Raw genomic sequence first — 57,671 nt, 5'->3', positions numbered from 1 at the left:
GTAGTTGCGCAGGGCTGCAGGCAAATAGCCCATCGCACGGTAGGCATCCACACCCAAAGCGCCATGTCGTTTGGAAAGCTTTGCGCCGTCCGCACCATGAATGAGGGGGATATGCGACATTTGCGGCACGTCCCAGCCCATTGCATCATAGATGACAGTCTGTCGAGCGGCATTGGTCAGATGATCGTCGCCGCGAATGATGTGCGTTACACCCATATCGTGATCATCGACAACGACCGCATGCATATAAGTCGGCGTACCATCGGAACGCAGAATAATGAAATCGTCCAGATCCTTGTTCGGGAAACGCACATCGCCCTGCACTGCATCCTGCACGAGGGTCTCGCCTTCCTGCGGTGCCTTGATCCGAATGACTGGCTTCACACCTGCAGGCGCTTCGGACGGGTCACGATCACGCCAGCGACCGTCATAACGCGGGGGGCGGCCTTCGGCCCGTGCCTTCTCGCGCATTTCTTCGAGTTCTTCCGGCGTTGCATAGCAATAATATGCCTTGTCGAGAGCAACGAGTTCTTCCGCTACTTCGCGATGGCGAGGCGCGCGCTCGAACTGCGAGATGGCATCGCCGTCCCAGTCCAGACCCAGCCAGGTCAGGCCATCGAGAATGGCAGCCGTTGCGGCGTCTGTGGAACGTTCCCGGTCGGTGTCTTCGATGCGCAGCAGCATCTTGCCGCCTGTGTGCTTGGCATAGAGCCAGTTGAACAAGGCAGTGCGCGCACCACCAATGTGCAGATACCCCGTGGGCGAGGGGGCAAAACGGGTAACAACCGGTTTCGACATGATAGCTCCACTATGTCGTGCGCCTTTTTAGAGCAGCGGCAAATGCCGGAGACACAGGCGCGAACTTGAATTCCAATGCCTGCACGAGACTGTCCGGCAGGTAATCGCGGTTCGCTACGCGAACCCACTCGATTTCGGCTGCGGTTCATGTAGCATAGGCAGCAATGTGCGCAAGGGCTTCGCGTTGCTTTCGCACGAATGTGCCGTCGTTCTTTCGGGGTATTCCGGCGGTTTGGACCAACTTTTGCGGTCAGGCGGGGGCATGACAGGCATCAGGGAAGCGAGCGATGCAAACGAACGGGCGCTTGTGAAAAGCATGCCCGACGGTTTGGTGCGCGCTCTGTTGCCAGAGGTCTGGCCTCGGGATGAAACCGGGCTTTCGGTAGATTCACCGCCGGTCAAGCCTTCTGCGCCGAGCCTGTATGAACGGTTCCTTTCTATACCGTCGGTCTCGGGCAGGCAGTTCAAGGCTGCGGTCGAAACTGAGGCGGGACGCGGCGTATACTTTCTTTTGCTGCCGGTTTTTGCCGGTATTGGCGCAATTATCTATTTCACGCTTTCATTCGAGCCTGCATGGACACCGCTTTTGTCCATGCTCGGGATCGCCGTAATAATGCGGATTTTGACGCGCAGGCAATTCGCTGCTGCGCAAGGCGTGACATTGATAATGGCTCTGCTGGCAGGGTTGTTGGTCGGCAAATGGGAGACGGAACGCCGTGCGACACCGATGCTGGGTTCCGATGTGGCGACACGCGTAACGGGCCGGGTTGTCGCGCTTGAATATCAGGATAATGGAAGCTGGCGGATAACGCTTGATGTGCTTCAGACAGAGCGTCCAAAACTCCGTTTTCCACCCAAGCGTATTCGGATCAATGCGAGGGACATACCTGCGTCAACTGCCATCGGCGGTGGACTGACAGGTTTTGTTCGATTGCGTACCCCTTCAGGTCCGGTTCGTCCCGGCAATTATGATTTTTCGTTCCACGCCTATTTCAATGGCATTGGTGCCAACGGGTTCTTTCTCGGAACACCCAAAGTGACGATGGTTTCTCCGCCAGATGAACTGACTGCGGAAATTTCCCAATGGATTGCCATGTTGCGTGTTCGGGTGTCTGAACGAATCGAGGAAGTGATAGGTGGGGAGGATGGCAGTGTCGCCTCAGCACTTGTCGCAGGCACGCGGGCGGGGATTAGCGAGCAGACGAACGAAGATCTGCGCAAGGCGGGGCTTGCACATATCTTGTCGATTTCCGGTTTGCATATGGCGCTTGCGGCCGGAGTCGTCATGCTGTCACTGAGGTCTCTCTTCGCGCTGTTTCCGGCGTTTAGTGTGCGGCATCCCGTGAAGAAATATGCGGCATTTCTCTCCCTGCTAAGCTGTACCTTCTATCTTGCCATGTCCGGTGCGGATGTTGCTGCACAACGAAGCTATGTGATGATTGCGGTCATGCTTGGGGCCTTGCTGGTGGACCGTGCGGCCATCAGCATGCGCAATCTGGCTATTGCAGCTCTCGCCATGATTGCCATTTCCCCGCATGAAATATTGGGACCAAGTTTTCAAATGTCATTCTCAGCCACGGCGGCATTGATTGCCGGTTACGCCGGGTGGAGCGAGTACAACAGAAACAGGCACATTGGCACAAAAAAGCGTGCCAAGGCTCCTCATGGCTTTGCTGGTAGAATTCTGAAACCAGTCACGGCAGCAGCAGGCACTTCTCTCATAGCGGGATTGGCCAGCGGAATTTTTGCCGCTTATCATTTTAACAATACTGCGCCGTTCGGTCTGGTGGGAAATGTTCTTGCCGAGCCTGTAATCGCTATTCTCGTTATGCCGTTTGCCGTTTTCAGTCTCGTTTTGATGCCAGTGCAGCTTGACTGGATGCCCTTGCAGGTCATGGGCTGGGGGATTTGGGCCGTCAGACACATTGCTGCCTTCGTTGCAACTTGGTCGCCCGATGGTAATCCTGGAGCGATGCCCGCGCCTACACTTCTCCTCTGGACTGTTGCGCTCGTTCTGCTCGTTGTGCTTTCCACCAGACTGAAAGCGCTGGCACTGCCTTTCATCATCTTGGGACTGGTGGTTTTTGTTCGTGAACCTTTTCCAGATATCGTGATCTCTGAAGACGCTAAACTGGTCGGGGTTCGATTGGCGGATGGGAGGTTCGCGGTTAATCGAAATCGACCGTCACAGTTTACGATCGACAATTGGAAAACCGCTTATCTGGTCGAGGAGTTTGTTTCGCCGCCTTCGGTTAAAAACGAGAAGCAGGCCAATTATAGCGGCTTCGAATGTGATGACGGATTGTGCACGATTACTTTGCGTGATAGTCGCACACTAGCCTATACGACAGATGTCGCTATGCAGGAGATAGCCTGTAATATCGGGGATGTGGTTATTCTCGCCGTTCCGGGTAAGGACATTACGTGCCGTCGCTCCGCAACGCTCAGTATCAGCAAACGCGATCTGGCGCTGAAGGGGACAGTCGAGATCAGGCTTGGCGAAGGACCAGATAAAAGCCGATCTATTATGACTGTATCGGGCGGGGCGAATGAAACTGCTAAGCCCGAACCGAGCCAGCTAATCTCCAACTTGCAGCCGGGCGACCGAGTGACATATGCAGTCGATGTGCCGAGCCGTCCTTGGCATTTGCATCGCATCCATTCGCGTGCGGCACGCGGCTTGGCCGAACGCGAGTACAAGCCCAAATCCCGACCAGCCAAGAATGCAGCGATCTGTTCATCAGATTCCGACGACGACGCAAATCGCTGCGAATGACTTTCGAGCGCTTCCAGCTAAAACGGAACTATGAATATGCCTGATTTTTCTGCTTTATGTATATCCCTGTGCAGAGCAGCTTCACACTTTTCGTGATGCGCTCTAGTGGTCTGATTCCGACATTTGCATCCCTCGGATATGAGCGCTGAGCAAATGTTGGAATCAAAAAGACCACTAGTGATTTTATGAATCTAGTGGGTTTTTCAAATTTGACGTTTGAAACGGGATTGATCTCGGAAGAGTATCAAACGTCAAATTCAATCCACTAGTAGCGGCGGATCAGGCCGACAAGCTTGCCTTGAACCCGGACTCGGTCGGGGCCAAAGATCCGTGTTTCATAGGCAGGGTTGGCTGCTTCGAGGGCAATAGATGCGCCCTTACGGCGGAAGCGCTTCAACGTGGCTTCTTCGTCATCGACGAGAGCGACTACGATTTCACCCGGATTCGCGGATTCGCCACGCTTGATGATGACCGTGTCTCCGTCGAAAATTCCCGCATCGATCATTGAGTCGCCTCTGACCTCAAGCGCGTAATGCTCGCCCGCGCCGATCATTTCGGGTGGAAGGCTGAGGGAATGAGTCTGGTTCTGAATCGCGGAGATAGGCACACCAGCAGCAATTCGCCCCATAACCGGTACGGATACAGTTCCAGTCGTGTCGTCATTCGTCGCCACAGGGGCAGGGCGCGACGGTGGCGGCGGCGAGGCTTTGCCCAGGCTGCCTTCGATAACGCTGGGAGCGAACTTCTTTTGTGAATTGAGCCCGGGGGCGATGGAATCCGGCAGACGCAACACCTCAAGTGCGCGTGCCCGGTTTGGCAAACGGCGAATGAAACCACGCTCTTCCAGAGCGGTAATCAGACGATGAATACCCGATTTTGAAGCCAGATCGAGCGCCTCCTTCATTTCGTCGAAAGATGGCGGAATGCCCGTTTCTTTCAGACGTTCATGAATGAACAGCAGAAGCTCGTGCTGTTTACGGGTTAACATGCGCGACACCCTCCCGGCCAAGAATCGAGAAAAACAAAACCAGAACGAACACTATATGTTCCAGTCTTGTTCTGCAATGGTTTTAAAACCATTAACGCTCAAGGTGAGATTGAACGGAATGTTTCAGGACGGGGCGATCACTGATACGACACTTTAGTGCCAGATCTGAATAAGATATATTTTAGCATGAGTTAGATCGATTTTCTCATGCTTTAGTGGGAGCCAAGATTCATACTCAATCTATAGCATGAGGACACGACAATCATCCCCGACTGCGGCCTCTGGAGCGTTCTCATTCCTGATGAGAAGTGCTTTCGAGCCGACGAGAGCGGAAAGCATAGACGAATCCTGGAGTGGAAACGGCTTTGCGATCAGCATTCCGTCCGGACCTGATTCGATGGTAGCTCGAATATAGTCGCGGCGATGATCGTTTGCAGACAGAGCAGTACCGAGCTTTGCTGGTCGAATATCCGCATCTAGGCTGGTTCCGGCAAGCTTGGCCACAAGAGGACGGAGAAAAATAAGGCTGCAGACGAGGCTCGAAACAGGATTACCCGGCAGGCCGATGACATGGACGATCTTGCCGTTCTTTTCGATGCGCCCATACATTAGGGGTTTTCCGGGTCGCATGGCGATCTTCCAGAAGTCGAGATTGACGCCCAGTTTCTGCAATGCTCCATGCACAAAATCCCGGTCGCCGACGGAAGCGCCGCCGATAGTCACCAGAATGTCGATGCCGCTTTGCAGGCCATCGGCTATTGCCTGTTCGATTTTGGCGGGATCATCTTGAATGATTCCCTTATCTTGTGGCGTTCCGCCAGCTCGCCTTACGATCTCGGCAATTCCAACACTGTTCGATGCAACAATCTGGTCTTTTCCGGGTGTTTGACCGGGAGGAACCAGCTCATCACCGGTCGCAATAATTGCCACTTTTGGTTTTTGGAATACGCCGATCTTCGCATTACCGCTGGCCGCTGCCAGCGACAGTGCAGCGGCGTCCAACTCACGCCCGCTCGGAATGACGATACCACCGGGCGAAAAATCGAGGCCCGCGCGGCGTATATGCCGTCCTGGCTCTATTCCTTCGTGAACGGTTAGCCGGTTACCCGAACGCTTAGTGTGCTCCTGAATGACAATTGTGTCCGTGCCTGTGGGCAGTGGCGCACCGGTAAAAATGCGAACTGCCTGTCCAATCCCTAATTCACCTTCGAAGCGATTACCCGCTGCCGATTCGCCGATGATATCGAACTCAACAGGATAAGAGATGTCGTTTGGTGCGATCAGGGCGTAACCGTCCATGGCCGACCCGTCGAAAGGCGGCTGCAGAAAATGTGCTAATACAGGTGTTGCAACTACACGCCCACCCGCATCTGACAAAGCGACTTGTTCTGTGCGGTGCGGCTCTGCGGATTTCAGGATGCGGGCCAGAGCTTCATCGACGGGGAGAAGGGACATGGCGTTTCCTCTCGAACTGAATTGTAGACCCGTCTAGATCATGGAATCCGTGCGAAACAATTGATCCAGCGCAAAGTTTAGCGGTTTATGCCTTCCAGTTACCTGACTTGCCGCCGCTCTTTTCGGTAACACGGATCCCGCCGATCTCCATATGCTTGTCGACGGCTTTGGCCATGTCGTAGATCGTAAGACACGTGACTGAAACAGCGGTGAGGGCTTCCATTTCCACGCCGGTACGTCCCTTGAGCTTGGCGAGTGCGCGGACGCGCAAACCGGGCAGTGCCTGATCCGGTTCAATCTCAACAGCTACTTTGGTCAGCATCAGCGGATGGCAGAGGGGAACCAGGTCGGAGGTCTTTTTGGCCGCCATGATGCCCGCCAGACGCGCCGTGCCGATGACATCGCCCTTCGCGGTATTGCCTTCCAGAATGAGCGCCAGCGTTTCCGGCTTCATTTTGACCGATCCTTCGGCCATGGCTTGACGTTCCGTCTCGTCCTTGGCCCCAACATCCACCATATTGGCAGCGCCGGTCTGGTCGATATGCGTAAGCTTGGACGTCATTGTTCAAGCCTTGCCGGTCAGAAGCTCGCGCGTCGCGGCTGCGACATCTGCCTTACGCATCAGGCTCTCGCCGATAAGGAATGTCCCGATTCCCGACTTCTCCAGACGCAGGCAATCTTCGTGTGTGAATATGCCGCTTTCACCAACCAGAATACGATCGGAAGGAGCCATCTTCGACAGGCGTTCGGAAACGGCCAGATCGACCTCGAATGTACGCAGATTGCGATTGTTAACGCCGAGCAGATGCGATGAAAGCTTCAATGCGCGTTCCATCTCGGCTTCGTCGTGCACCTCAATGAGTGCATCCATGCCGAGTTCGAATGCAGTATCTTCGAGCGCCTTCGCCAAATCATCATCGACGCTCGCCAGAATGATCAGAATGCAATCCGCACCCCAACTACGGGCTTCGTGTACCTGATAGGTATCGAACAGAAAATCCTTGCGTAGGGCAGGGAGACTGCAAGCGTTGCGAGCTGCCGTTAGAAATTCGGGTGCTCCTTGAAATGAAGGCGTGTCAGTCAAAACAGAGAGACATGCAGCACCACCGGCTTCATAGGCTTTTGCGAGTGTGGGCGGATCAAAATCAGGGCGGATCAGGCCTTTCGATGGACTTGCCTTCTTGATTTCGGCGATCAGCGCGAATTCACTGGTGGCTCGTTTCGCTTCCAATGCCTTGAGGAAACCACGCGGCGCTTCCTGGTCCTGCGCTCGTGCCTTCAAATCAGCGACTGTGCGCTCGGCCTTTGCAGCGGCGATTTCTTCGCGCTTGTAAGTCTCGATTTTGCGCAGAATGTCGGTGGACATGACTTAATCCTTTCAGTCAGGCGACCTTGTCGTTCGAAACGGCAATCACCTTCTGCAAAACAGCAAGTGCTGCACCACTGTCGATGGATTGCGCAGCGAGTGCAATGCCTTCTTTCAGATTTTCCGCTTTGCCAGAAATGACGAGCGCCGCGCCCGAATTGAGCAGAACGATATCTCGATAGGCGTTTTTCTCGCCTTCAAGCACACCCAGCAGAGCCTTGGCGTTTACCGAAGCCTCGCCGCCTTTCAGTTCTGCCGGATCGCAACGACGGAGTCCAACTTCTTCCGGTGTGATCTCAAAGGTGCGGATTTGACCGTTTTCGAGGGCAGCAACCTGTGTCGTGCCCGCGGTAGTCATTTCGTCGAGACCATCGCCATAGACAACCCAAGCTGCTTCGGAGCCCAGTTCCTTGAGCACTTCAGCCAGCGGCACGAGCCATTGTGGAGCGAATACCCCGACAAGCTGACGCTTGACACTGGCCGGGTTGGAAAGAGGGCCAAGCAGATTGAAGATGGTGCGTGTGCCGAGTTCAACGCGGGAAGGGCCTACATGGCGCATGGCAGAATGGTGCATCGGCGCAAACATGAAGCCAAGACCGGCTTCTGTAATGCTGCGACCAATGATGCTCGCGTCTGCCTCAATATTGATACCGAGCGCGGCTAGCGCATCGGCTGCGCCGGAGCGGGAGGAGAGGGCACGGTTGCCATGCTTGGCGACGGGAACACCCGCGCCAGCAACAACAAACGCCGAGCAGCTTGAGACGTTGTATGAACCTGATTGATCGCCACCGGTTCCAACAATATCGATTGCATTGTCGGGAGCGGAAACTCCCAACATACGCGAGCGCATGGAGGCAACGGCACCGGCGATTTCCGGCACGGTTTCACCGCGTACACGCAATGCCATCAGCAGTCCGCCGATTTGCGACGGTGTTGCCTGGCCCGACATCATGATGTCGAAGGCGGCCCTGGAATCCTCGAGCGAAAGCGGCTCTCCAGCAGCAGCTTTCGCAATATAAGGTTTTAGATCAGCCATTTTGAATGCCCACCATCCTTAAAACGCCAGAGCGTTGTTAATGACGGTCTGGTTTATCTTCACAGGGTACTGCTTCTGCAATTCGCCGACGAGCTGTTCGAGAACGTCATCCGAGAGTGATGTCGCCAGATACTTCTGCTGCTGTTCCGGAATAGCTTCCGGGCCTGCTCCAGCAGGTTCGGTTACTTCAACAACCTTGAACAGAATCTGGGCATCGTCCGAAGGTGCAGCAGCGCTACCGGTGAAACCATTCGCTCCCCGGAAAATCTGCGCCGCCGCCGCTGTTCCGATATCGGCATCGTTGGTGGTGCGAACAATACCACGCTTGGTCTGCTTTTCGACGCCCAGCTCTGTAGCGATCGCGTCGAGTGTCGCGCCGCCGTCAAGACGCTTCTTCAGCTCGTCTACGCGCTGGTTGAGACGCTTGACTGCTTCTTCGCCCTTCCACGCCGCTGCAACCTTGTCCTTGACTTCGTCGAGCGTACGGTCGCGTGCCGGAGTTACACCATCAATCTGGTACCAGAGATAGCCAATATTGCCCATGGTCAGGGCGTCGTTGTCAAAACCCTGGTCGGCCTGGAAGGCAGCAGAAAGCAGCGCTTCGGAGTTTGGCAGCTGCACCGGATTACCAGAAGGATCGTTACCTTCGGCGTCGACGGCTTCCACGATGACGGACTTGAGGCTTAGCTTCTTTGCCACATCAGCCATTGATGCGCCGTCGGAACGGTCCTGCTCATAAGAATCATGAATGCCGCTGATGCTGCTTGCTGCGATATTGTTGGCAAGCGTGGTGCGAATTTCGCCTTCAACTTCGGCTTGTGGCTTCACATGAGCCGGTTCGATCTGCGTCACACGCAGGATAACTGGACCAAAGCCGCCCTTCACCACCGGGCTCACGCCATTCTCTTCCAGTGCAAAAGCTGCGTCGGCAACGGCCTGATCAGGAATGGCGGATTTCTCAAACGTGCCAAGCTTCAGGTCGTCTTCTGTTTTGCCCTGTTCCTTGCCGATATCGATGAAGCTCGTTCCAGCGGCAATTTTCTGCTGGGCAGCTTCAGCTGCGGCGTCATCGGCAAAGCTCAACTGCTCGATAGTACGCTTTTCGATCGTGCTGAAGCGGTCCTTGTTCTTTTCATAGTATTCGTTGATTTCGTCCTGTGTGACGGCAGACGGATCTGCAATATCAGCCGGCTCCAGCTTCACATAGGTTATTTTCCGGTATTCCGGTGCCTTATACTCGTCCTTGTGCGCGTCAAAATAGGTCTTGAGCGCATCTTCGGACGGGGTAGGGACAGCATCGGCCTTTTCGGCCTGAATGGTCACATAGTCAACACTGCGGGTTTCACCTTGATATAGAGCCAGCGCCTTCAACGCTGTATTCGGAAGCTTGATGCCGTCAGTTGCAGCTTCCACGATCTGCTGGCGGCGAGCCACTTTCGCGCGGTTGTCGAGATAATCCTGCGCACGAATGCCAGATTGACGAAGCACCGCATCGAACTGCGCGCGATTGAAGTTGCCGCTTGCGTCATGGAAAGCTGGATCTTCACCGGTCAGTCGAGCAATTCCGTCCTTGGAAAGGCCGAGCTGCATGTTGCGCGCACCTTCATCCAGAACCACACCGGCTGCGAGCTGGGCGAGTACCTGATTTTCGACACCGAGCGTTTTTGCCTGTTCGCGCGTCAGACGCTGGCGAAACTGTTGAGACAAACGCATCATCTGCTGTTCATAGGCGAAACGATAATCAGTGGCGCTCACTTCGGAACCGCCAGCCGTCAAAGCGGCATTGCCTGACAGGCCGCCGCGAAAGACATCGGAGATGCCCCAGATCGCAAAGCTCAGTACAAGCAGGCCAAGCAGAAGTTTGGCGACCCAGGATTGAGCGGCAGAACGCAGGCTGTCGAGCATTGGAAACCCTTCAAGTATAAATCTAAGCTCGGCTTTCATAGATAGAGCCAGTCAGGGGATAACCTCAAGCCAGCCCTATATGCAAGGTCTCATTGCATGTAGGCACTCAAGAACATTTGCATTGCGGCACGAATACGCTTAGTCAGTGGCAAATTTTGGTGCTGACCGACCCTCAACAGGCGGTCGCATCTGCTGTTTTGAACAGGCGAGGAGAACAAAATGACTCCGGGAATCCGTCCGCTGGTTGCTGGCAACTGGAAGATGAATGGAACGGGAGAATCCCTGACCGAATTGCGTGCGATTGCTGCCGGTCTGAGCTCCGATCTCGGCCGCAAGCTCGATGCAGTCATCTGCGTGCCTGCTACACTTCTTTCCCGCGCGGCTGAAACGCTCGAAGGCGAGACTGTTGGTCTCGGCGGTCAGGATGCTCACCATAAAGTGTCCGGTGCGCATACGGGCGATGTTTCCGCCGAAATGCTGAAGGAAGCAGGCGCGACGCATGTCATCATCGGTCATTCCGAGCGCCGGACCGACCATCATGAAAGCAATGAAACCATCCGCGCCAAGACCGAGGCCGCATGGGCTGCCGGACTGGTCGCAATTGTTTGCATCGGTGAAACCGCTGATGAGCGCAAGGCAGAGCGTACGCTGGATGTAATCGGCAAGCAGCTTGCTGGCTCCTTGCCGGATGGCGTCAATGCCGAGAATACAATCATTGCTTACGAACCGGTTTGGGCGATCGGTACGGGGCTGACGCCGACGGTGCAGGACGTACGCGCTGCGCATGCCTTCATGCGTGAGCAGCTGATTGAACGCTTCGGCACGAAAGGCGCGCATCTTCGACTGCTCTACGGCGGTTCGGTCAAGCCTTCAAACGCGCTGGAATTGCTGGGCGTTGCGGATGTTGACGGGGCGCTTGTCGGCGGTGCGAGCTTGAAGGCGAACGATTTTCTCGCCATATGCGAAACCTATCGTAATTTGTAACCGGCACATCACGTCTGTCTATCTTGGTCTCAGGGCTTGGATTATTGGACAATAGCGTGTAAAGAGCCGCTCTAGTTTTAGGGATATAAAGACCGTAACCCATGCAGACCGTAATCATTGTCATTCATTTGTTGATCGTGCTGGCGCTTGTCGGCGTTGTGCTTATCCAGCGTTCGGAAGGCGGTGGCCTTGGCATTGGCGGCGGTTCAGGGTTCATGACGGCTCGTGGCGCGGCTAACGCGCTGACCCGCACGACAGCCATTCTCGCGATTGGTTTCTTCGCGACCTCGCTTATTCTGGGCATCATGGCGCGCTACGGTGAAAAGCCGACCGATATCCTCAACCGTATTCCGGCTGCATCCGGCAGCCAGACTGCTCCGGCAGGCGGCAATGGCGGCGGTATCCTCAATCAGCTGGGTGGCGAGTCTTCGCGTCCTGACGCCAATCAGACCACACCGGCAGTTCCGGGCGCTGAGGCACCGGCAACGCAGCCCGATGCTACACAGCCGCAGGCTCCGGTTGTTCCGGAAACCCCGGCCAATCCGGTTCCAAGCTCGCAGTAAAAACACGGGCAAAATGAACAGAATGCGAAACCGGCCCTCGTGGCCGGTTTTCTTTTTGTTAACCATGGGGGCTGCAAAGTGTTGCAGCTAGGCAATACGCTGCAGCGAATCGCATTGCACAATGGCGGCAGCGAATTGAGAACCGGATCGCTTTGCAGTAAGCAGAGCGAAAGTCTGGTCGCAATGAACGCGGCAGGCGTTTCTCCCTTGTGCTTGAATTTTCGGGAACCGAACATGTTTTCACGCCGTATTCTGATGGCCGGTATTGCAAGTCTCTGCATTGGAGCGACCGCTCCGGCATTTGCAGCCTCGCCGGTAAGCGCTGAAGCGCAGCTCAACGAGGCTGCTGCAACCGTTCAGCAAGTTGCGCTTTCAAGCGATGCCAAGGCCAATCCGGAAAAGCCAAAGAAGAAAAAGGCTTCCAAGAGCGGCAATACGGTCAAGGCTAACAAATATAGCGTCGATCCAAAGTTCCGTCCGCAGGAAGTTGCTTTCACCGGTTACAAGCCGGGTACGATTGTGATCGATCCAAAGCAGCGTTTCCTCTATCTTGTGGAAACCTCCTCAACTGCGCGCCGCTATGGTATTGCTGTTGGCAAGCAGGGTCTGGAATTCCAGGGTACGGCGACGATCAGCGCCAAGCGCGAATGGCCGCGCTGGATCCCGACCAAGGAAATGATCGAGCGTGATCCTGCTCACTATGGTCGCTTCAAGAACGGCATGGATGGCGGTCCGGGCAATCCACTTGGTTCGCGCGCCATGTATCTGTTTCAGGGCAACAAGGATACCTACATCCGTATTCACGGCACGGTGCAGCCTTGGACAATCGGCAGCTCGGCTTCCAACGGCTGCTTCCGCATGATTAACGAGGATGTGATGGATCTTTATGAACGCGTCGGTCTGGGCACCGAAGTGGTTGTTCTCTGATCTGCAAATGACTATGTGAATGTGGCCGGGCTTACGGGCTCGGCCTTTTCTTTTGCGCAAATGGCTATTCTGGCAGGTGGAAGCTGTGGATTTCGAGCTTCGACGTGGCTTTATGTGAATAGGGGCGCTAGAGAATACAGACGTATTCGCTCCGGGGTTTCTGGCTCCGGTTTTTCTTTGTGCAACGACGATTACCGCCTGGCTTCGGTGAAAAAACACCGCCGGGATGCATTTTTTTGTGGCGGAATCAATCAAGAAAGTCTAACGAGATAAGCCCATGGCGCGATATGTATTCATCACTGGCGGCGTGGTTTCTTCCCTTGGAAAAGGCATAGCCGCTGCAGCACTGGCTGCACTCCTTCAGGCACGTGGTTACCGCGTGCGTATCCGTAAACTCGACCCTTATCTGAATGTCGATCCCGGCACGATGTCGCCTTACCAGCACGGTGAGGTGTTCGTCACTGACGATGGTGCTGAAACCGACCTTGATCTGGGCCATTACGAGCGGTTCACTGGTCGCCCTGCCAACCAGCAGGACAACATTACGACCGGTCGCATCTACCGTAACATCATCGAAAAGGAACGCCGCGGCGATTATCTCGGTGCGACGGTTCAGGTCATTCCTCATGTGACCGATGAGATCAAGAACTTCGTTCTTGAAGGCAACGAAGACTATGATTTCGTTCTTTGCGAAATCGGCGGCACGGTTGGCGACATCGAAGCCATGCCCTTCCTCGAAGCCATCCGCCAACTTGGTAACGAGTTGCCGCGCGGAACGGCGGTTTATATCCATCTGACCTTGATGCCGTATATTCCGGCAGCTGGCGAATTGAAGACCAAGCCGACTCAGCATTCGGTCAAGGAACTGCGCTCTATCGGTATTGCTCCGGATATCCTTCTGGTTCGCGCCGATCGCGAGATTCCTGAATCAGAACGTCGCAAGCTGTCGTTGTTCTGTAATGTCCGCGAAAGCGCCGTCATTCAGGCGCTCGACGTGGCGACGATCTACGATGTTCCGATCGCCTACCACAAGGAAGGCCTTGATTCGGAAGTTCTGTCGGCATTCGGTATCGATCCGGCTCCGAAGCCGCGCATGGATCGATGGGAAGAGGTTTCCAACCGTCTCCACAATCCGGAAGGCGAAGTGACCATCGCCATCGTTGGCAAGTATACCGGTCTCAAGGATGCTTATAAGTCATTGATTGAGGCGCTTTATCATGGTGGGCTTGCCAACAAGGTGAAGGTCAATCTCGACTGGATCGAGGCGGAAGTCTTCGAAAGCGAAGATCCGGCTCCATATCTGGAGAAGGTTCACGGCATTCTGGTGCCGGGCGGCTTTGGCGAACGTGGCGCAGAGGGTAAGATTCTTGCAGCGAAGTTCGCTCGCGAACGCAAGGTTCCTTACTTCGGTATCTGCTTCGGTATGCAGATGGCCTGCATTGAAGCAGCACGCAATCTGGTCGGTATCGAAAACGCCTCTTCAACAGAGTTCGGCCCGACCAAGGAACCCGTTGTCGGTCTCATGACCGAGTGGCTGAAGGGTAATATGCTTGAGAAGCGTGCTTCGGCTGGCGATCTTGGCGGCACGATGCGTCTTGGAGCTTATGAGGCAGCTCTTGCTTCTGGTTCAAAGATCGCGGAAATCTACGGTTCGACCGATATTTCCGAGCGTCATCGTCATCGCTACGAAGTCAATATCGACTACAAGGAACGTCTGGAATCTGCTGGACTGAACTTCGCAGGCATGTCCCCAGATGGTGTTCTGCCTGAGACGGTCGAATATCCTGACCACCCGTGGTTTATCGGTGTTCAATACCATCCGGAACTGAAGTCCCGACCGTTCGAACCGCATCCGCTGTTCGCTTCCTTCATTGAAGCGGCGATTGAACAGAGCCGTCTGGTCTAAAACTCTAACGCGCCTTTCGGGGCGCGTTTTCATTTCTGCTTTCAGGCCGTGCTCTTGTTTTCGACCAGTCTTTACGCCAGATAAGATGCCTGCGAGGCATTCAGTATCGAGGTTCATGTCATGGCGACTGCCAATCCATCCGTAAAAATCGGAAATGTTACTTTTTCAAACAGTGCGCCGTTCGCCCTGATAGCAGGCCCATGCCAGATGGAAACGCGTGAACACGCTTTCGATATGGCAGGCCGCCTCAAGGAAATGACCGATAAGCTCGGCATTGGCCTCGTTTACAAGTCTAGCTTCGATAAAGCCAATCGTACATCCCTGAAGGCTGAGCGTGGAATCGGTCTCGAAAAGGCAATGGAAGTCTTTTCCGATCTCAAGAAGGAATTTGGTTTTCCGGTGCTGACGGATATCCACACTGAAGAGCAGTGTGCCGAAGTTGCTCCTGTGGTCGATGTCCTGCAAATCCCGGCATTTCTATGCCGCCAGACCGACCTGTTGATTGCTGCCGCAAAGACTGGGCGTGTCGTGAACGTGAAGAAGGGGCAGTTTTTGGCACCGTGGGATATGAAGAACGTTCTTTCCAAGATCACGGAAAGCGGCAATCCAAATGTTCTTGCAACCGAACGCGGTGCGTCGTTCGGTTATAATACGCTCGTTTCCGACATGCGTTCCTTGCCAATCATGGCAGGTCTCGGCTCACCGGTTGTATTTGATGCGACTCACTCCGTGCAACAACCGGGCGGGCAGGGTGGCTCGTCAGGTGGACAGCGCGAATTCGTTGAGACGCTGGCTCGCGCAGCCGTAGCCGTTGGCGTTGCCGGGCTCTTCATCGAAACGCATCAGGACCCGGATAATGCACCATCCGATGGCCCGAACATGGTACCGGTGGATAAAATGCCTGCACTTCTCGAAAAGCTCATGGCTTTTGATCGCATCGCGAAGGGGCTTTAAACAGTTCGCGAAGAATTTAAAAAGGCGGGGGATTTTCCTCCGCCTTTTGTTTCGTTAAGGCTTAAAAACAGGCTAGGTGCATAATCTTTTCTGAAATGTCTGCAAACTTTCAGGATTATGAGCTAAGAAATGGCCGCATCGGATTTGTTAAGCGCCTCGCGGATATGGCGGGGCAATCTATAGGGAAGGACTGGTTCCTATGACTGCAATCATCGACATCGTCGGCCGCGAAATTCTCGACAGCCGCGGCAACCCGACCGTCGAAGTGGACGTCGTGCTTGAAGATGGCTCTTTCGGACGCGCTGCCGTTCCGTCTGGCGCATCGACCGGCGCGCATGAAGCGGTAGAACTGCGCGACGGCGGAAGCCGTTATCTCGGCAAGGGTGTCGAAAAAGCCGTTGAAGCTGTTAATGGCAAGATTTTTGACGCTATTGCTGGCATGGATGCGGAAAGCCAACTGCTTATCGACCAGACGATGATTGAGCTCGATGGTTCGGCCAATAAGGGCAATCTCGGCGCCAATGCAATTCTGGGTGTTTCGCTTGCCGTTGCCAAGGCTGCGGCCCAGGCGACCGGTCTTCCACTTTATCGCTATGTCGGTGGCGCAAACGCCCATGTTCTGCCGGTCCCAATGATGAACATCATCAATGGCGGCGCACATGCCGACAATCCGATCGATTTCCAGGAATTCATGATTCTGCCGGTAGGAGCTTCGTCGGTTCGTGAAGCTGTTCGGTACGGTTCCGAGGTTTTCCATACGCTCAAGAAGCGCCTCAAGGATGCCGGTCACAACACCAACGTCGGCGATGAAGGCGGCTTTGCTCCAAACCTGAAGAATGCTCAGGCTGCGCTCGATTTCATCATGGAATCGATTGAGAAGGCGGGCTTTAAGCCGGGCGAAGATATCGCTCTTGGCCTCGACTGCGCAGCGACCGAATTCTTCAAGGATGGCAACTATGTCTATGAAGGCGAACGCAAGACACGTGATCCAAAGGCTCAGGCCAAGTATCTTGCCAAGCTCGCCGGCGACTATCCTATCGTCACCATCGAAGACGGTATGGCCGAAGACGACTGGGAAGGCTGGAAGTATCTGACCGATCTTATCGGTAACAAGTGCCAGCTTGTTGGCGACGATCTGTTCGTTACAAACTCGGCTCGTCTCCGCGACGGTATCCGTATGGGCGTTGCCAACTCGATTCTCGTCAAGGTCAACCAGATCGGATCACTGTCTGAAACGCTTGACGCTGTCGAAACCGCTCACAAGGCTGGCTACACCGCCGTCATGTCGCACCGGTCGGGGGAAACCGAGGATTCGACGATTGCCGATCTCGCCGTTGCCACCAACTGCGGTCAGATTAAAACCGGTTCGCTGGCTCGTTCTGACCGTACGGCCAAGTACAATCAACTGATCCGTATCGAAGAAGAACTCAGCAAGCAGGCCCGCTACGCCGGCCGCAACGCACTGAAGTTCCTCTGATTTTTCTCTGAGAATTATAAGAGGCGGGCTTTGGCCCGCCTTTTTTTCGTTTTAGCATTATATGATCCCGGATATCCGGCATTTGACCCGAAGTAATTATATTGATATCAATATAATTACTTCGGTGTTCGAACCGATGAGGGAGCGGCTTGAAATTCAATTGACGAAGCCGTGGGCGGATTTATCAACGGGAGAGAGAAAATGGCCTATATAGAGGGATTTGTCGTCGCCGTCCCCAAGGCGAACAAGGAAGTCTATCGCAAGCATGCCGCTGAAGCCGCAGTGTTATTCAAGGAGTTTGGCGTGACGCGGATGGTCGAAGCGTGGGGAGATGATGTGCCGGATGGCAAGGTCACCGATTTTCGGCGTGCGGTTAAGGCCGAGGCTGACGAGGAGGTTGTGTTTTCCTGGTTTGAATATCCTGACAAGGCGACGCGCGACGCTGCAAACAGCAAGATGATGAGTGATCCGCGTATGAAGGCGATGGGCGATCAGATGCCATTCGACGGTAAGCGCATGATCATGGGCGGGTTTTCCACAATTGTCGATGTTTGATCGCAGCCCTTGTTTCGCCCGCAGAATCAAGAGTTCGCCTATTTGCCATTGTTGTTGACCAGTATGGTGTGCTCTGAGGCGCCGATCTGATTAAAGTGGATCGGCGCTCTCATCGGTTGTACGAGCGTGAATCTTGCCAGAAAACTGTTTCACACTTTTCTGGATGCGCTAGGAGTTCATCTCGCTCGGGGGCTTTCATGAAATCTTATCTGATTAATCTTGACAGGAGCTGTGATCGGCTCACTTTTATGACGGAACAGTTTTGCAAGCTGGGATGCGACTTTACGCGTGTAAGCGCCGTCGATGCGCGAATGTTCACTCCAGAGCAGATTCGGGACGCATTGGCGCCAAATCAAAAATGGCCACACCCTCTCACACCTGCCGAAATAGGCTGTTTTCTTTCACATAAGAAATGTCTCGAACTTATCGCACAAGGTGAGGAAGATCACGCGGCAATCTTTGAAGATGATGTTTTATTTGGTCGTGATGCGGACAAACTTCTTGCTTCCGGCGACTGGATACCTGCCGATGCGGATATTATAAAGATCGAAACCCATGATAAGATAGTTCTTCTGGGTACGCATCTGCCCTGCGCTGAAACGCATTTTACGGTTGCACGACTGAGAAGCCGGCACCTTCTGTCGGCTGGCTATATTATCTCAAAGCCCGCCGCACAGCGCATGCTCGCCTTTATGGAAAAGCCTTCGGCACCTCTGGACCATTTTCTATTTGATTCCGAGTTTGGTCCGTTTTCGAATTTTGCGGTTTATCAGACTTATCCGGCGATGTGTCGTCAGGTCGGTTTGGAAAGCACGATTGACGGGAATCGCAAGCATGCAAAAACTCGCCCTGCATTGATGCGGCTTCTGCTTCGGGAGACTATCAGAATTTATAGACGTTCACGTCTCGCTATCATTGGTGCTTGCGTAAACCGGGGAGCTAGAAAGCGTTGGACGCCGATTCCCTTTGAGGCTGGAAATGAGACCGTTTGAATAGTTTGAGCTCCAAGCTGTCTGCTACAGCATGGAGTATTCACGATTGTTCGCTTCCGACATCTGTTCTTGGTAAATCTCTGTTAAGCAAAATGATGCTTCATGGTGGAATTCGGATTGACGCCCTTCGCAGGATTCGCAGTGGCACTAAATATCCGGGAAGGAAGCCGAAATGTGGACCAAGCAGAAGCGTAAATCGATCCGTGGGCGTTTTGTTTTGCCCATTCTGACGGCTGCGTTTCTGAGCTATTTTGGCTTTCACGCCTATCATGGCGAATTTGGTCTTTACTCCCGTATCCAGCTGGAAGAGCAGAAAAGCCTTCTCGCCAAGCAGCTCGAACAGGTGACAGCGGATCGCACCGCCCTCGAAAAGCGAGTCACGCTTTTGCGCGACGGATCCATCGAGAAGGATATGCTTGACGAGCAGGCGCGCAGGGCGCTTAATCTCTCCCATCCCGACGAAGTGACAATTATCACCTCTAGGGAAGACCGTTCAAATTAACTGAAATCCGGTTAATTGTCTTTTTGTGATATGTTTTTAAGGGTTTGGCGACATAGCAGCTATGCTCTGGGCGCATATTGTATCTTGTGATATGCCCGTATAACGTCACAATAGAACGACAATTTAGGGAGCGAGATATGGCACCGAGGGCTAAAAAGTCGCCTGCAAGCAAAGTGCAGGCGTCTTCTGTGACTGCACCCAAGGCACCTGCACCTGCGAACTTCGACAAGAAGCAGGAGCTGGACGCTTATCGCGAGATGCTGTTGATCCGGCGTTTCGAAGAAAAGGCCGGCCAGCTTTATGGCATGGGCTTCATCGGCGGTTTCTGTCACCTTTATATTGGCCAGGAGGCCGTGGTGGTCGGCATGCAGATGGCGCTGAAGGACGGTGATCAGGTTATCACTGCCTATCGCGATCATGGTCATATGCTTGCAGCGGGCATGAGCGCGCGCGGCGTGATGGCTGAACTGACCGGACGTCGCAGCGGCCTTTCCAAAGGCAAGGGCGGCTCCATGCACATGTTCTCCAAAGAAAAGAACTTCTACGGTGGTCATGGTATCGTCGGTGCGCAGGTTTCGCTCGGCACAGGCCTCGCATTCGCGAATCGCTATCGCGACAACGACAATGTTACGCTCACCTATTTCGGTGATGGCGCTTCCAATCAGGGGCAGGTCTACGAAAGCTTCAACATGGCATCGCTGTGGAAGCTGCCAGTAGTCTACATTATCGAAAACAACCGCTATGCCATGGGCACGTCGGTTTCGCGCTCGTCCGCAGAAACAGACTTCTCGAAGCGCGGCCTCTCTTTCAATATTCCTGGTATCCAGGTTGATGGCATGGATGTTCGTGCGGTCAAGGCTGCCGCCGATCTGGCTGTGGAATGGACGCGTTCCGGCAAAGGGCCGATCATTCTCGATATGCAGACCTATCGATACCGCGGTCACTCCATGTCGGACCCGGCAAAGTATCGCTCGAAGGAAGAAGTGCAGAAGATGCGCTCCGAGCATGATCCGATCGAACAGGTCAAGCAGCGTCTCATCGACAAGGGTTGGGCAACCGAGGAAGAGCTGAAGGAAATTGACAAGGATGTCCGCGATATTGTCGCCGATTCTGCCGATTTCGCTCAAAACGATCCGGAGCCGGATGCATCCGAGCTCTACACGGATATTCTGCTCTAATTCCAGGAAGGTGTTGTCATGCCCGTAGAAATTCTCATGCCCGCACTTTCCCCAACCATGGAAGAGGGCAAGCTCTCGAAGTGGCTGAAGAAAGAAGGCGACAAGGTTACGTCCGGCGATGTGATTGCCGAAATTGAAACCGACAAGGCGACGATGGAAGTCGAAGCTGTCGATGAAGGCACGATCGGCAAGATCCTTGTCGATGAAGGCACCGAAGGCGTGAAGGTCAATACGCCGATTGCTGTGCTTCTCGGTGATGGCGAAAGCGCTTCCGATATCGGTTCTGCTCCGGCTGCCAAAGTTGCGGCAACGAAGGACGAAGCCAAGGAAGAGCCAAAAGCCGAAGAAAAGAAGGCTGATTCTGTTCCTGCTGCTCCGAAGGCTCCGGCGCTCGAAGTGGCGTCCGACCCGGACATTCCGGCTGGCACCGAAATGGTTTCCACGACAGTTCGTGAAGCGCTTCGTGATGCTATGGCCGAAGAAATGCGCCGCGATCCGAATGTTTTCGTGATGGGCGAAGAAGTTGCCGAATATCAGGGCGCTTACAAGATCACGCAGGGACTTCTCGATGAGTTCGGTTCCAAGCGTGTTGTCGATACTCCGATCACCGAACATGGTTTTGCCGGTGTAGGTGTTGGCGCGGCTTTTGCTGGTCTGCGTCCGATCGTTGAATTCATGACCTTCAACTTTGCCATGCAGGCAATCGACCAGATCGTGAACTCTGCTGCCAAGACGCTTTATATGTCCGGTGGGCAGATGGGCGCTCCGATGGTCTTCCGTGGCCCATCCGGTGCTGCTGCACGCGTTGCTGCCCAGCATTCGCAGTGCTACGCAGCCTGGTACAGCCACGTTCCGGGTCTGAAGGTCGTCATGCCGTATACGGCGGCCGACGCCAAGGGCTTGCTGAAGGCTGCTATCCGCGATCCAAATCCGGTGATCTTCCTGGAAAACGAAATCCTGTACGGTCACCATTTCGATGTGCCAAAACTTGATGATTTCGTTCTGCCGATTGGCAAGGCGCGCATTCATAAGCAGGGCAAGGACGCCACCATTGTTTCGTTCGGTATCGGCATGACCTATGCTGTCAAGGCGGCTGAAGAGCTGGCCCAGCAGGGTATCGATGTTGAAATCATCGATCTGCGCACGATCCGACCGATGGATATTCCAACGGTTGTGGAATCGGTCAAGAAGACCGGCCGCCTGGTGACGGTGGAAGAAGGCTTCCCGCAGTCGTCCGTTGGTACGGAAATTGCCACCCGCGTCATGCAGCAGGCTTTCGATTATCTCGATGCGCCGATCCTGACCATTGCCGGTAAGGATGTTCCGATGCCTTATGCGGCAAATCTGGAAAAGCTGGCGCTGCCGACTGTCGCCGAAGTGGTCGAAGCGGTGAAAGCCGTTACCTATACCGCATAACGAAAGGGTCTGGACATGCCGATCAATATCACCATGCCAGCGCTTTCTCCGACGATGGAAGAAGGCAACCTGTCGAAATGGCTGGTCAAGGAAGGCGACAAGATCGCTCCTGGCGATGTTATTGCTGAAATCGAGACCGACAAGGCCACGATGGAAGTGGAAGCTGTGGACCAAGGCACAATTGCCAAACTCGTGGTTCCCGCAGGCTCCGAAGGCGTTAAGGTCAATGCGCTGATTGCTATCCTCGCCGAAGAAGGCGAGGACGTAGCTGTTGCAGCCAAGGGTGCAGCTTCTGCTCCAAAAGCAGAAGCGAAGGCCGAGGCTCCGAAAGAAGAGCCAAAGCCTGCCACTACTCCTGCAGCCGCACCTGCACCCGTCAAGGCAGAGCAGTCGGCTCCTGTTTCGAATAAGGGCGACCGCGTGTTCGCATCGCCGCTTGCTCGACGTATCGCCAAGGAATCCGGTGTCGACATCGCTACCGTAAAGGGTACCGGCCCGCATGGCCGTGTTGTTCAGCGTGATGTGGAAGCCGCTCTGGCTTCCGGTGGTGCCAAGGCTGCTGCGCCGAAGGCGGAAGCTGCTGCTGCTCCGAAGCCGATGTCGGATGATGCTGTTCTCAAGCTCTTTGAGGAAGGCACCTACGAAATCGTTCCTCACGATGGCATGCGCAAGACGATTGCCCGCCGTCTGGTGGAATCGAAGCAGACTGTTCCACATTTCTATCTGACGATTGATTGCGAACTGGATGCACTTCTGGCACTGCGTTCGCAGATCAATGCCGCTGCACCGATGATCAAGACCGAAAAGGGCGAGGTTCCAGCCTACAAGCTTTCCGTCAACGATCTGGTGATCAAGGCTGTTGCTCTTGCGCTGCGTGACATTCCTGAAGCCAATGTCTCCTGGACTGAAGGCGGTATGATCAAGCACAAGCGTGCGGATGTCGGTGTTGCCGTGTCGATCCCGGGTGGTCTGATTACGCCAATCGTGCGTCAGTCGGAATCGAAGACTCTTTCCGCCATCTCCAATGAGATGAAGGACCTTGCCAAGCGTGCGCGTGATCGCAAGCTGAAGCCTGAAGAATATCAGGGTGGTTCGACTTCCGTGTCTAACCTCGGTATGTTCGGCGTGAAGGACTTTGCTGCGATCATCAATCCGCCGCATGCGACCATTTTCGCAATCGGTGCTGGTGAACAGCGTGCAGTGGTCAAGAATGGTGAAATCAAGGTTGCGACCGTTATGTCTGTAACCCTTTCAACCGATCATCGTGCCGTTGATGGTGCGTTGGCTGCTGAACTTGCACAGGCCTTCAAGCGCCACATCGAAAACCCGATGGGTATGCTGGTCTGATCGATCAACTTCAAGGGCGTCGCGTTCTTCTGAACTCGACGCCTGAGGTTTTTGAATGGCTGGACAACCGAACCTACGCCCGGCTGAACGCCGTGAAGCCGCAGAGATCGCCATTCTTGTCGATATCTCTTCGCACGGTTTTGCGTCATGGCTCTGGCACGGGGCCGTTCTTGATGGGCGAACCGAAACAGCCATGGAACACGGCCGGCAATATATGCGTGCCGACGGGACCGAAGGCTGGCAGAGCACGATTATTGCCGAATGGGATGGCGAGGTTGCCGGGCTTTCCATCGGTTTTACCGTGGACGAAAGCATCAACGATCAGTCCGCACAACATCCGGTGCTGGATCAGCTTATCGCGATGCAGCGTAGGATCATTGGCAACCGTTTTATAGACAGCGTTGGTGTTTATCGGGAGTTTCGCGGCAAAGGCATTGGCCGCGCGCTTGTCGCCAACGAGATTGACTTGGCGCGCCGCAACGGCAATCCGGCAATCAGCCTGATAACCGAAAGCCACAACGATGTGGCGCTTTCCCTTTACGGCGCCCATGGTTTCAAGGAAATTGAGCGGCTCGAAGCGATAGAACGCATCGGGCAGGACAAAAGACACGACTGGGTGCTGCTCACCCGAGAAGTGAACTGAGCAAAGGCAGGACAATATGGCCGACATTTACGACGTTATTGTTATCGGCTCGGGCCCGGGTGGCTATGTAACCGCAATCCGCGCTGCGCAGCTTGGCCTAAAGACGGCTATCGTCGAACGCGAACATCTGGGCGGCATTTGCCTCAACTGGGGCTGTATCCCAACCAAGGCGCTTTTGCGTTCGGCTGAAATCCTGCATTTTGGCGAGCACGCCAAAGATTACGGCCTGAAGCTGGAAGGCAAGATCACACCTGATGTTGCGGCCGTGGTGCAGCGGTCGCGCGGTGTTTCGGCCCGTCTCAACGGTGGTGTCGGCTTCCTGATGAAGAAGAACAAGATCGACGTAATCTGGGGCGAGGCCAAGCTCGTAAAGGCTGCTTCTGGTAGCAATCCGGTTGAGATTTCGGTCGGTAAGTCTTCGAAGCAAGCGATGCAGCCACAGAACCCCGTTCCAAAAGGTGTTCTGGGCGAAGGCTCCTACAAGGCGAAGCACGTCATTGTCGCCACTGGTGCACGTCCGCGTTCTCTGCCGGGCATCGAGCCGGACGGCAAGCTGATCTGGACCTATTTTGAAGCAATGGTTCCGCCTGAGTTGCCGAAGTCCATGCTCGTAATGGGGTCGGGCGCAATCGGTATCGAATTCGCTTCTTTCTACAATGACATGGGCGTTGACGTGACGGTCGTGGAACTGATGCCGCAAATCATGCCGGTTGAGGATGCGGAGATTTCCGCACTCGCGCGCAAGCAGCTTGAAAAGCGCGGCCTGAAGATCATCACAGATGCCAAGGTTACTAAGGTCGAGAAGGGCACAAACAGTGTGACCGCCCATATAGAGACCAAGGACGGCAAGACGCAGTCATTGACGGTGGATCGCATGATCTCGGCGGTTGGCGTTCAGGGTAATATTGAGAATCTCGGCCTTGAAACGCTTGGTGTGAAAACCGACCGTGGATGCGTTGTCATTGACGGTTATGGCAAGACCAACGTTGCGGGCGTCTATGCCATCGGAGACGTTGCAGGTCCGCCAATGCTTGCGCATAAGGCCGAGCATGAAGGCGTTATCTGCATCGAGAAGATTGCCGGTCTTCCGAATGTTCATCCGCTCGAAAAGAACATGATTCCAGGCTGTACCTATTGTAATCCGCAGGTCGCTTCCGTTGGTTTGACCGAAGCAAAAGCCAAGGAAAAAGGTTACGATATCCGCGTCGGTCGCTATTCGTTTGCGGCAAACGGCAAGGCGATTGCGCTCGGTGAAGATCAGGGACTGGTCAAGACCATCTTCGACAAGAAGACGGGACAGCTGCTTGGTGCCCACATGGTCGGTGCGGAAGTGACTGAACTCATCCAGGGTTTCGTGATCGCCATGAATCTTGAAACGACTGAGGAAGAATTGATGCATTCTGTCTTCCCGCACCCAACCCTTTCCGAGATGATGAAGGAAAGCGTTCTGGATGCGTATGGTCGCGTGCTGAATGCATAAGACGGAGGGACGCTCATTCCGCTGATCGAGAACGGAGGGCCATGGCGGCGTGCCGCCTGGCCCATCATCAAATGGTGTACCGTGGGAGGGCTGATGCTGGGGTTTGCAGCCGGCACCTTGAGTGTTCTTGGCGGCAACACCATATCGGTCAACGGAATGGCCCTAACTGGCTGGTACGGCGTCTGGGCGCTTACATTGGCGCTTGGCGCAGGCGGTTTGGTGTTCGGTCTCATATGGGCATTGGTTTTCCGAGCTCTCGGACTGGCGGCGCGGCGATGAGTAGCAAATCGCTCAAGTTGACAGGGTAAAGGGCAGGGATTAGGACCGGACCCAATTTGGAAAGCATTTCAGGTCCATTCTTGAAAATGGCCCGGATAGGCAGGGAAAAGCATGGTTACAGTTCTCGATCTGGTGAACCAAGGCAAGCGTGAGCGGCATCCCGAAAAGGCACATCGTCCGGACAATGTCGTCCTGAAGAAGCCCGAATGGATTCGCGTTAAGGCTCCTGTCTCGCGCGGCTATAGCGAAACGCGCGATATCGTTCGCTCAAACAAGCTGGTCACGGTTTGCGAAGAGGCAGGTTGCCCAAACATCGGCGAGTGCTGGGAAAAGAAGCACGCGACCTTCATGATCATGGGCGAGATCTGCACGCGCGCCTGCGCCTTCTGTAACGTCTCGACTGGTATTCCGACTGCGCTCGATCCGAACGAACCCGAGAACGTTGCCAAGGCCGTCAAGCAGATGGGCTTGACGCATGTGGTTATTACATCGGTGGATCGCGACGATCTTGCCGATGGTGGTGCGCAGCATTTTGCCGAAGTTATTCAGGCGATCCGCGAGGCCGCTCCCGCTACAACGATTGAAATCCTGACACCGGATTTCCTGCGCAAGGAAGGTGCTCTTGAGGTCGTGGTCAAAGCCCGCCCGGATGTGTTCAACCACAATCTGGAAACGGTGCCTTCGAGGTATCTCAAAGTTCGCCCCGGCGCTCGTTATTTCCATTCGATCCGCCTGCTGCAGCGTGTCAAAGAACTGGACCCAACCATTTTCACGAAGTCTGGTATCATGGTCGGTCTTGGCGAAGAGCGGAATGAGATCCTTCAGCTGATGGACGATCTGCGTTCGGCGGATGTGGATTTCATGACCATCGGTCAATATCTCCAGCCAACCCGCAAGCATCATCCCGTCATTCGCTTTGTGACCCCTGACGAATTCAAGTCATTCGAGACGATTGGCCGGACGAAGGGCTTCCTTCTAGTCGCATCCAGCCCACTGACGCGTTCATCGCATCACGCTGGCGATGATTTCGCCAAGCTGAGGGCCGCGCGCGAGACGCAGATTGCCGCGCGGGCCTGAGACAGGAAATGCCGCAGTTTACGACCGTCAGGCGGGTGCATCACCGGGCAGATCAAATGTTCGGCCTTGTTGCTGATGTTGAGAAATATCCGCAGTTTCTGCCGATGTGCGAGGCTTTGTCTGTTCGCTCCCGCAAGGAGCGTGACGGCAAGGCTCTTCTGATCGCCGACATGACGGTTGGTTACAAACTTATACGCGAGACATTCACCAGTCAGGTGCTGCTGAAGCCCGAGGAAAATGTCATCGATGTGAAATATCTCGACGGGCCGTTTCGCTACCTCGATAATCGCTGGACCTTCAAACCGGTAGGCGAGGGAAGCGAATGTGATGTCGAGTTTTTCATCGATTATGAGTTCAAGAGTCGTACCCTCGGCCTTCTTATGGGCACGATGTTCGACCTCGCTTTCAAGAAGTTTTCTGAAGCCTTCGAAAAGCGGGCCGACCAGATTTACGGTCTGGCCTGAGAAAAGCCCCGGTTTCCCCGAGGCTTTTTTCTTTTCACCCACATCCCGAAACCGTTTCACACCTCTCAGGATATGCTTTTATTGCGCCGTATAGCCGCCATCCACCAATATGGATGCTCCAGTGATGAAGGAAGCTTCGTCGCTTGCCAGAAAAAGCACGACGCTGGCTACTTCTTCGGCTCGACCGAGACGACCTATCGGATGCAGGGCGACTAGAGCCTGTTTCTTGTCGTCGGGTATATCCCTGAGAAGCGGTGTATCGATATAGCCGGGGCAGACCGCGTTGACCCGGATGTTCTGAGCACCGTAATCAATGGCTAGTGTCTGGGTCAGCAGTTTTACACCACCCTTTGCTGCAGCATAAGCGGTGACACCTGATTTCCCGACGTGACTATGAATTGAGCCGCAATTCACGATCACACCGCCGCCTTGCGAGCGCATCTGATCAATGGCGTATTTATCGCAGAGATAGACGCCGGTGAGGTTGATATCGATGGTTTTCTGCCATGCAGATTCATCCAGTTCGTCTATCGGGCCGTCAGCGGCGATACCTGCATTGGCGAACATGATGTCGAGGCGGCCGTAGGTTTCGACGGTTTTGGCAATCAGAGCTTGCACGGCTTTCGTATCGGTTACATCGGTTTTGACGAACAATGCCCGCTCGGTGCCGCCTGCAAGCTCGTTGGCCAGTTGCTGGCCATGCTCCGAATAATCCGCAATAACGACATTTGCTCCCTCGCGAACAAAAGCCCGAACAGTCGCTTCGCCGATACCGCTTGCTCCACCTGTAACGATTGCCACCTTACCGTCAAAACGCATTGCATGTTCTCCGTGCTACAGAGCGCATTTCGATCTGATTGCATCAGGTCTGTGCTCTAATCAAAGACAAGGATAGGGCACGACAGATAAAAGTATATGCTTCAGACTATCGAAGGCTTTCCAGAACGAGGTCCAGTGCGGCGAGAACTGTCGCGTGGCGGATTTCAGCTCTGGTTTTTGGACCGAAACGACATTCGCGATGAATGGTCGGGTAGCCTTTTCGCGCCGATGCGATATGAACAAGCCCGACGGGCTTTTCATCGGAACCGCCACCTGGGCCCGCAATGCCCGTAACTGCCACTGTTACACCAGCGTGAGCGCGCGCAAGTGCTCCTTCGGCCATACAAAGTGCTACCTCCTTTGAGACAGCGCCGACGCGATTGATCAATTCGATCGGAACGCCGATCATTTCGGCTTTCGCTTCGTTGGAATAGGTGACAAAGCCGCGATCCACGACATCTGACGATCCAGCAATGTCGGTGAGAGCTCCAGCGATAAGCCCGCCTGTGCAGGATTCGGCTGTCGCAATCATTACGCCGGCCTTGCGGCAGGCCTCCAGCACGGCGATGGCTTTTTCTTCTGCTATTAGTGCGTTCATTCGGGCACCTCACCGGGGTAGATGACCGTTGCCGTTGCAATGGCTGCGATCCCCTCACGGCGCCCGACGAAGCCAAGCTTTTCATTGGTTGTGGCTTTTACGGAGACGCGATCTGCTGCAATTCCCAGTATGTCGCAAAGCGCTTCTGTCATCGCTGCGCGGTGTGGACCAATCTTCGGCGCTTCGCTGATAAAGGTTACGTCGACATTGGCGATACGACCACCAGCTTCACGTACGATATTGACAGCGTGTTCGATGAAAATACGGGAAGCCGCGCCTTTCCACTGTGGGTCGGACGGTGGGAAATGCGTGCCAATATCACCGGCGCCTCGTGTCGCTAGCAGGGCGTCGGTCAACGCATGAAGTCCAACATCGGCGTCTGAATGACCATTGAGTTTTGCTTCATGGGGAATTTTTACGCCGCACAGCGTTACATGATCGCCAGGTTCGAAGGAATGGACGTCATAACCATTACCAGTACGAATATCCGGAAACGAGACGAGGTCTTGCCGCAGGCGCTTGTCAGCCATTTCAATATCCTTTGCCCAGGTAAGCTTTGTATTGTCCGCCGATCCTTCGATGATGCGGACGGCGATGCTTTGCCATTCGGCAATGGCGGCATCGTCCGTGAAATCAGAGCGATCATTCGCGAAGGCTTTTTCATGTGCCTCAAAGATGGGCAGGTAGGGAAACGCTTGTGGTGTCTGTGCCGCAAAAAGGCCCGCGCGAGGCACCGTGGTTTTAACCGTTCCGTCCGTAGCTGATTGCTTGAGCGTATCCGAAACTGCCAGAGCCGGTAGAACGCCTTCATCAGGCGCGAGATTTTCGACAATACGCTCCAGCAGGTCCTGGCTGACAAATGGTCTCACGCCGTCATGGATCATGACATATTGCGGCGCATAATCTCGCAATGCGAGGAGGCCAAGGCGCGTTGATTCCTGCCGGGTAGCGCCGCCATTCACGACGAGAATGTTGCCACAGTTTTCCGGGAGGGCACGTTCGTAAAGTGTATGGTCATCAGGGTGAATGACGACAACGATGCTATCAACCAGCGGGCAGTCGATAAAAGCTCGCAAAGTGCGAGCAAGTACGGCTTCGCCACCGATGCGCCGATATTGCTTCGGCCCTTCGATGCTCTGTCCGGCTCGTTCTCCACGGCCAGCGGCCACAATGACTGCTGCTATCTTTGAAATGGTTGTCGCCTCTGCCAAAGGTTGCATTTCCAAGCCGAATAATGCCTTGCACGGATAAATGCCAGACGACAATTGATTTATCGTGATTTTACTTGCGCTTTTCCTTGCGTTGAAAAGCTGCTCTGATTAATGTATGTGCTAATTGCACTATGCACATCAAATAGGCATTTATTGGTGAGTTTTCTCGATCAACCTTTGACCATTGGCGGTGTGGCGCTTGCCAACCGCGTCTTTCTCGCGCCGATGTCCGGCGTTTCGGACCTTCCATTCCGCAGGCGGGCAGCAGAGGCTGGCGCGGGCATGGTCGTGTCTGAGATGGTCGCCAGCGCCGAACTCTGTAACCGTCACAAGGAGAGCCTTCTGCGGCTTTCAGGCGAGGGGATAGGCACGCATGTCGTGCAACTCGCAGGACGCGAGGCGCATTGGATGGGTGAGGCGGCCAGGATCGCCGAGGGTGAAGGGGCTGATATCATCGATATCAATATGGGCTGCCCGGCCAAGAAAGTGACAGGCGGTTATTCCGGATCTGCACTGATGCGCGATCTCAATCATGCAATGACCCTCGTCGAGGCCACCGTCAACGCGGTTAACGTTCCGGTTACGCTCAAGATGCGGTTGGGATGGGACGAGAAAAGTATTAATGCGCCTGAACTTGCAAGGCGGGCTGAAGACGCCGGTATCGCCCTGGTGACTGTTCATGGGCGCACGCGTTGCCAGTTTTATGAAGGCAAAGCAGACTGGAATGCAATTCACGCGGTACGCGATGCGATAAGGATTCCACTGGTTGCCAACGGAGATGTGGCGTGTCGACATGACGCCCGGGAAATTTTGCACCGCTCTGGAGCGGATGCCGTGATGGTCGGACGTGCCTCCTATGGACAACCGTGGCTGGCCGGTGCAATTGCCGGAAGCGATCTTGCTCCAAAGTCGCGAAGTGAAATTCTTGATTATATTATAAAGCATTACGAAGATATGCTCGAGCATTATGGAAGCACGACGGGCATCCGTCATTCCCGCAAACATCTGGGCTGGTATCTTGACCGTCATGCTGGCGCCACATGTGCACCTGCCGAGAAAGCAGAAGTCATGACTCTGACCGACCAGCAAACCGTCATCGATGCCTTGCGTCGTATATTTATGCGCGAAGTTCCTGAAACCGCGCTCAAAGAGGTTGCCTGATGCGTGAGAGAACTGAAACGAACGGCATTCCTTCGGTCGTGCTCGATGCTATCAGTCAGCCCGTCATCATGGTTAGTGCCGAAAATTATATCGCCTATGCCAATCTGGACGCGGAGCAGTTCTTTCGTTCCGGTTCGTCCATTCTGGCGCGTAACCGACTGGAATCTTTTTTGCCTTTTGGCAGCCCGCTGTTAGCGCTGGTCGATCAGGTTCGCACCAGTCAGATGCCGGTCAACGAATATCGCGTTGATGTCTCGTCGCCGCGTCTTGGGGCAGAGCGTATCGTCGATGTTTATGTAGCGCCTGTAGCGGAGCTGCCGGGAGCTGTAGTCATCCTTTTCAAGGAAAAGACGATGGCTGAAAAGATAGACCGTCAGATGACGCATCGCGGTGCTGCGCGGTCCGTGACCGGGCTTGCCTCGATGCTGGCCCATGAAATCAAGAATCCTCTCTCTGGTATCCGCGGTGCGGCCCAATTGCTGGAGCAGGTTGTTAGCGACGAGGATCGGGCGCTTGCGCGCCTCATTACGGATGAAACGGATCGGATTGTTTCGCTGGTTGACCGTATGGAGGTGTTCTCGGACGAGCGCCCCATTGAACGTTCTGCGGTCAATATTCATGCGGTTCTCGATCATGTGAAGGCGATTGCGAAGAACGGGTTCGCGCGGAAGATTCGCTTTGTGGAAGATTACGATCCTTCTCTTCCACCGGTTTTTGCCAATCGAGACCAGCTCGTACAGGTTTTTCTCAATCTGCTGAAGAATGCTGCGGAAGCCATAGGCGATCGTGAGGGCGGCGAGATTGTTCTATCCACGGCTTATCGTCCGGGTATTCGTCTCCAGGTGCCGGGTGCGCGGGACAGGGTGGCGTTGCCTCTCGAATTCTGCGTGCATGATAACGGACCGGGTGTGCCACAGGATATGCTGCCACATCTGTTCGATCCTTTCGTGACCACTAAGACCAACGGTTCGGGACTGGGTTTGGCACTCGTTGCGAAGATTATTGGCGATCATGGCGGCATTATCGAATGCGACAGTCATCCTTCGAGAACAACTTTCCGCGTTCTGATGCCCGCATGGAAGAATACGGAACTGGCAGCTGGAAATACTGGAGATAACGCATGATCGCAGGACGTCCGACAGGAACCATATTGGTGGCGGATGATGATGCAGCCATTCGGACGGTGCTGAATCAGGCATTGTCGCGGGCAGGCTACGATGTGCGCGTGACCTCCAATGCTGCTTCGCTCTGGCGCTGGGTGGCGGCCGGCGACGGTGATCTGGTTATAACCGATGTCAATATGCCGGATGAAAATGCCTTCGACCTCCTGCCGCGCATCAAGAAAATGCGCCCCGACCTGCCGGTTGTGGTGATGAGCGCGCAGAATACATTCATGACGGCAATCCGAGCATCCGAGGCGGGAGCCTACGAATATCTGCCGAAGCCATTCGATTTGACGGAACTCATCAATATCGTCGGTCGAGCTTTGTCTGAACCAAAACGCAAGCCAATCGCCGCTTTATCGGATGAGCAGGCAGATAACATGCCGCTGGTCGGTCGGTCGCCTGCGATGCAGGAAATCTACCGTGTGCTGGCGCGCATGATGCAGACAGATTTGACCATCATGGTTACAGGTGAATCCGGTACAGGCAAGGAACTGGTTGCGCGTGCCCTGCACGAATATGGGCGTCGCCGAAAAGGACCATTTGTTGCGATCAATATGGCCGCAATCCCACGCGACTTGATTGAGTCTGAGTTGTTCGGGCACGAGAAGGGTGCTTTTACGGGTGCGCAAAACCGCTCGAGCGGTCGCTTTGAACAGGCAAATGGCGGAACGCTGTTTCTTGATGAGATCGGCGATATGCCGATGGAAGCACAAACCCGACTTTTGCGTGTGCTGCAGCAAGGCGAATATATGACAGTCGGTGGACGCACGCCGATCAAGACCGATGTGCGCATCGTTGCAGCAACCAATAAGGATTTGCGGCAACTGATAGCACAAGGTTTGTTCCGCGAGGATCTTTACTACCGGTTGAATGTCGTGCCTCTGCGCTTGCCACCGCTTCGCGAGCGCAGCGAGGACGTAGCCGATCTTGTGCGCCATTTTTTCAAACGCGCTGCCGAAGAGGGGCTGCCAGAGAAGCGTATCAGCACTGCTGGCCTGGAAATGATGCGTCGGTATCCATGGCCGGGCAATGTGCGTGAGCTGGAAAATCTCGTGCGGAGACTTGCAGCTCTTTACCCGCAAGAGGAAATTTCGCCGGAAATAATCGAAACGGAGCTGAAGTCTGAACTGGCCAAGCCAGATGTCGTTCCCGCCGGTGGTGGCGATATGGAGAATATTTCGATATCGCAGGCCGTCGAGCAGAATATGCAGCGTTACTTCGCATCATTCGGTGCCGATCTGCCACCCCCCGGTCTTTACCATCGGGTTCTCGCGGAACTGGAATATCCCTTGATCCTCGCATGTCTTACCGCAACACGTGGAAATCAGATCAAAGCGGCAGACCTTCTGGGATTAAATCGGAACACGCTGCGTAAGAAAATTCGCGAGCTCGGGGTCAATATATATCGCGGGAACAAGGGAAATTGAGTGGCAATCATGCGCTAATAAGGCATTAACTACGTTATTTAATGAGCAATTAATTCTGTTTGACTACTGTTGGTTGCATGAGAAATCAGCAATCTACGCAAAGCAAGAAAACCCGGCGCATTCTGGAACCGGCTGTAAGGAGCGGCATTCTTGCTGCGCCTTTGATATTGATGCTTGCAATCGTTGTCGTTCTTTCGGGAGCGGAGCCGAAACTCTCTGCGATGATCGATCAAACCTTCACAGGTTCAATAAGCCCCATCATAAAGTAGGGCTCGTTGACCTTGAAGATGACGCGTGAAATCCTACTCTTTTAGGATAGCTAAAGGAGATAATCATGCGTGTTGCTGCTACGACCTTGTTTCTTGGTTTGTCCGTTGTTGCGGCCTATGCCGCTCCACCACCAGAAGGCACCAGGCTTTCGGAAATTATCGCGAAAATCGAACAGAATGCGGATACGGCTTTCATCGATGAAGTCGACTGGAATGATCGTGGCTATTACGAGATCGAATATGTCACCAAGGCTGGCGCCAAAGTGGAGGTGAAGGTCGATCCGAAAACCGGGGAAAATATTCGCTAGTCTCTGATAGTTGTGCGAGCGATTATGCTGGAGCGGGTAGCGGGAATCGAACCCGCGCGTTCAGCTTGGGAAGCTGACAGGCTACCATTACATCATACCCGCAAACTGTAATGTATTTCAGTCAATTAGCGACGATTTTGACGAGGTCGCATCAGAACTTTTTACAGTTGGTTTTGCCAAACTATGTTCTCATTCTGGTCTCGTCAAACTGTTTTGTCGACAAGCTGACCTCGTCCCGGCTTTCTGCCTCATGACCTCACGAAACACTACAGTGTCGTGACAAATTTTTCATGAAACATTCCATTGATATCCCGAATTGAGAGGCCATCTGCAGATGATACTCCCACCATACAGCCGGATTTTCTGGCTGTTGCAGACGACAGGAAATCTATGGGCAGGACCACAAAGCGCCGGGCACTACTTATCGTGAACCCACACGCCCGAAATGGCAGGGGATACGGTGCCGATATTCGTTCCGCATTGGAACGTGGTGGTCTCCAGCTTATCGAGCGAAATCCGCAGGACAATGAGACGATTTCGGATGTGATCCTTCGTGAAAGAGATTGCGATCTCGTCATTGTCGGTGGTGGCGACGGTTCGCTGAACACTGCGGCTAAAGGATTGATGGAAACGGGATTGCCACTTGCAATTCTTCCGCTCGGGACTGCAAACGATTTCGCCCGAACCATCGGCATTCCTGCCGATCCGGTTGGCGCGGCGCGTCGCCTTGCTTCCTATCAGGTTCAGCCCATCGATCTGGGTGAAGTGAACGGTCATCTTTACTTCAATGTCGCGAGTATCGGTTTCAGTGCCGAACTGGCGCAGCAACTCAGTTCTGCGGCAAAGAAGAAGTGGGGAAAACTCGGCTATGCAATCGTTGCGGCACGTATCCTCATGCGTTCGGAGCTTTTCACAGCCTATCTGGAACATGATGGCATGACAGAAAAAATTCGTACGTTGCAGGTCTCTGTCGGGAACGGAAAATTCTACGGTGGCGGCATGGCCGTCGAGAAGGACGCTACAGTGGATGACGGCAAACTGGATTTTTATAGTCTGGAGGTCGACCACTGGTGGAAACTTTTGCGTCTTTTGCCAAGTTTGCGCCGTGGAACGCATTCCAAGTGGGATGATGTGCGGGCTTTCCCGACTACCGAAGTGATCGTGCGCACCAAGAAGCCGCGTGCCGTAAACACAGACGGCGAGCTGTCGACCTGGACGCCAGCTCATTTCCGTCTGCTGCGCAAGGCGATCAATGTCTACATGCCTGATCCGGCACAGAGGCCGTGATATTCAGTGTCCAAAAAAAGACCCGCCTTGTTGGAGCGGGCCTAATCCATGACGTTAGGTGACTGGCTCGGAGGTCATTAGAGCCGTATGAATAACGGTTGAAAGGTTCGAACGTTCCACATTTAAAAGAAAAAATACCAGATAAGCAGCACGACAACGAGTGGAACACCCATCAGCCAAAGGATCATTGCTCTCAGCATTTGTATTCTCCTTCCTGTTGAAAATTCAACGTTTTGAATGAACGATTGTTCCACAAGGCTGAGATGATACGGGTCGTTGGAGTTGAGCGGATGCCACGTGATGCGACTCGAAATACGTGAAATTCCAAAAGCTTTAATGATCCGTCAATGAATCGGTGACATCACTAAATTCTATAAAGGCGCAACCCGTGTTTTCGGTTGTGTTGTTGAGTAACGGGCGTGTGGCTTATGGATTCGAAACGAGGGCTGAAACATTCGGTCAACGGTAAGGCAGTGAAGCTGTGCGACAAGCGCGGTTCCGTCGCCATGTTGTCGTTCATGGCTATCGCTGTCGCTTTGGCGGGCTGCGCATCGGCACCTCAGCCGAAATCGAAGACAAAGCGCTCGAAGGAATACTTCGCCGAATCCAAATATGGCGTGAAAGCCAGTCCACGTGTGGCTTTTTCGAAGGGGCAGCCTTTACCGCGTGGTGGTGGACGCGATCAGACCGGGCAACCCTACAAGGTCAAAGGGCGCTGGTATTATCCCAAGGAAGATAAGAACTACGTCAAGATCGGCCACGCCTCTTGGTATGGTGAAGCTTTTCATGGTCGCCTGACAGCGAATGGCGAAGTCTATGACATGGCGCATCTGACGGCTGCGCATCCAACCATGCCGTTGCCGAGTTATGCCCGTGTGACCAATCTTGCCAATGGTAGCTCTGTCATCGTGCGCGTGAATGATCGTGGTCCGTATGAATTCGACCGTGTCATCGATCTTTCCCAGAAAGCTGCCGAAATGCTTGATTACCAGCATCACGGCACCGCGAATGTGAAGGTTGAGTATGTTGGAAGGGCGCCGCTGGAAGGTAGTGACGACGCATTCCTGATGGCTTCCTACCGTCCGGCAGGTGGCGACACGATCGGCCAGCCTGCAACCGGTGTCATGATGGCGATGAACGGGCCGACGCCGACTTCGCCGAAGTCACGCGTTCCTATGCCTGTGATGGACGCCGTTCCGGTCTCTGCGCCTATACCCGAAAACTCGCCTTTTGCTGTCGATCCTGCTTATAGCAATCCGTCTGGCGGGGCTGCTCCGTTGCTACCGGCAAACGTTCCTGTGCCGTCGCATCGTCCTGGAGCCAGCTTCGGGGTGGCGAATGCTGCCGGTGTGAGCGGTCTCGCCGGCTACGCTTCTGACCGGCTTGCTGCCACCGCCTATGCCGAAGAGCGCACCTATGGCAGCATCCTGACCAAGGATGCAATCTCGAGCGCTTGGAAGCGCCGTGAAGCCGAGGAACATGGCGAATATGTCGAGCTTGGCACTTTCAGGACACTTGAAGAAACAAAAAAGCTTCAGGCTTCGTTGCCGCGCTCGACCAAATTTACGCTTACCAAGATTCCGACCGAAACCAGTGAGTCTTACGAGTTGACAGCCGTGGCAGAGAAGGGCGGAAATGATGCCCTGCTGCGCGCGGCCTGGAAGGCAGGCGCAGAGAATGCGTTTGTCGTTCGTCTGGATTGACCAGTCACGATACAGTGATAAGCGCAGGCATATTGATTTTGGTCGGATTCATTGCGTAAGCTCTGTCACATTGCTCACGTAATGGGATTTTCATGGGGCTGATTTCAAAAACACTGGCTTTTGCGTGTGCGGCCTCTGTGTGGGGCGCGCTAGCTGCTTTCGCGCCAGTTGTAAGTCAGGCGGCACCTGTTGAGTCAGCGTTTGTTTCAAAGGCTCCACAGGTATTACTTCTCGATGATCGGAGCGGAACGGTTCTTCTCTCGAAGAATGCCAATGTCCCTGTACCTCCCGCATCTTTAGCTAAGCTGATGACGGCGGAAGTGGTTTTCGAAGCCCTTGATAAAGGCGCCACAACACTCGAAACGCCTTACCTCGTCAGCGAGAATGCCTGGAGAACCGGTGGTGCCCCTTCGGGAACATCGACGATGTTTGCGCGCATCAAATCGGCGCCAACAGTCGCTGATCTACTGCAGGGAATGATTGTTCAGTCGGCGAATGATGGCGCCATTGTACTGGCAGAAGGACTGGCAGGCAGCGAAGTGGCTTTTGCAAAGCATATGAATGATCGTGCGCAGGAACTGGGTTTGACCGGTTCCAAATTTGTGAACTCGACAGGTTTGCCCGCTGAAGGGCAGGCGGTCACGCTTCAGGATCTTGTCAGATTGGCGAGACATATCCGGACAGCACATCCCGAGTATTATAAATACTATGCTCAACCTGCCTTCACCTGGAACAACATCATGCAGCGCAACCGCAATCCCTTGTTACGGCTTGATGTCGGGGCGGACGGTATGGGGACGGGTTTTACTGATGCATCCGGATTTGCGCTCGTCGGGTCGGCAGAACAAAACGGCCGCAGGCTTTATCTGGCGATGAGCGGTCTTGCCAGCATCAGGGAGCGTGAAGAAGAAGCAAAGCGTCTTCTGCAATGGGGGATGACGGCCTTTGATGATGTTCAGCTTTATCCTGCGGACGAGATTGTAGGTGAGGCACAAGTTTTCGGCGGTGCGCTCACCCATGTGCCGTTGAAGGTCAAGGATCGCGTCGAGCTGTTGCTGCCGAAGGATGGTCGCGACAAGCTCAAGGCCCGTATTATCTATAAGGGGCCACTCGATGCCCCTGTCGCCGATAACCGGCAAGTCGGTGTTCTTCAGCTGGAGCTCAATGGTAGCATCCTTCGTGTTGTTCCTGTTTTTACGGTGCAATCTGTCGAGGAAGGAAGCCTCTCGAAGCGTGCCTTGGGGGCCGCAATGGAACTTTCCACCGGTTGGCTGCGGAAATATCTTTAGCCTGCGTTACGTGTATTCCAGGCTCGACCTGATAGCCAAAGGCCGATAATAACTTTCATAGAAGTCCATTCGGGCATCGATTCAAACATTTGGAAGTTGGTTTGTCGGGATTGTTCATCACATTCGAAGGCGGCGAAGGAGCGGGCAAATCAACGCAAATTGCGTTGCTGGCCAAGCATCTGCGGTCAAGCGGCTTCGATCCGGTCATCACGCGGGAACCCGGCGGTTCTCCCGGTGCGGAAGCAATTCGGCATGTCATATTGAGTGGTAATGCGGAGAACTATGGCCCGGCAATGGAAGCCCTTTTGTTCGCCGCTGCAAGAGCAGACCATGTGGACCAACTTATCCGCCCGGCGCTGAATGAGGGGCGGGTGGTCCTTTGTGACCGTTTCATCGACTCGAGCCGTGCGTATCAGGGTGTTACCGGCAATCTCGACGGCATCTATATGGCGGCGGTAGAACGCATCGCCATAGACGGCGCCATGCCCGACATGACGATCATTCTTGATATCCCCGCAGAGAAGGGGTTGTCTCGTGCTGGAAAGCGGCGTGGCGGTGAAACTGCGGATCGGTTCGAGAAGGAAGATATTGCGATGCATGAGGCACGGCGGCAGGCCTTTCTCGCAATCGCCGAAGCGGAGCCTGAGCGATGCAAGGTAATCGACGCTGATCGTCCGCAAGACTTGATTGCGAGCGATATCGCAAAAGAAGTCGATACTATTCTGACGGAAAAGGGGCTGTTGTGATCGAGGAGCTCGACGTCCCTAAAGTTCACGATTCTATCGAGGGTGTGCCAGAGCCATCCGCAAGCGATTATGTTGCCGGGCACTGGGAGATCAGTGATTTTCTGGCGCAAGCTTATCGCGAGGGGCGTATGCATCATGCGCTGCTCTTTGAAGGCGTGCAGGGGATTGGTAAGGCAACTCTCGCCTTTCACCTTGCAGGCCATATGCTGGCACATAGCAACAATAGCGAAGCGCCGGAGCATATTGTTGCTCCGGATTTTTCGAGACCACTCTGGCGGCAAATCGCGGGCGGTATGCATCCCGCTGTCCTGCATATCAATCGTCCATTCGATCAGAAGACCGGAAAGTTCAAAACCGGTATTCCCGTGGAGGAAATCCGCCGCGTCACACATTTTCTGACTAGAACCGCATCGGACCATGCCTGGCGCATCGTTATTGTCGATCCTGCAGATGATATGAACCGCAATGCCGCCAATGCACTTCTGAAAACTCTGGAAGAACCTCCTGCACGTGCGCTCTTTATTCTGATTTCTCATTCGGCGGGACGTTTGCTTCCGACAATCCGGTCTCGTTGTCAAAGCATCGGCTTCAAGCCGCTCGAAGATAGTGCGCTGAAGGATGCTCTGGCACATGTCGGCCCCGGTGTCGGAATGGATTCTGATGCCGTAACGCAAACTCTGCTTGAGCGGTCGGAAGGCAGCGTACGCAAGGCACTTCTGCTGGTGGCGAATGGCGGCATTGAAATTTCCGATACAGTCGATTCTCTTCTCGAAGGGCAGAATTTCGATTTGCCGAAAGCACATGCGCTCGCTGGCATATTGAATGGGCGTGAGTCGGAGGTTCAATATGAACTGTTCCGTGACCATCTGTTGGGGCGCATCGCAATCGAAGCTTGTCGCCTTGCAGAAGCAGGACAACTGCATGATGCGGACCGCTGGTCGCGTTTCTGGAGCGATCTCGTACGCGAAACCGTGGACGCTGAAACCTACAATCTTGACCGTCGGCAAGCTGTGGTAATCCTCTTGGAAAAAACGCACCGCGCTTTTCGCTTCGGTCAGCCTCCGCTTGCGTGACATGACCGCTGACATGCGTTATGTCACCGCTGATAATTTTTCTCCTCGTGTGTCTGCAAATCATTCAGGCGCGCTTTCAAACTTCGAAAGACCGGGTCCATAATGAGCCGCGAAAAATATTACATCACCACACCGATCTTCTATCCAAATGGCAAACCGCATATCGGCCATGCCTATACTGCTATCGCTACTGACGCGATGGCTCGCTTTCATCGGCTTGTAGGCAAGGATGTGTTTTTTCTGTCCGGCACCGATGAACATGGTCTGAAGATGCAGCAGACGGCTGAAAAAGAGGGAATTACACCGAAAGAACTCGCGGACAAGAATTCCGATGTATTCCGGTCCATGCTGGCTGCTGTTGGCTGTTCGAATGACGAATTCATCCGTACGACAGAAGAGCGTCACCACCGCGCTTGCCAGGCAATCTGGAAAGCGATGGAAGACAATGGAGATATTTATCTGGACTCATATGCCGGCTGGTATTCCGTTCGTCAGGAAGCCTATTTCGATGAGAGCGAGACCACCGTTGGTGAGGATGGCGTTCGTCGGGAACCGCTCGGATCGCCGGTTGAATGGAATGAAGAAGAAAGCTACTTCTTCAGGTTGTCAGCTTATCAAGAAAAGCTGCTTGATTTTTATGAACGCAACCCAGGTTTTATTATGCCTGCGGAGCGCCGCAACGAGATTGTGAGCTTTGTCAAATCGGGTTTGAGAGATCTTTCGATTTCACGCACCACATTTGATTGGGGCGTCAAGGTTCCCGGCAACGAAAAACATGTGATGTATGTCTGGGTCGATGCGTTGACCAATTATATAACGGCGGCAGGCTATCCCGACACGAGTGCCGAAAAGTGGGATTATTGGCCTGCAAATGCTCATATTATTGGCAAGGACATCGTTCGTTTCCACGCAGTCTACTGGCCAGCATTTCTGATGTCTGCCGGTTTGGCTTTACCAAAGCGCGTATTCGCTCATGGTTTTCTGTTTAACCGTGGGGAGAAGATGTCAAAATCGGTCGGCAACGTTATCGATCCTTTCGACTTGATTGAACGCTATGGGCTCGATCAACTCCGTTACTTTTTCCTGCGAGAAGTGCCGTTCGGTCAGGATGGCAGCTACAGCCATGACGCCATCGTCAACCGCACCAATGCCGATCTGGCCAATGATCTCGGTAATCTGGCGCAGCGTTCGCTGTCGATGATCGCCAAGAATTGCGAAGGCAAGGTTCCGGTTCCGGGTGAATTCTCCGACGCGGATAAAGCCATTCTTGATCAGGCCGATGCCGCGCTGGAAACGGCGCGTAAAGCCATGGACGACCAAGCGTTGCATCTCGCACTTGGCGCGATCTTCGCCGTTGTCGCGGAAGCCAACCGTTATTTCGCGGGGCAGGAACCTTGGGCACTGCGCAAGACCGATCCGGCGCGCATGGGCACAGTGCTCTATGTGACGGCTGAAGTCATTCGCCGTGTTGGCATTATGGTGCAGCCTTTTATCCCGCAGTCGGCTGAAAAGCTGCTCGACATTCTGGCTATTCCTGCCGACAAGCGTCAGTTCTCTGACGTTACGGCAAGCCAGCTTGTCGGCGGTACCGATTTGCCAGCTCCGCAGCCGGTATTCCCGCGCTATGTGGAAACAGAAGAGCAGAACTGAGTTCAATGATGCTTGTCGATAGCCATTGTCATCTCGACTTTGCCGATTTCGAGCCGGAGCGCGATGCTGTTGTGCAGCGCGCGCTCGACGCCGGGATCCTGCGCATGGTGACGATTTCCACACGGGTTCGCAAATTCGATACGATCCGCGCCATCGCGGAAGCCTATGAGTCTGTCTATTGTTCCGTCGGTACCCATCCCAACAACGCGCATGAAGAACTGGATGTTACGGCTGATGATCTCGTGCGGCTTGCGGAACATCCGAAGGTTGTCGCCATAGGCGAGGCGGGTCTCGATTATCACTACGACTACGCCCCGCCGGAAGCGCAGCGTCAGGGTTTTCTCGTTCATATTGAAGCCGCGCGTCGGACGCAGCTGCCGCTTGTCATCCATGCGCGCAGTGCCGACGCCGATATGGCCGAAATTCTGGAACAGGAAACGGCGAAGGGGGCTTTCCCTTTTATTCTCCATTGCTTTTCTTCCGGACGAGCATTGGCTGAAAAAGGCATTGAACTGGGAGGCTATGTTTCCTTTTCCGGCATTCTGACTTTCAAGAACTCGCCGGAAATCCGCGAAATAGCCACCATCGTTCCGCGTGACCGCCTGTTGGTGGAAACAGATGCGCCCTTCCTTGCTCCGTTGCCGCATCGCGGCAAGCGCAACGAACCGTCTTTCGTGCAGCATACGGCTGCCATGCTGGCTGAGACAATTGGCGTTAGCAATAACGAAGTCGCGCGCATCACGAGCGATAATGTGTTCAGGCTGTTTTCCAAGATGCCACGGCCTACACTGGCGTTGTAAGGGAAAGCTTGAGCGTGACTACTCCCCGAAATTGCCTGCGTTTCACGGTTCTGGGCTGTGGTTCATCGCCCGGTGTCCCGCGCATCAATGGCGATTGGGGGAGTTGCGATCCACAGAATCCGAAAAACCGTCGTCGTCGTGCATCATTATTGGTTGAACGATTTGATGATGCGGGCAACAGCACGACTGTTGTGATCGATACTGGGCCGGATTTCCGTGCGCAGATGATCGATGCAGGCGCGCACAACCTCGACGCGGCTGTTTATACTCACCCGCATGCAGACCACATTCACGGCATCGACGATCTTCGTACATATGTCGTTGAAAACCGTCGTCTCATGGATGTCTATGCAAATAGGCTGACGCGTAACCGGCTGTTCGAGGCGTTCGGCTATTGTTTTGAAACACCTGCCGGATCGAGCTACCCGCCGATCCTCTGCATGCACGACATAGCTCCCGAGACACCGTTCGCCATACAGGGAGCTGGTGGCCCAATCCGTTTCGAGCCGTTCAGTCAGGTACATGGCGATATTGAATCGCTCGGCTTTCGAATTGGGTCGGTTGTTTATTGCACCGATGTGAGCGCTTTTCCTGAACAAAGCCTCAAGCATTTGGGTGGGGCCGAAGTGCTCATCATAGATGCGCTACAATATCGTCCGCATCCAAGCCATTTCTCGCTTGGTGAAGCGCTCGAATGGATCAAGAAACTGGCGCCCAAGCGCGCCATTCTCACGCATATGCATGTCCCGCTCGATTATGAAACTGTCCTGCGCGAGACGCCGGATAATGTCGAGCCAGGATATGATGGACTTCGCTTTGAGATACCGCTCTAAGTTTCCAGCTTTTAATGAAAAAGCCCGCGATGAGATCATCGCGGGCTTCTTCATTTGAAGTCTTGTAGTTTAGCCAACGGCGCCCTTGGCCGGGAAGGGCATCACGTTGCTGCCCTCAACAGCTTTGGTCGCCTTGTCTTCCAGCTTGAGGCCACCGGCGCGCAGAAGGTCGGTAAAGCGACCACCGCGTGCGGCCAGTTCATCGAAGCTGCCGCTCTCGACCAGATGTCCCTTATCCATGAAAAGGACCAGATCGGCTGAGCGAACCGTCGAAAGACGATGCGCGATGATGAATGTCGTGCGGTCATGGCTGAGGTCGTCGACGGCCTGCTTCACTTTCTCTTCGGTTTCGACGTCAAGAGCACTTGTCGCTTCATCGAGAACGAGGATAGGCGAATCCTTGAGAATTGCTCGCGCAATCGCCAGACGCTGGCGTTCGCCGCCCGAAAGCTGCGAGCCACGTTCACCAACAACCGTATCGTAGCCGTCGCTCTTGGCCAAAATGAAGTCGTGGGCGGCAGCAGCACGTGCTGCGGCGTGCACTTCCTCATGCGTAGCGCTTTCGCGGCCGACGCGGATGTTCTCTGCAACCGAACGATTGAACAGGCCTGCATCCTGGAAGACGGTTGCAATGGCATGGCGCAACGAACGACGGCTGACGGTACGCGTATCAGTGCCATCAATCGTGATGCGGCCAGCCGCTGGATCGAAGACGCGCTGCAACAGATTGATGAGCGTAGTCTTGCCTGCACCCGTCGGACCGACGATAGCGACCGTTTGTCCCGGCTTGATCTCGAAGGACACGTCGTAGACGCCTTGGCCAGAGTTCGGGAACTCAAAGGTAACATTATCGAAAACGATATCGCCCTTGACCTCGGTCAGATCCGAAACGTCCTGCGGCTCCTGACGATCAGCCGTGGCATCCTCCATCTGGAAGAATTCTTCAAGCTTGGCACGTGCAGTAACCGTCTGGTTAATGAAGGCGCTGATCTGATCGAGACGACCGATCATCAATTGCGCAAAGCCGATAAATGCAATTACATCACCGACGCGCATCTGGCCCTTGGTTACGAAGTAGGCACCGAGAACGAGAACCACCACCATCGAGAAGGTCGATGCCATGCGGTTCAGGCCGCTGGCCAGCGCCCACCAGTTAAGGACAGGGAACTGCGCCTTCTCAAGATTTTTGGCATAATCGCGCAGAGACTGTGTTTCCGAAGCGATGCGGTTGTAGCTCTGCACGACCGAGACATTGCTGATCGTATCGCTGACATGTTCGAACAGCTTGTGGTGGTGTTTTTCGACAGCCACCTGGCCGTCCTTGGTCTTGCGCATGACGAGCTGGCCAATCATCACATAGATAACGCCGAGCACGATAAGCACCAGCGACATGCGCATATCCATGTTCATGGCAACCGGGATAAGTGTCACCAGAGCAACGATTGTCGTCAGATGCTGGCGCATAAATTCGAGCCAGAGCGTGAAAAGGGAGTCCGTTGCACGGATCAGTGTATGGAGTGCGTTGGATGTGCCGCGCTTCTGGTGCCACGAAAGCGGCATGGTGATGAGACGCTCATAAGAATCAATCATCACGCCCAGACGGCGACGGTGTGCGAGACGGTCCGCCCCCCGTGCCACAAAAACGGCGGCAACAATGTTGAAGCCGCCGAGTGCAGCCCACATCGCAAGAGGCGAGAAAATATCACCCTTGTCAGAGATAGCCTGAATGACCCGACCGAACAGAATTGGTTCTGCAAGGGTGACCAGGGCAACCAGCACGCTGGCGACACACATGGTAATCGTTGCAGTCTTTTCGACCGCAAGGTACTCCATGGCTCGCCAGTAGATTTTGAGCAATGACACTTTCGCACTCCCGCTCGTTCTATTTCACGGGACTAAATGGTATAGCCCCGTTGTTCTATCAATATCTGATGGCGGCAAGAAGTGGCGATTGGGTGTCAAGATCGACCATAAATTAAGAACGTGTGTAACCGAGTGTGAAGATTCAGCAGTCGGAATTGAACTCTTTGGTGGAAGCTGAGCTGTTTTCAGCGAATGCAACCAAATTGCAGTTTTCGGGAATTCCGCCTAGCAATCGTCGGAACTCGCGTCTATTGACAGGACTAAATGACCGGTGCGCGCGTACGCACCGCAATAGCAAGAGTTGATCGGGTTTCTCCATGGCAGGCGTTGAACAGAAGATTGTAGATACAGGCGAGGCGGGCATGCGGCTCGACCGCTGGTTCAAGGTCCATTATCCAGGGCTGGGTTTCGGCCATCTGCAGAAGCTTCTGCGGTCGGGGCAAGTTCGTATCGACGGCTCAAGGGCCAAGGCAGATACGCGCGTGCAAGCCGGGCAGACAGTTCGTATTCCACCTCTTGGCGTTGATGAAAAAGCTACCGGACCGGTTACGGCGCGGACAATCCGCAGCCAGCAGGACGGCGACGTGCTTTCGCAGATGCTTCTCTATGAAGACCCGAAAGTGTACGTTTTCAACAAGCCCGCAGGTCTCGCGGTGCAGGGCGGTTCAGGCGTAACGCGGCATGTTGATGGAATGCTGGAGGCGTGGCGCAACAAGAAGGGCGAAAAGCCGCGTCTTGTGCATCGTATTGACCGTGACACTTCAGGTGTGCTGGTTGTAGCGCGCACGCGTGGCGCAGCACAGGCCCTGACTGCCGCCTTCCGCGAACGCGATACCAAGAAGACATATTGGGCCTTGGTTAAAGGCGTTCCGCGTAAGCGCGAGGACAAGATTTCCACGTGGTTGGTTCGGGAACAGACGCCGGACGGAGACAAGATGCGGGTCTGCCAGCACGGCGAACCGGATTCCGATCATGCTGTTTCGTATTATCGTATCATTGAGAAGGCAGGAAACAACCTGACTTGGCTCGAGATGGAGCCTTATACCGGCAGAACCCACCAGCTCCGCGTTCATGCGGCCTATATCGGTCATCCTATCATCGGTGATCCCAAATATTTTGAAGCTGACCAGAATTGGGAGTTTCCGGGCGGGATTCAAAAACGGCTGCACCTTCATGCGCGCCGTATTCGCATTCCCAACCCGTCGGGCGGCATTATCGATGTGACAGCGCCATTGCCGCCACATATGGTGCAGTCGTGGAATCTGCTCGGCTTTGATGAGGAAAGTGCGGAAGATTAAAAATGTCAGGCGAAGCGGGGGGATCGTCCGAAGGACGAGTTTCGTTCGATGGGCTGGCCATCATGCTGGTCATGTTCATCATGTTCAGCTGGGGGCTCAATCAGGTTGCCATCAAGATCGGCAATCGAGGATTTAATCCCATGCTAATGGCGGCGGGGCGTTCGGCACTCGGCGGCATATGCGTTTTTCTCTGGTGCTATTGGCGTCATATCCCGCTTTTCAAACGTGATGGCACGCTCTGGGCCGGAATTGTTGCCGGGCTGCTGTTCGGGAGCGAATTCGTTCTGATTTTCCTAGCGATGGAGATGACGAGCGTGGGGCGTGTCACGCTCATGATGAATGTCATGCCGTTCTGGGTCGCTATCGGGAGTCATTTCCTTCTGGGTGAGCGGATGTCTGTTCGTGCTTTCATTGGCATGTGCATCGCTTTTCTGGGTGTGTTTCTGGTTTTCTCCGATCATGTCAGCCGACCTGGACCGCATGCGATCTACGGCGATATGCTTGCATTGGTGTCGGGCGTGCTGTGGGGACTTACTACGCTGGTTATCAAGCGAACCCGGCTTGCCTATACCGCCCCGGAAAAGACGCTTCTCTATCAACTGGTGGTCGCGACACTGGTTCCGCTTCCATTTATCGCATTGAGCGGCCCGTTGCTGCGCAGTCCGGATGTCCTGTCCATATCGGCCTTCCTCTTTCAGGCTATATTCGTAGTGGCTTTCACGTATCCGCTCTGGTTCTGGATGGTGCGCCGGTATCCTGCGTCGAAACTTTCGAACTTCGCCTTCCTCACGCCTGCGTTTGGCGTGTTATTGAGCGGTCTCATTCTGAACGAGCCTCTGAGTTGGAAAATATTCGCTGCTCTGGCGCTCATCGGCTGTGGACTGATGATTATCAACAAGCCGACAAAGGTCTCCAACGCCCGATGAAACTGGTTCTTTTCGATTGCGACGGTACGCTGGTCGACAGCGGTGACTTCATTCACAGATGCATGGCAACCAGTTTTGCCGATGCTGGTCTGGAACCTCCTGCAATCGAGGAAACGTATTCAATCATCGGTCTGTCGCTACATCTGGCAATTGCTAAGCTTTTGAAGCGCGAACCGGACGAGCAGGTGCATTGGCTGACGCAACGTTACAAGGAAAATTTTGTGATGTTGCGCCAGGCCCCCGATTTTACAGAGCCGCTCTACGATGGAATTCTGCCGCTTCTGACCGAGCTTGGAGCGAGGGATGACCTCCTGCTTGGCATTGTGACCGGAAAATCCCAGCGCGGTGTGCGGTCTGTTTTCGAGCGTCATGGTATTGGACATCATTTCGTGGTGACGCGTACCGCCGACGATTGCCCGTCAAAACCACATCCGGCAATGGTGCTTGAATCCTGCTCGGAAATGGGGATAGAACCTAGCCGAACGATTGTTATCGGCGATGCCGTTTATGATATGCAGATGGCTCGTTCGGCGGGTGCTATGGCGGCGGGTGTCTCCTGGGGTTATCATAACCGGCAGGGACTGATCGAGGCTGGCGCGCATCACATTCTGGAAGCGCCATTCGAGCTCCATGCATTGCTGCAAGCTATGGATGAACAGGTTCTCTAATTGTTGAGCCTTCCACCAAGTCAGCAATATAGAACTGGATAAATCTATGCGTGATATTTTGAGTGATCCTGAAGCGGGAAAGCAGCTTTCCGACGAGAATCCGATCGTGCGTGCGCAAAAGCAAATGCTGGCACCGTTGCCCAAACGTTTCTACGAAAAGGCGGAAGTGGCAAAGGTTGAAGGTGGCTTTGCAATCCATCTGGATGGTCGTCCCGTCAAGACGCCGGCGCGCAACCTTCTGCTGTTGCCGAGCATGACGGCAGCTCAGATCGTGGCGGATGAATTCGCTGCTCAGGAAAAGGTCATCGATCCGGGAAAGATGCCTGCGACCCGTCTGGTGAATACAGCGATTGATGGAATTGCGCAGGACCCACAAGCGGTTTTCGAGGATATTCTGCGTTTCGCAGGCACGGATATGCTTTGCTATCGTGCGGATAGTCCGCAGGAACTTGTTTCTCGGCAGACCGAGCAATGGGACCCGCTCATCGACTGGATGGAAGGCCTTGGCGCTCGGTTTTCGCTTGCAGAAGGTGTAATGCACATCGAACAATCGCGGGAAGCCATTGCCGCATTTGGCGTCCATCTGGCTGGCTACAAGGATCCAATCGCGCTGGCGTCACTGCATACGATGACGACGCTGACCGGGTCGGCGATTATTGCACTTGCTATTGCGAAAGGCGAAGTTACCGCAGAACAAGGTTGGAATCTGGCTCACCTCGATGAAGATTGGACTATCGAACATTGGGGATCTGACGCTGAAGCCGTGGAGCGACGGAAGAAGCGAGCAATCGAAATGATGATGGCCGCTCGCGTGCTCCAAGCACTTTAAATATCAAGATTATCGCATTTATCTAATGAAGAAACCCCGGCAATGCCGGGGTTTCTTTTGCGCGCGCAATCATCAAGTGTTGCGCGTCGTTCCCCTCGGTAAGAGCAAAAGAAATCGCGCGAACGGATTGGCGTTCGCGCAGTTTTCTTAGACCGAGTAGTACATGTCGTACTCGACCGGATGCGGCGTCGTTTCATAACGCATCACTTCGGCCATCTTGAGTTCGATGAAGCTATCGATCTGATCGTCGTCGAACACGCCGCCAGCCTTCAGGAACTCGCGATCCTTGTCGAGCGACTGCAGGGCTTCACGCAGCGAACCGCAGACGGTCGGAATCTTCTTCAGTTCCTTGGCAGGCAGATCGTAAAGATCCTTATCCATGGCTTGGCCTGGATGAATCTTGTTCTTGATGCCGTCAAGACCAGCCATCAGCAGGGCAGAAAAGCACAGATATGGGTTCGCAGCTGGATCAGGGAAGCGAACTTCCAGGCGCTTGGACTTTGGCGAATTGCCGAACGGAATACGGCAGGATGCCGAACGGTTGCGAGCCGAATAGGCAAGCAGAACCGGAGCTTCATAACCCGGAACCAGGCGCTTGTAGGAATTGGTTGTCGGATTGGTGAAGGCATTTACGGCCTTGGCATGCTTGATGACACCACCGATGAAGTAAAGGCAGTTTTCCGACAGACCGGCATATTCGTTACCAGCGAAGGTCGGCTTGCCTTCTTTCCAGATCGAGAAGTGGACGTGCATGCCAGAACCGTTGTCACCGAAGATTGGCTTCGGCATGAAGGTTGCGGTCTTGCCATAGGCATTGGCGACCTGATGCACGACATATTTCTGGATCTGCATCTTGTCTGCGTTGCGGACCAGTGTGTCGAATTTCACGCCGAGTTCGTGCTGCGCGGAAGCGACCTCGTGGTGATGCTTTTCAACCGTGACGCCCATCTCGGTGAGAACCGTCAGCATTTCGGAGCGCATATCCTGCGCGCTGTCGATTGGCGGAACCGGGAAATACCCACCCTTGACACGCGGACGGTGGCCGAGGTTGCCAGTTTCATATTCGGTGTCGTCATTCGACGGCAGTTCGGTCGAGTCGAGCTTGAAACCGGTGTTGTATGGATCAGCCTTGTACTTTACGTCGTCGAAAACAAAAAACTCAGCTTCTGGACCAACATAGACCGTGTCGCCGATACCGAGCGACTTCATGTAGGATTCGGCCTTCTTTGCGGTCGTGCGCGGATCGCGGGCATAGGCCTCACCCGAAACAGGGTCGAGAATGTCGCACAGGATGACGAGCGTGGACTGAGCGAAGAACGGATCGATATGAGCGGTCGTCGGGTCCGGCATCAAAACCATGTCGGATTCATTGATGGCTTTCCAGCCAGCGATAGAAGAGCCGTCGAACATCACGCCGTCGACAAACATGTCTTCGTCAACGAGGCCGATATCCATCGTAACGTGCTGTAGCTTGCCCTTCGGATCGGTGAAGCGAAGGTCGACAAACTTGATGTCGTTGTCTTTGATTTGTTTGAGAATATCGTTGGCAGTCGTCATTTTAATTCCCTGTTTGCACGACGATGGATTGTACGCAGGTATTATCAGATGGCATCTACGCCGGATTCACCGGTGCGGATACGGATAACTTCTTCGATGTTGGAGACGAAAATCTTGCCGTCGCCGATGCGTCCCGTCTGGGCAGCCTTGCGGATGGCTTCGATTGCGCTGTCCACGGTTTCGTCTGCGACGATGACTTCAACTTTCACCTTGGGAAGAAAGTCGACGACATATTCGGCACCGCGGTAAAGCTCGGTATGGCCTTTCTGCCGTCCAAAGCCCTTGGCTTCGATGACAGTGATCCCCTGCAAGCCGACTTCCTGAAGGGCTTCCTTCACTTCATCCAGCTTGAAGGGCTTAATGATAGCTTCGATCTTTTTCATCAGAGAATGGTCTCCGCTCTTCTTCGGAAATGGGCATTGTGCCCGCTTCACCCATAGAGAAGCATGAAGTGTGCCAGTTTGAATTGGATGCAAGATTTTTCTTTAATTTCCTTCATCCACAGGCAGAGTGGCACTATTCATTGCGCTTGTGCAAGCGGGACTCTGATGGCAGGCTCTTAATAGGCACTATCGCTCTGGTTTTTCTGTCTAAAAATTAGTCATTTTGCATTAAAAGAGGGCAAGCTTGCATAAAGGCCCGTGCCACGTATTTAATCATTTCGACAAACTGTGTTGAAAAGGTACGCGATGTACGAGTTGCTGACTCCGCGGGAAATGGCAGAAGCGGATCGCCTGACGATTGAAACTGGCATCAATGACGGATTTTCGCTGATGCTCGCGGCGGGCCATGCCGTTGCGGAGGTTGCGCAACGGATGTTTCCGCGCAAAGCACCCGTCGCTGTTTTATGCGGACCAGGCAATAATGGCGGCGATGGTTATGTCGCGGCGCAGTTTCTGCTCGAAGCAGGTTTGGAAGTTGTTTGTTTCGCATCGGCGCCTCCTCGAAAAGGGTCGGATGTCATGCGGGCATCACTTTTCTATAAAGGGCCTGTGTCCAATTTCGGCGAATTTTCAGTCGCCAGTTTCGGCGGCGTAATCGATGCCTTGTTTGGCGCGGGATTGGCTCGCGACATTCATGGAGCAGAAGCCATCGCAATTGACGCGGTTAACACGTCTGATGTGCCGGTTGTGGCGGTTGACCTGCCAAGCGGTATATCTGGTGAAAGCGGCGATATCCTCGGAACGGCAATCCGCGCACGTGCAACAGTTACGTTCTTTCGCAAGAAGCCCGGTCATCTGCTGCAGCCGGGAAGGGCGCATTGCGGTGTTCTCCATGTCGCGGATATCGGTATTCCTGATCACATACTCGCCACGATAGAACCGCATGTTTTCGAGAATGCTTCAGACCTTTGGGAAAGCAGCCTGCCGGTACTTGGTGCTGACGCTTATAAATATAGCCGCGGCCATGTTGCCGTGTTTTCCGGCGGTGCTCATTCGACTGGTGCTGCTCGCCTGTCAGCGCTTGCTGCGGCCCGCAGTGGAGCGGGTGCGGTAACACTTCTATCTCCACCCGATGCAATGGCGGTCAATGCTGCACATCTGACCAGTATCATGCTCCGCGAAACTCGCGGTTTGAAGGATGTTGGACAGTTCTGTGCCGAACGCAAGGTCGCAGCCGCAGTACTCGGGCCGGGATATGGAAATCCGGTATTCGCGCGTGACCACGCCTTGTTTCTCGCAAATAGCGAACTGGAAGGATTTCACGGACTGGTTCTGGATGCCGACGGGATTACGGCTTTTGAACAGAAACCAAGTGAGCTGTTCGATAGGCGGCAGAGCGCCAAGACTGCGCTTGTGCTGACGCCGCATGAAGGAGAGTTTCGACGGCTGTTTCCGGACATTGCACTGAGTTCTGTATCGAAGATCGAAAAGGCTCGTGAGGCTGCAAAGCGCGCCAATGCCGTCATTATATATAAAGGCCCGGATACCGTGATCGCGGAACCGGGTGGTGTGGCGGTAGTCAATGCTAATGGAACGCCGTTGCTCGCCACAGCTGGATCGGGCGATGTCTTGACGGGTATTGTGTGCGGCCTGCTCGCGCAGGGGATGCCGATATTCGCAGCCGCTTGTGCTTCAGTGTGGATGCATGCTGACGCTGCTCGACGCTTTGGCCATGGACTTATTGCAGAAGATTTGCCTGCTCAGATACCTGCCGTCTTGTCGGCACTGGTGCGATCCTCTCGCAATTAACGACCAGATGTCCGGCTGTTCTGGGTGCCGACATCAACAGTGATGCTGCCTGAGATCGTCACGTCAGTATTACCGACACGAAAATTCTTCCAGCTACCACTGGGTTTCTGATCCGGTTCGGGGGCAGGTGGCGGGGCAGACACGATAGGTTGTTGCGGCTGCACGCCGGGCAGGCCCGGCGATCCGTCATTTGCAGAGGCTGTTGATATGATGGCTAAATAAGATAAGCCAACTATAAGAAAACGTTGCGTAATCATGTCCCATTCTCCGTCTATACGGGATCGGTGACTGCATCGATGAGTTCTCCAGCCATTTCGAGAGTGAATTCATCGAAATGCGAAATCACACGACTTGGGTCGTAATGCTGCACAGGAAGATCGGTATATCCGAAGTCGACGGCAACAACAGGGATGCTAGCCGCTTTTGCGGTATCGATATCAGTCCGGCTATCCCCGACCATGATTGCCCGTTCGCGATTGCCGCCAGCCCGTGCGATGGTTTCGGTGAGATGGCGCGGATCAGGCTTGCGATAAGCAAATGTGTCGGCTCCGCAGATTGCTGCAAATCGTTCAGCTTCCCCCATGGAGGTCAGGAGTTTTACCGACAAAGCCTCGAATTTATTCGTGCAGACTGCCAACTCATAGCCACTTGCCGAAAAACGATCCATTGCCTCCAGAACACCTGGGAAGAAAGATGAATGCCCCGGCATATTATCGGCGTAATGCTCACGGAATTCTTCGACCAGATTGTCGAGCTGCGTTTCGTTGGCCTGTTTTTGCTGAGCGGCGAACGCACGTTCGATCATGACGCGGCCACCTTGCCCAACGAATCTTCGCAACGATTCACGGTCGGCTGTCTTTAGGCCTGATATTGCGAGGCAGTGATTGAGGCTGTCGAGAAGATCTGGTGCTGTATCGACAAGAGTTCCGTCGAGATCAAAAACAATGATGGGTTTGGGATTGGCAGCAGACATCAGCTTCTCGCGTGTGAAATGGGGAATATGAAATTCCTATCTGATTGTCGCCTCTGGCTCAACCTTGCGATCGGGATGTGCTCTAAAAACCGAAATTCTGCGTCATAGTTCGAATAGGCGCTTTGTTGTGTCGCGTCCGCATGCTAGAGGCGAACCGGACTACAATGAGAATCCGCAGGGGAATATCGGGAATTCAGGTATGGACGAAGCTCGCAAGCTGAAAATCGCAGCCGCCGCAGAAGCACTCACACACGTCAAGGACGGAATGCGTCTGGGGATTGGTACTGGTTCGACGGCCGAGGAATTCGTGCGTCTGCTTGCTGACAAGGTAAGCAACGGCTTCAAGGTCATTGGAGTGCCTACTTCCGAACGCACCGCAAAACTCTGCGAGGAACTCGGAGTTCCACTTACGACACTCGATGAAACGCCTCATCTCGATCTGACCGTGGATGGCGCCGATGAAGTCGACACCGATCTTTCGCTCATCAAGGGCGGCGGTGGAGCGCTTCTTCGTGAAAAGATTGTGGCTGCGGCATCTGATGCAATGATCGTTATTGCTGACAGTTCAAAGGTTGTCGCAACACTTGGGCGTTTTCCGCTGCCTGTGGAAGTCAATCGCTTCGGTCTCGGCGCAACACTGCGCGCGATTGAAGAAGCAGCTGCGAAGTGTGGCCTTGCAGGCCCGCTGGCACTGCGTTTAAAAGATGGCTCACCCTTCGTAACAGATGGTGGGCATTATATCGTGGATGCATCTTTTGGCCGCATTCCCGATCCAAAGACACTATCTGACGCTCTCTTCGCAATTCCAGGCGTTGTCGAGCACGGACTTTTCATCGGACTGGCGCGTGCGGCAGTGATAGCCGGCAACGACGGCATCCGCACCATGAACCGGTCTTGAACTGATTGAACGGAGTACTGTCCTTATGATCCCGGCAACTGGCTTTCGCCGTCTGATTGCACCGTTTTCCGCGCTCGTACTGATGTCGGGCATTCATGCAGCATCGGCACAGGAAATCACTGAAGCTCATCTGGAAGCTGCCCGTGCTGCTATTTCCGCAATTAATGCTACTGAGCAGTTCGACGAAATTCTGCCGAATGCAGCGCGCTCCCTGAAGGGTGAGTTGATCCAGAAGGATCCGAACCTGGAAGCCCTCATCACCAAAACTGTCGATGATAAGGCTCTGGCTCTGGCTTCCCGCCGCGCGGATCTCGAAACTGAATCTGCCCGCGCCTATGCGAAGGCATTCTCGGAAGACGAGCTCAAGGCCATTGCAGCATTCTATACGTCGCCTGCAGGCAAGAAGCTTTTGTCGGAAGGCCCGATTGTGACGCGTGAAGTCGTGAAGGCAGCAAATATCTGGCAGAACGGCATCGCCCGTGATCTGGCGACAGGCGTGGCCGAGGTTCTGGCTGCCCAGGCAGGCGCTACGGCAGCTCCGGCACAGCAGTAATTTTTAGCGGTAACGCGGAATTTGAAAGCCCGGTCACTTGGCCGGGCTTTTTCTTTTGCCTACATATCGGCCAACGCAATGTTTTATTGGAGAATCCCATGACCGGCTTCGACTATGATCTGTTTGTTATCGGCGGCGGTTCCGGCGGGGTTCGGGCTGGACGTCTCGCCGGAGCGATGGGCAAGAAGGTCGGTCTTGCGGAAGAATATCGCATGGGCGGGACCTGCGTTATTCGTGGTTGCGTGCCGAAGAAGCTCTTCGTCTATGCTTCGCAGTTTCCTGAACATTTTGAAGATGCTGCCGGTTACGGTTGGGATGTTGGCGCATCGACATTCGACTGGAAAAAGCTGATCGATGCCAAGGACAAGGAGATTACCCGGCTTGAGGGGCTCTACACCAAGGGGCTCCAGAATTCTGAAGTCGAAATTTTCTCCAGCCGGGCCGAATTGATTGATAAGCATACTATCGAACTGAAAGCCGATGGCCGTCGTGTTACAGCAGATCAGATATTGATCGCCACCGGCGGTCATCCGAGCATGCCTGAAACCATGCCCGGATATGAATTTTGCATCAGCTCCAACGAAGCGTTTCATCTGGCCGAGTTGCCGAAAGCGATTGCTATTGCGGGTGGCGGATATATCGCTGTTGAGTTCGCAAACATATTCCATGGTCTTGGCGTCGAAACGACACTTGTTTATCGAGGCAAGGAAATCCTCTCACGTTTCGACCCGGATTTGCGCCATTTGTTGCACGAAACGATGGAAGCCAAGGGCATTCGCATCATTTGTGAAGCGGTTTTCGAAAAAATCGAGAAGCAGTCAGACGGTATTCTGAAGATTTCGCTGAACAACGGCGACACATTGGATGTCGGTCAGGCAATGATGGCGATCGGGCGCAAGGCCAACACGACGGGTCTTGGGCTGGAGAGAGCTGGCGTTAAGATGGACGAGCTTGGCGCTATTTCGGTCGATGATTATTCGCGCACTAATGTTGCAAATATCTGGGCTGTGGGAGATGTGACGAACCGTGTCCAGCTGACGCCTGTGGCAATCCACGAAGCCATGTGCTTCCTCGAAACGGCCTTCAAGGACAATCCGACCAAGCCTGATCACGAGCTGATCGCGACGGCTGTGTTCTCCCAACCCGAAATCGGCACGGTCGGTTTGCCAGAAGATGAGGCGGCGAAGAAGTACCCGGAAATCAAGGTTTACAGAGCTCTCTTCCGTCCGATGAAGAATACGCTTTCCGGTCGCAATGAGAAAATGCTCATGAAGCTCATCGTCGATGCCGCGAGCCGCAGGGTGGTGGGAGCTCACATCATGGGGCCGGACGCCGGTGAAATGGCTCAGCTTTTGGGTATTTCACTCAAGGCCGGTGCGACCAAAGATGACTTCGATCGTACGATGGCGGTTCATCCGACAGCGGCCGAAGAACTGGTCACCATGTACAAGCCGACCTATCGTGTCGTGAATGGTGAGAAAATCGACGGATAAATCTTTCGCAACCGGTTTCTTCGGTTAACGAATATTGCTGGCATAAAGTCTCAGCCTGCATTATATCAGCGCGACCACGCACGCCGGTTTTCCGGGGCAGGCTGCCATCATTGTCAGATGTGGGCTGTCCGTTAAGGGATTCCGGCTTTCGTGTAAGGAGGATATAATCCGAGAGAAATCGAGCGGATAGAAGCAAACAGGTGCTCAAATGACGAAGAACTGGACCCCGCATTCCTGGAGAAACAAACCGATCAAGCAAGTGCCGTTTTATCCGGACGCACAGGCTCTGAACGACGTTGAGGCCCGTCTTCGCACCTATCCGCCACTGGTTTTTGCAGGTGAGGCGCGCAAGCTCAAGCAGCAACTGGCCGAAGTGGCGGAAGGCAAAGCATTTCTGCTCCAGGGCGGTGATTGTGCCGAAAGCTTTGCTGAACATGGCGCGGATAACATCCGCGACTTTTTCCGCGTATTTCTTCAGATGGCTGTCGTACTGACATTTGGCGCTTCGAAGCCGGTCGTGAAAGTTGGCCGTATCGCCGGTCAGTTCGCCAAGCCGCGTTCATCGGACATGGAAACGCTTAATGGCGTGGAACTGCCGTCCTACCGTGGTGATATCATCAACGGGATCGAATTTGACGCGGCCTCGCGCATTCCTGATCCGCAGCGCCAGGACATGGCATACCGCCAGTCGGCGGCAACGCTTAACCTGCTGCGTGCGTTCGCCCAGGGCGGTTACGCAAATCTGGAGAACGTTCACCAGTGGATGCTCGGCTTTGTTGGCAAGAGCCCGCAGGCAGAACGATATGCAGCTTTGGCGCAGCGTATTTCCGAAACCATGAATTTCATGCGGGCAATCGGAATCACTGCTGATAGCAATCATTCGCTGCGTGAAACCGATTTCTACACCAGCCATGAAGCGTTGCTTCTTGGATATGAAGAAGCTCTGACCCGCGTGGACTCGACTTCCGGTGACTGGTACGGCACGTCCGGCCACATGATCTGGATCGGCGATC

Annotated in this window: 54 protein-coding genes and 1 tRNA gene (2 of these 55 cut by a window edge); 39 read left to right on the top strand and 16 right to left on the bottom strand. The window is 54.3% G+C overall.

Features of this window, described 5'->3' with window-relative positions; genetic code table 11:
* A protein-coding gene (gene gltX / locus F9K94_RS03090) for a glutamate--tRNA ligase (protein WP_151643612.1) crosses the window boundary here: on the bottom strand, positions 1-798 show its 5' portion. It extends 624 nt beyond the left edge of the window; only the first 798 of its 1,422 coding nucleotides appear in the window; the start codon lies at positions 796-798; its stop codon lies off the left edge, out of view.
* 262 nt (positions 799-1,060) lie between these two features.
* Between gltX and F9K94_RS03085 the strand changes: the two genes are divergently transcribed.
* Positions 1,061-3,574, top strand: coding sequence for a ComEC/Rec2 family competence protein (locus F9K94_RS03085; protein ID WP_151643610.1), 2,514 nt, complete (start codon positions 1,061-1,063; stop codon positions 3,572-3,574).
* 265 nt (positions 3,575-3,839) lie between these two features.
* On the opposite strand, the gene lexA is transcribed toward F9K94_RS03085, so the two are convergent.
* The 6 genes from lexA to F9K94_RS03055 form a co-directional block, all read right to left on the bottom strand.
* Positions 3,840-4,562 (bottom strand): transcriptional repressor LexA, encoded by a 723-nt coding sequence (lexA, locus tag F9K94_RS03080; RefSeq protein WP_151643608.1) that lies wholly within the window; start codon positions 4,560-4,562, stop codon positions 3,840-3,842.
* Between the two features lie 240 nt (positions 4,563-4,802).
* Positions 4,803-6,017, bottom strand: a complete 1,215-nt coding sequence (locus F9K94_RS03075) for a molybdopterin molybdotransferase MoeA (RefSeq protein WP_151643606.1) — start codon at positions 6,015-6,017, stop codon at positions 4,803-4,805.
* Positions 6,018-6,102: 85 nt separating this feature from the next.
* On the bottom strand, positions 6,103-6,579 hold the full coding sequence (moaC, locus tag F9K94_RS03070; RefSeq protein WP_061346211.1) for a cyclic pyranopterin monophosphate synthase MoaC: 477 nt from the start codon (positions 6,577-6,579) through the stop codon (positions 6,103-6,105).
* A 3-nt stretch (positions 6,580-6,582) separates the two neighbouring features.
* Positions 6,583-7,383, bottom strand: coding sequence for an indole-3-glycerol phosphate synthase TrpC (trpC, locus tag F9K94_RS03065; protein ID WP_061346212.1), 801 nt, complete (start codon positions 7,381-7,383; stop codon positions 6,583-6,585).
* Between the two features lie 16 nt (positions 7,384-7,399).
* On the bottom strand, positions 7,400-8,419 hold the full coding sequence (gene trpD / locus F9K94_RS03060) for an anthranilate phosphoribosyltransferase (RefSeq protein WP_151643604.1): 1,020 nt from the start codon (positions 8,417-8,419) through the stop codon (positions 7,400-7,402).
* 18 nt (positions 8,420-8,437) lie between these two features.
* Positions 8,438-10,324 carry a peptidyl-prolyl cis-trans isomerase gene (locus tag F9K94_RS03055; RefSeq protein WP_151643602.1) on the bottom strand — a complete coding sequence of 629 codons (1,887 nt, stop codon included), beginning with the start codon at positions 10,322-10,324 and terminating at the stop codon, positions 8,438-8,440.
* Between the two features lie 219 nt (positions 10,325-10,543).
* On the opposite strand from F9K94_RS03055, the gene tpiA reads away from it, so the two are divergent.
* The 17 genes from tpiA (at position 10,544) to F9K94_RS02970 (ending at position 27,068) form a co-directional block, all read left to right on the top strand.
* On the top strand, positions 10,544-11,308 hold the full coding sequence (gene tpiA / locus F9K94_RS03050; protein WP_151643600.1) for a triose-phosphate isomerase: 765 nt from the start codon (positions 10,544-10,546) through the stop codon (positions 11,306-11,308).
* Positions 11,309-11,409: 101 nt separating this feature from the next.
* Positions 11,410-11,871 (top strand): preprotein translocase subunit SecG, encoded by a 462-nt coding sequence (gene secG / locus F9K94_RS03045; protein WP_061346216.1) that lies wholly within the window; start codon positions 11,410-11,412, stop codon positions 11,869-11,871.
* Between the two features lie 234 nt (positions 11,872-12,105).
* The gene (locus F9K94_RS03040; RefSeq protein WP_151643598.1) at positions 12,106-12,798 is read left to right on the top strand and encodes a L,D-transpeptidase; all 693 of its coding nucleotides are present in this window, start codon (positions 12,106-12,108) and stop codon (positions 12,796-12,798) included.
* A 277-nt stretch (positions 12,799-13,075) separates the two neighbouring features.
* On the top strand, positions 13,076-14,704 hold the full coding sequence (locus F9K94_RS03035; protein WP_151556475.1) for a CTP synthase: 1,629 nt from the start codon (positions 13,076-13,078) through the stop codon (positions 14,702-14,704).
* A 120-nt stretch (positions 14,705-14,824) separates the two neighbouring features.
* Entirely contained in the window at positions 14,825-15,658 is an 834-nt protein-coding gene (gene kdsA, locus F9K94_RS03030; protein ID WP_061346218.1) for a 3-deoxy-8-phosphooctulonate synthase, read from the top strand.
* 199 nt (positions 15,659-15,857) lie between these two features.
* Positions 15,858-17,135: a phosphopyruvate hydratase gene (gene eno, locus F9K94_RS03025; protein WP_061346219.1), complete on the top strand. Its 1,278-nt coding sequence runs from the start codon at positions 15,858-15,860 to the stop codon at positions 17,133-17,135.
* A gap of 201 nt (positions 17,136-17,336) precedes the next feature.
* Complete coding sequence (locus F9K94_RS03020; RefSeq protein WP_061346220.1) at positions 17,337-17,690, top strand: DUF1428 domain-containing protein; 354 nt, start codon at positions 17,337-17,339, stop codon at positions 17,688-17,690.
* A 197-nt stretch (positions 17,691-17,887) separates the two neighbouring features.
* Positions 17,888-18,682, top strand: a complete 795-nt coding sequence (locus F9K94_RS03015; RefSeq protein ID WP_151643596.1) for a glycosyltransferase family 25 protein — start codon at positions 17,888-17,890, stop codon at positions 18,680-18,682.
* A gap of 172 nt (positions 18,683-18,854) precedes the next feature.
* Entirely contained in the window at positions 18,855-19,184 is a 330-nt protein-coding gene (locus F9K94_RS03010) for an FtsB family cell division protein (RefSeq protein ID WP_061346222.1), read from the top strand.
* Between the two features lie 137 nt (positions 19,185-19,321).
* On the top strand, positions 19,322-20,362 hold the full coding sequence (pdhA, locus tag F9K94_RS03005) for a pyruvate dehydrogenase (acetyl-transferring) E1 component subunit alpha (RefSeq protein WP_151643594.1): 1,041 nt from the start codon (positions 19,322-19,324) through the stop codon (positions 20,360-20,362).
* Between the two features lie 18 nt (positions 20,363-20,380).
* On the top strand, positions 20,381-21,778 hold the full coding sequence (locus F9K94_RS03000; RefSeq protein ID WP_061346224.1) for a pyruvate dehydrogenase complex E1 component subunit beta: 1,398 nt from the start codon (positions 20,381-20,383) through the stop codon (positions 21,776-21,778).
* A gap of 15 nt (positions 21,779-21,793) precedes the next feature.
* Positions 21,794-23,125 (top strand): pyruvate dehydrogenase complex dihydrolipoamide acetyltransferase, encoded by a 1,332-nt coding sequence (locus tag F9K94_RS02995; protein ID WP_151643592.1) that lies wholly within the window; start codon positions 21,794-21,796, stop codon positions 23,123-23,125.
* 55 nt (positions 23,126-23,180) lie between these two features.
* Positions 23,181-23,768, top strand: a complete 588-nt coding sequence (locus F9K94_RS02990; RefSeq protein ID WP_151643590.1) for a GNAT family N-acetyltransferase — start codon at positions 23,181-23,183, stop codon at positions 23,766-23,768.
* Between the two features lie 16 nt (positions 23,769-23,784).
* Complete coding sequence (gene lpdA / locus F9K94_RS02985; RefSeq protein ID WP_151643588.1) at positions 23,785-25,248, top strand: dihydrolipoyl dehydrogenase; 1,464 nt, start codon at positions 23,785-23,787, stop codon at positions 25,246-25,248.
* Between the two features lie 81 nt (positions 25,249-25,329).
* Complete coding sequence (locus tag F9K94_RS02980; RefSeq protein ID WP_151643586.1) at positions 25,330-25,527, top strand: hypothetical protein; 198 nt, start codon at positions 25,330-25,332, stop codon at positions 25,525-25,527.
* Positions 25,528-25,638: 111 nt separating this feature from the next.
* Complete coding sequence (gene lipA, locus F9K94_RS02975) at positions 25,639-26,604, top strand: lipoyl synthase (protein ID WP_151643585.1); 966 nt, start codon at positions 25,639-25,641, stop codon at positions 26,602-26,604.
* Between the two features lie 8 nt (positions 26,605-26,612).
* The gene (locus F9K94_RS02970; protein WP_061346229.1) at positions 26,613-27,068 is read left to right on the top strand and encodes a type II toxin-antitoxin system RatA family toxin; all 456 of its coding nucleotides are present in this window, start codon (positions 26,613-26,615) and stop codon (positions 27,066-27,068) included.
* Positions 27,069-27,146: 78 nt separating this feature from the next.
* Here the strand turns inward: F9K94_RS02970 and F9K94_RS02965 are convergent, their stop codons facing one another.
* The 3 genes from F9K94_RS02965 to F9K94_RS02955 all read right to left on the bottom strand — a co-directional run bounded on the left by F9K94_RS02965 (position 27,147) and on the right by F9K94_RS02955 (position 29,705).
* On the bottom strand, positions 27,147-27,887 hold the full coding sequence (locus F9K94_RS02965) for an SDR family NAD(P)-dependent oxidoreductase (RefSeq protein WP_061346230.1): 741 nt from the start codon (positions 27,885-27,887) through the stop codon (positions 27,147-27,149).
* Positions 27,888-27,993: 106 nt separating this feature from the next.
* A complete protein-coding gene (locus F9K94_RS02960) occupies positions 27,994-28,485 on the bottom strand; it encodes a CinA family protein (protein WP_061346231.1) in 492 nt (163 codons plus the stop codon).
* Positions 28,482-29,705, bottom strand: a complete 1,224-nt coding sequence (locus tag F9K94_RS02955) for a bifunctional 2-C-methyl-D-erythritol 4-phosphate cytidylyltransferase/2-C-methyl-D-erythritol 2,4-cyclodiphosphate synthase (protein ID WP_151643582.1) — start codon at positions 29,703-29,705, stop codon at positions 28,482-28,484. The genes F9K94_RS02960 and F9K94_RS02955 overlap by 4 nt, the downstream gene beginning before the upstream one ends.
* Before the next feature lie 147 nt (positions 29,706-29,852).
* Between F9K94_RS02955 and dusB the strand changes: the two genes are divergently transcribed.
* The 4 genes from dusB to F9K94_RS02930 all read left to right on the top strand — a co-directional run bounded on the left by dusB (position 29,853) and on the right by F9K94_RS02930 (position 34,027).
* Positions 29,853-30,857 (top strand): tRNA dihydrouridine synthase DusB, encoded by a 1,005-nt coding sequence (gene dusB / locus F9K94_RS02950; RefSeq protein ID WP_192799430.1) that lies wholly within the window; start codon positions 29,853-29,855, stop codon positions 30,855-30,857.
* Positions 30,857-31,981, top strand: a complete 1,125-nt coding sequence (locus F9K94_RS02945; protein WP_151643578.1) for a two-component system sensor histidine kinase NtrB — start codon at positions 30,857-30,859, stop codon at positions 31,979-31,981. Before dusB ends, F9K94_RS02945 begins: the two co-directional genes overlap by 1 nt.
* Entirely contained in the window at positions 31,978-33,450 is a 1,473-nt protein-coding gene (gene ntrC, locus F9K94_RS02940; protein WP_061346234.1) for a nitrogen regulation protein NR(I), read from the top strand. Before F9K94_RS02945 ends, ntrC begins: the two co-directional genes overlap by 4 nt.
* Positions 33,451-33,784: 334 nt before the next feature.
* The gene (locus F9K94_RS02930) at positions 33,785-34,027 is read left to right on the top strand and encodes a PepSY domain-containing protein (RefSeq protein WP_151643576.1); all 243 of its coding nucleotides are present in this window, start codon (positions 33,785-33,787) and stop codon (positions 34,025-34,027) included.
* A 28-nt stretch (positions 34,028-34,055) separates the two neighbouring features.
* Here F9K94_RS02930 and F9K94_RS02925 read toward each other — a convergent pair.
* Positions 34,056-34,129 (bottom strand) — tRNA-Gly (locus F9K94_RS02925).
* Positions 34,130-34,417: 288 nt separating this feature from the next.
* Between F9K94_RS02925 and F9K94_RS02920 the strand changes: the two genes are divergently transcribed.
* The 8 genes from F9K94_RS02920 (at position 34,418) to F9K94_RS02885 (ending at position 43,408) form a co-directional block, all read left to right on the top strand.
* Positions 34,418-35,314, top strand: a complete 897-nt coding sequence (locus F9K94_RS02920; protein WP_151643574.1) for a lipid kinase — start codon at positions 34,418-34,420, stop codon at positions 35,312-35,314.
* 428 nt (positions 35,315-35,742) lie between these two features.
* Positions 35,743-37,017 carry a septal ring lytic transglycosylase RlpA family protein gene (locus F9K94_RS02915; RefSeq protein WP_151643572.1) on the top strand — a complete coding sequence of 425 codons (1,275 nt, stop codon included), beginning with the start codon at positions 35,743-35,745 and terminating at the stop codon, positions 37,015-37,017.
* A gap of 92 nt (positions 37,018-37,109) precedes the next feature.
* Entirely contained in the window at positions 37,110-38,306 is a 1,197-nt protein-coding gene (locus F9K94_RS02910; protein WP_151643570.1) for a D-alanyl-D-alanine carboxypeptidase family protein, read from the top strand.
* A gap of 101 nt (positions 38,307-38,407) precedes the next feature.
* Complete coding sequence (gene tmk, locus F9K94_RS02905; RefSeq protein WP_151643568.1) at positions 38,408-39,052, top strand: dTMP kinase; 645 nt, start codon at positions 38,408-38,410, stop codon at positions 39,050-39,052.
* Positions 39,049-40,125 carry a DNA polymerase III subunit delta' gene (locus F9K94_RS02900; RefSeq protein ID WP_151643566.1) on the top strand — a complete coding sequence of 359 codons (1,077 nt, stop codon included), beginning with the start codon at positions 39,049-39,051 and terminating at the stop codon, positions 40,123-40,125. Before tmk ends, F9K94_RS02900 begins: the two co-directional genes overlap by 4 nt.
* 102 nt (positions 40,126-40,227) lie before the next feature.
* The gene (gene metG / locus F9K94_RS02895; RefSeq protein ID WP_151643564.1) at positions 40,228-41,775 is read left to right on the top strand and encodes a methionine--tRNA ligase; all 1,548 of its coding nucleotides are present in this window, start codon (positions 40,228-40,230) and stop codon (positions 41,773-41,775) included.
* Between the two features lie 8 nt (positions 41,776-41,783).
* Positions 41,784-42,575 (top strand): TatD family hydrolase, encoded by a 792-nt coding sequence (locus tag F9K94_RS02890; RefSeq protein ID WP_151644118.1) that lies wholly within the window; start codon positions 41,784-41,786, stop codon positions 42,573-42,575.
* 14 nt (positions 42,576-42,589) lie between these two features.
* Positions 42,590-43,408 carry an MBL fold metallo-hydrolase gene (locus F9K94_RS02885; protein WP_151643562.1) on the top strand — a complete coding sequence of 273 codons (819 nt, stop codon included), beginning with the start codon at positions 42,590-42,592 and terminating at the stop codon, positions 43,406-43,408.
* 69 nt (positions 43,409-43,477) lie between these two features.
* Here F9K94_RS02885 and F9K94_RS02880 read toward each other — a convergent pair whose 3' ends face one another.
* A complete protein-coding gene (locus tag F9K94_RS02880) occupies positions 43,478-45,271 on the bottom strand; it encodes a glucan ABC transporter ATP-binding protein/ permease (RefSeq protein WP_061346244.1) in 1,794 nt (597 codons plus the stop codon).
* A 317-nt stretch (positions 45,272-45,588) separates the two neighbouring features.
* On the opposite strand from F9K94_RS02880, the gene F9K94_RS02875 reads away from it, so the two are divergent.
* Genes F9K94_RS02875 through F9K94_RS02860 form a run of 4 tightly spaced genes read left to right on the top strand, consistent with a single transcriptional unit; the run spans position 45,589 to position 48,992 of the window.
* Positions 45,589-46,569, top strand: a complete 981-nt coding sequence (locus F9K94_RS02875; RefSeq protein ID WP_061346245.1) for an RluA family pseudouridine synthase — start codon at positions 45,589-45,591, stop codon at positions 46,567-46,569.
* A 2-nt stretch (positions 46,570-46,571) separates the two neighbouring features.
* Complete coding sequence (locus F9K94_RS02870; protein WP_151643560.1) at positions 46,572-47,495, top strand: DMT family transporter; 924 nt, start codon at positions 46,572-46,574, stop codon at positions 47,493-47,495.
* The gene (locus F9K94_RS02865) at positions 47,492-48,163 is read left to right on the top strand and encodes an HAD-IA family hydrolase (RefSeq protein WP_151643558.1); all 672 of its coding nucleotides are present in this window, start codon (positions 47,492-47,494) and stop codon (positions 48,161-48,163) included. The genes F9K94_RS02870 and F9K94_RS02865 overlap by 4 nt, the downstream gene beginning before the upstream one ends.
* A 46-nt stretch (positions 48,164-48,209) precedes the next feature.
* Positions 48,210-48,992 carry an ATP12 family chaperone protein gene (locus F9K94_RS02860; RefSeq protein WP_061346248.1) on the top strand — a complete coding sequence of 261 codons (783 nt, stop codon included), beginning with the start codon at positions 48,210-48,212 and terminating at the stop codon, positions 48,990-48,992.
* Positions 48,993-49,139: 147 nt separating this feature from the next.
* Here the strand turns inward: F9K94_RS02860 and glnA are convergent, their stop codons facing one another.
* Both glnA and F9K94_RS02850 read right to left on the bottom strand, forming a co-directional pair.
* A complete protein-coding gene (gene glnA / locus F9K94_RS02855) occupies positions 49,140-50,549 on the bottom strand; it encodes a type I glutamate--ammonia ligase (RefSeq protein WP_061346249.1) in 1,410 nt (469 codons plus the stop codon).
* A gap of 44 nt (positions 50,550-50,593) precedes the next feature.
* Positions 50,594-50,932, bottom strand: a complete 339-nt coding sequence (locus tag F9K94_RS02850) for a P-II family nitrogen regulator (protein ID WP_002964122.1) — start codon at positions 50,930-50,932, stop codon at positions 50,594-50,596.
* A 306-nt stretch (positions 50,933-51,238) separates the two neighbouring features.
* On the opposite strand from F9K94_RS02850, the gene F9K94_RS02845 reads away from it, so the two are divergent.
* On the top strand, positions 51,239-52,741 hold the full coding sequence (locus F9K94_RS02845) for an NAD(P)H-hydrate dehydratase (RefSeq protein ID WP_151643556.1): 1,503 nt from the start codon (positions 51,239-51,241) through the stop codon (positions 52,739-52,741).
* Here F9K94_RS02845 and F9K94_RS02840 read toward each other — a convergent pair.
* Both F9K94_RS02840 and F9K94_RS02835 read right to left on the bottom strand, forming a co-directional pair.
* Positions 52,738-52,998 carry a hypothetical protein gene (locus F9K94_RS02840; RefSeq protein WP_151643554.1) on the bottom strand — a complete coding sequence of 87 codons (261 nt, stop codon included), beginning with the start codon at positions 52,996-52,998 and terminating at the stop codon, positions 52,738-52,740. The two genes, F9K94_RS02845 and F9K94_RS02840, sit on opposite strands and share 4 nt — an antisense overlap.
* A 14-nt stretch (positions 52,999-53,012) precedes the next feature.
* Complete coding sequence (locus F9K94_RS02835; RefSeq protein WP_151643552.1) at positions 53,013-53,714, bottom strand: HAD family hydrolase; 702 nt, start codon at positions 53,712-53,714, stop codon at positions 53,013-53,015.
* Between the two features lie 199 nt (positions 53,715-53,913).
* On the opposite strand from F9K94_RS02835, the gene rpiA reads away from it, so the two are divergent.
* From rpiA to F9K94_RS02815, 4 genes are all read left to right on the top strand, one after another.
* Positions 53,914-54,612, top strand: coding sequence for a ribose-5-phosphate isomerase RpiA (rpiA, locus tag F9K94_RS02830; protein WP_061346252.1), 699 nt, complete (start codon positions 53,914-53,916; stop codon positions 54,610-54,612).
* 25 nt (positions 54,613-54,637) lie between these two features.
* Entirely contained in the window at positions 54,638-55,165 is a 528-nt protein-coding gene (locus tag F9K94_RS02825; protein ID WP_151643550.1) for a DUF2059 domain-containing protein, read from the top strand.
* 98 nt (positions 55,166-55,263) lie between these two features.
* Positions 55,264-56,658: a glutathione-disulfide reductase gene (gor, locus tag F9K94_RS02820; protein WP_151643548.1), complete on the top strand. Its 1,395-nt coding sequence runs from the start codon at positions 55,264-55,266 to the stop codon at positions 56,656-56,658.
* Positions 56,659-56,866: 208 nt separating this feature from the next.
* On the top strand, positions 56,867-57,671 hold the 5' portion of the coding sequence (locus F9K94_RS02815) for a class II 3-deoxy-7-phosphoheptulonate synthase (RefSeq protein WP_151643546.1). 575 nt of this gene lie beyond the right edge of the window; 805 of the gene's 1,380 nt are visible here — the first part of the coding sequence; its start codon is at positions 56,867-56,869; its stop codon lies off the right edge, out of view.

The organism is Brucella tritici, from assembly GCF_008932285.1.
Classification (GTDB): Bacteria; Pseudomonadota; Alphaproteobacteria; order Rhizobiales; family Rhizobiaceae; genus Brucella; species Brucella tritici.
The sequence above is the reverse complement of the archived record's forward strand: the minus strand, read 5'-3'. Positions and strand labels throughout refer to the sequence as shown.

Coding starts and splice junctions, on each gene's coding strand:
- F9K94_RS02890 (WP_151644118.1), top strand. CDS start 41,784: ATGCTTGTCGATAGCCATTGTCATCTCGACTTTGCCGATTTCGAGCCG.
- F9K94_RS03055 (WP_151643602.1), bottom strand. CDS start 10,324: ATGCTCGACAGCCTGCGTTCTGCCGCTCAATCCTGGGTCGCCAAACTT.
- trpD (WP_151643604.1), bottom strand. CDS start 8,419: ATGGCTGATCTAAAACCTTATATTGCGAAAGCTGCTGCTGGAGAGCCG.
- F9K94_RS02835 (WP_151643552.1), bottom strand. CDS start 53,714: ATGTCTGCTGCCAATCCCAAACCCATCATTGTTTTTGATCTCGACGGA.
- F9K94_RS02955 (WP_151643582.1), bottom strand. CDS start 29,705: ATGCAACCTTTGGCAGAGGCGACAACCATTTCAAAGATAGCAGCAGTC.
- secG (WP_061346216.1), top strand. CDS start 11,410: ATGCAGACCGTAATCATTGTCATTCATTTGTTGATCGTGCTGGCGCTT.
- F9K94_RS02920 (WP_151643574.1), top strand. CDS start 34,418: ATGGGCAGGACCACAAAGCGCCGGGCACTACTTATCGTGAACCCACAC.
- trpC (WP_061346212.1), bottom strand. CDS start 7,383: ATGTCCACCGACATTCTGCGCAAAATCGAGACTTACAAGCGCGAAGAA.
- F9K94_RS02840 (WP_151643554.1), bottom strand. CDS start 52,998: ATGATTACGCAACGTTTTCTTATAGTTGGCTTATCTTATTTAGCCATC.
- F9K94_RS02875 (WP_061346245.1), top strand. CDS start 45,589: ATGGCAGGCGTTGAACAGAAGATTGTAGATACAGGCGAGGCGGGCATG.
- F9K94_RS02910 (WP_151643570.1), top strand. CDS start 37,110: ATGGGGCTGATTTCAAAAACACTGGCTTTTGCGTGTGCGGCCTCTGTG.
- F9K94_RS03035 (WP_151556475.1), top strand. CDS start 13,076: ATGGCGCGATATGTATTCATCACTGGCGGCGTGGTTTCTTCCCTTGGA.
- F9K94_RS02995 (WP_151643592.1), top strand. CDS start 21,794: ATGCCGATCAATATCACCATGCCAGCGCTTTCTCCGACGATGGAAGAA.
- gor (WP_151643548.1), top strand. CDS start 55,264: ATGACCGGCTTCGACTATGATCTGTTTGTTATCGGCGGCGGTTCCGGC.
- F9K94_RS03000 (WP_061346224.1), top strand. CDS start 20,381: ATGCCCGTAGAAATTCTCATGCCCGCACTTTCCCCAACCATGGAAGAG.
- ntrC (WP_061346234.1), top strand. CDS start 31,978: ATGATCGCAGGACGTCCGACAGGAACCATATTGGTGGCGGATGATGAT.
- F9K94_RS02960 (WP_061346231.1), bottom strand. CDS start 28,485: ATGAACGCACTAATAGCAGAAGAAAAAGCCATCGCCGTGCTGGAGGCC.
- F9K94_RS02970 (WP_061346229.1), top strand. CDS start 26,613: ATGCCGCAGTTTACGACCGTCAGGCGGGTGCATCACCGGGCAGATCAA.
- F9K94_RS02965 (WP_061346230.1), bottom strand. CDS start 27,887: ATGCGTTTTGACGGTAAGGTGGCAATCGTTACAGGTGGAGCAAGCGGT.
- metG (WP_151643564.1), top strand. CDS start 40,228: ATGAGCCGCGAAAAATATTACATCACCACACCGATCTTCTATCCAAAT.
- moaC (WP_061346211.1), bottom strand. CDS start 6,579: ATGACGTCCAAGCTTACGCATATCGACCAGACCGGCGCTGCCAATATG.
- F9K94_RS02845 (WP_151643556.1), top strand. CDS start 51,239: ATGTACGAGTTGCTGACTCCGCGGGAAATGGCAGAAGCGGATCGCCTG.
- F9K94_RS03085 (WP_151643610.1), top strand. CDS start 1,061: ATGACAGGCATCAGGGAAGCGAGCGATGCAAACGAACGGGCGCTTGTG.
- F9K94_RS03010 (WP_061346222.1), top strand. CDS start 18,855: ATGTGGACCAAGCAGAAGCGTAAATCGATCCGTGGGCGTTTTGTTTTG.
- F9K94_RS02865 (WP_151643558.1), top strand. CDS start 47,492: ATGAAACTGGTTCTTTTCGATTGCGACGGTACGCTGGTCGACAGCGGT.
- lexA (WP_151643608.1), bottom strand. CDS start 4,562: ATGTTAACCCGTAAACAGCACGAGCTTCTGCTGTTCATTCATGAACGT.
- tpiA (WP_151643600.1), top strand. CDS start 10,544: ATGACTCCGGGAATCCGTCCGCTGGTTGCTGGCAACTGGAAGATGAAT.
- F9K94_RS02850 (WP_002964122.1), bottom strand. CDS start 50,932: ATGAAAAAGATCGAAGCTATCATTAAGCCCTTCAAGCTGGATGAAGTG.
- lpdA (WP_151643588.1), top strand. CDS start 23,785: ATGGCCGACATTTACGACGTTATTGTTATCGGCTCGGGCCCGGGTGGC.
- F9K94_RS03015 (WP_151643596.1), top strand. CDS start 17,888: ATGAAATCTTATCTGATTAATCTTGACAGGAGCTGTGATCGGCTCACT.
- lipA (WP_151643585.1), top strand. CDS start 25,639: ATGGTTACAGTTCTCGATCTGGTGAACCAAGGCAAGCGTGAGCGGCAT.
- rpiA (WP_061346252.1), top strand. CDS start 53,914: ATGGACGAAGCTCGCAAGCTGAAAATCGCAGCCGCCGCAGAAGCACTC.
- F9K94_RS02860 (WP_061346248.1), top strand. CDS start 48,210: ATGCGTGATATTTTGAGTGATCCTGAAGCGGGAAAGCAGCTTTCCGAC.
- F9K94_RS03075 (WP_151643606.1), bottom strand. CDS start 6,017: ATGTCCCTTCTCCCCGTCGATGAAGCTCTGGCCCGCATCCTGAAATCC.
- F9K94_RS02915 (WP_151643572.1), top strand. CDS start 35,743: ATGGATTCGAAACGAGGGCTGAAACATTCGGTCAACGGTAAGGCAGTG.
- glnA (WP_061346249.1), bottom strand. CDS start 50,549: ATGACGACTGCCAACGATATTCTCAAACAAATCAAAGACAACGACATC.
- F9K94_RS02825 (WP_151643550.1), top strand. CDS start 54,638: ATGATCCCGGCAACTGGCTTTCGCCGTCTGATTGCACCGTTTTCCGCG.
- F9K94_RS02930 (WP_151643576.1), top strand. CDS start 33,785: ATGCGTGTTGCTGCTACGACCTTGTTTCTTGGTTTGTCCGTTGTTGCG.
- F9K94_RS03040 (WP_151643598.1), top strand. CDS start 12,106: ATGTTTTCACGCCGTATTCTGATGGCCGGTATTGCAAGTCTCTGCATT.
- F9K94_RS02945 (WP_151643578.1), top strand. CDS start 30,857: ATGCGTGAGAGAACTGAAACGAACGGCATTCCTTCGGTCGTGCTCGAT.
- pdhA (WP_151643594.1), top strand. CDS start 19,322: ATGGCACCGAGGGCTAAAAAGTCGCCTGCAAGCAAAGTGCAGGCGTCT.
- kdsA (WP_061346218.1), top strand. CDS start 14,825: ATGGCGACTGCCAATCCATCCGTAAAAATCGGAAATGTTACTTTTTCA.
- F9K94_RS03020 (WP_061346220.1), top strand. CDS start 17,337: ATGGCCTATATAGAGGGATTTGTCGTCGCCGTCCCCAAGGCGAACAAG.
- eno (WP_061346219.1), top strand. CDS start 15,858: ATGACTGCAATCATCGACATCGTCGGCCGCGAAATTCTCGACAGCCGC.
- F9K94_RS02990 (WP_151643590.1), top strand. CDS start 23,181: ATGGCTGGACAACCGAACCTACGCCCGGCTGAACGCCGTGAAGCCGCA.
- F9K94_RS02870 (WP_151643560.1), top strand. CDS start 46,572: ATGTCAGGCGAAGCGGGGGGATCGTCCGAAGGACGAGTTTCGTTCGAT.